The following is a 55,348-nucleotide window of genomic DNA, read 5'->3' on the forward strand; positions in this document are numbered from 1 at the left end:
GGTAGACCACCAAAATACTCCGATAAGGGCTGCCGAAACAGCTCGCGTTGTCTTCATGTCAAAGGGTCCTTCGTCGGCTTGAGCAGGTAGGCGGCGGAATATAAGGGTGACTTCGGCGGACGCTTACCGTGCTGCGACACTGGGAGTGCGATGGTGAGGCAGCATCCAAGCGCCAGCCGTGATTGAACAGGGAGTCTCACAGCGAGCCGCAGGATCGCGAGCGGAGCTCGCGACCCTGCCGGCGCCGAGACTTCATCCACAATCAACTCATGCCAAGCGTCGCAATCCAAATCACCCGCTTCGTTGACGAACACCAGCCGGGCTTCGTTGAATGCGTGCTTGTCGACGCATCAGGCAAGTCTCACGTCTTTGTCGAGAAGGCGCCCGTCGTGAGCTCCGAGAACCTCTGGTCGACGAGCAGCTACCCGCGCCGGGGCTCAATCGCCTGCGAAGTCGTCGCCGACTGCTCGGGCGAGAACGGTCAGGCTCTCGCGCGAGTCAACACCGAACGCCCTTGGGGCATCGAGTCCACCGAGGGCTTGACCGAGTTCGTGGTGCCCGCGTCGGAGGTGAGCGCATGAAGTCGCCCGAGGTCTATGCCGTCCTTCGCGAGCAACTCGGCCCGCTGCTCAAGCCGCTGGGCTTCAAGCGCGAGAAAGCGCTGCTCAGTTGGTCGCGCCAATACGGCGGGGCGTACACCGTGCTGTGGTGCCAGGTCTCTCGCGATGGCTGGGACGACTACGCCGGCTCCAAGTTCGTCGTCGAGTTCCAGCGGTCGGAAAGCCCCGAGGCCGGCGCACCATCGACAACCAGGGCTCGGCTCGTGAAGCTCCTGACCGATGACCAGAGGGCGGAAGCCTGGCGGCTGCAAAGCCGGGTTATCGCAGACCTCAGCCGCCCACCCCGCTCGCATCCGACGTTCAACATCTCGCCCGATGTCACCCGCTGGTATCTGGAGAAGTTCGAGCCGCTGCGCGCGCAGTACAGCCCGAGCGACGACCTCTGGCTGCGATATGCGAAGCCCGAGCACGTACACATGTGGGCTGAGTTCCTGCGGCTCGCGGTTCCCGGCTGCGTCGAGGCTATCGAGGCCAACCAGGCTTCATAGTGCTGCCCGCCATCGGACGGGCAGTGACTCGGACAGGCGTCCGAGGCATCCGGCGTAGCTCCCACCCCAGTGGGGACGGAGCCGGACGGGGGCGCCGAAATGCCGCAGCGGAATGACCTGCCGCAGGACTGGTCACCTTTCCGTGGTGCGGCCCCCAGGACGCAGCGGCATTTTGGGGGGCCTTGGCCCCCGCGCTGAACCTGCGAAGCAGGGGCGGCCACCATGGGCGGCGGTGGCGTCCAGCCAAGCCTGTTGGTCGGCACGACGAACAGGCATCCGTCGCGCATGGTGGCCGCCCGTGCGACGTGCCGCAGGCATGGCACAGGGGCAGCGCGCGCGGGCGGCGAAGCCGCACGTTGGGGTGAGCGCAGTGCGTCCAGCACGGAGAACGGGCGTGCGACCCTAGACGCCGAAGAGCCTGTGTCTCACCCCGAGACTCCAAGATCAGACGCGCTGCGTCTGTTCTTGGAGTCTCCACTGCCGCACTCTGCGGCGGACGCTCCGAGAGGAGCTATACGGCTGACCACAACGCCGGATACCGGAATGCGCCTCGCCCATGACACTGACCTTCTTCAAGGCCTTCTCAACCCCAACCGCAGCCCGCGCTCTCGACCGAAAGCGCTGAGCGCCAAGGCGAAGGCCGAGGCACATCGCATCGAAGCCCTCAAGGCACTGTCGCATTGGGGGCACCTCCGATGCAGCGAACTGGCACGAATGCTCTGGCCCCGGGCGAAGTACGCGGAGCAGATGGCGGCGCGGCTGATGCGGCGTCTGGAACGCGAACACGCCGAGGTGGCATCACGTCTCAATGCCATCGGAACGCGAAGCTTCGTGCTGACGCGTCGGGGCGCCGCCGCGCTCGACCTGGTCGGCATCTCGGCTCACCACGGCATGGAACTGTCCTCCGTCGCTGGCGCGACCTGCATTCACAGGCTCATCGGCACGGCGTACGGCATCGCGAAGGCCGAGCAAGGCTTCGAGGCATTCGGCGAACACGCCATCGCACAGGGAGCCGGCCCGGCGGCTCGCGAAGCCCTGGCGAAGCGCTTCCTCAAGCTACCCGACCTGCTGCTCGCTCGGGGCGACAAGGTCACATGGGTGGAGGTCGAAGCATCCGCCAAGGCCATGCGCGACTTGCAGGCGTGCGTCCGCATCGCGTCGGCGGTCGGGCAACCGCTGCTTCCTGGTTCGCCGCTGACGCTGGCCGGCGTGGCGTTCGTGTTCGACCAATCACAGGGCCACGCACAGCGCATTGCACGCGCCGCACGGCAGCTCTGGAGCGAGCGGAGCAAGAGCGAACGCGAGATGCTGGCGCGGCGCATCACCCTGGCCCATGTCGATGTCGGGCCGCTCGTGCGGTGGCAGGGGTTCCGCGAGACCCCGCTCGGTCTCTGACGGTTGTCCACGGCCCGCAGCGCGCCATCAACGCTGGCGGAGGGCGGTGGGCAACTTCACAGGCATATAAACGCCAGTGCTATACGTCTCAGAACAATCGCCATAGCCAAGACAGGTCAACCCAACATCCTCATTCAGCTCCCTGGCAGGAGACCGACGCAGCCGGCCGCAGGGCCGGCTGCTTAGGTTTGGGCACGGCGAAACGACGACGACATGCGGTCACCCGGGACGGGTCGCCATGCTGCATCGGACACCCATCCGGTAGTGCAAGGCGGTGTGCCAAAATGGCGGCTCGTCACGCACCTAAGCCATTGATTTGGTTGAGATTGTGGGGCAGTGAGTTTATTTCTCACCGCTTCCGCCAGATCGCCTACACCTCACCTGCCGACACGATGGGCCCCGTTGGGGCTCCGGAGGGTGAGCCTCCCGCCGGCTCAAGACTCACCGCAAATGCACTCGTGTCCTGCAGCAGCTTGGCGCGCAGGACCGTCGTCGTGTTGCGTGCGTCGACGAGGCCCAGCGAGCGTGGGGCGCCGGCCTTGGGTACGGCCCACAGCTCCAGCGCGCGGCCGCTGGCCAACGTGAGCGAATCAAGCGGGCGCAGCACCAATGCGCGGCCATCCGGCGAGACGCTGGCGACGAATCCCGCCTTGACCACGTCGACGCCCTGCGGCGTGCTCTTCATGACGATGACCAGCGGGGCCCGCACCGGCATGGGCTGAGCCAGCATGAAAGCCATCGCCAGTGCCAGAACGGCCGTTGCGCCGCTCAAACCCTGCCAGAGGCTCAGACGCTGCCACCAAGAGGGTGCTGCCACCGGGTCGCCGAACAAGCGCCGCTGCACCGCGACCCACACACTGGCCGCGGGCTCCACGGGTGCGACCGGGCTGGCCAGCGCCTGCAGGCGCTCCTGCCACGCGGTGAGTGCATCCTGCAGCGCAGGATGGGCAGGCAACAGGCGTTCGAAACGGCGGCGGGCGGAACCACGCAGGGTTCCGACGGCATATTCAGCGGCGAGCCTCTCGGCACGTTCAGGGCGGCTGTAGTCCATCAGGCAGCGCCCCCCAAGTCGCCGACAAGGCCCGCCGCGCGATCGAGGCAGCTGCGCAGGGCCTGCAGGCCGCGCCGCACCCAGCTCTTCACCGTGCCCAACGGCTGGCTCATATGGGAAGCGACCTCCGCATGCGAGAGGCCCTGGTAGTAAGCCAGGGCCAGGCTGCTGCGTTGCTCGCCGGTGAGGCCTTGCATGCAGCGCTCGAGCGCATGGCGATTGCTCGCGCGGTCGAGCAGGTCGAGCGGCCCGAGATCGGCGCTGGCATGGTGGTCAAGCAAGTCGTCTCCCTCATCGTCGTCATCCAGTACGCCGAATCGACTGACTGTTGGCGGCTCGCTGGCACGACGTCGCAGACTGTCGATCGCGCGATTGCGGGCGATGCTCGTGAGCCACGTCATCACCTGGCCCTGGCGTTGATCGAAGCTGGTCGCAGACCGCCAGACGGTCACGAAGACTTCCTGCAAGACCTCCTCGGCCTGTGCTCGATCGCCAATGATGCGCAGCACGATGCCCAACAGCTGAGCCGCCGTGCCTCGGTACAGCGCCTCGAAGGCCTGGCGGTCGCCAAGGGCAACCCTGGACATCTGCGCAGCAAGTTCGGCGCTGCGTGCTGATGGCGCGGTGCTGGATGTGTTCATGTCGATTCATACGCGCGAGAGCGCGCTTTGGATTCACTTCCCCAGCATAGAGGCGCACGCGGCTATGCAGATCGTCAGGATTCGGACGCTTCCCCCCCCCCCGGGCTTGTCAGGGTTGCTGAGGGGTAGCCTGAGGGAACTCGAAGCAGAAACAGCGCCTGCGCATCCGTTCGCCGGCGCGCAACGTATCTCCACCGTCGGCAGCTTGACCGATGCAAACAGGAGAAGCAATGCGCCCCACGAATACTCGATCGACTGGCTCAGCCCTGCCGCTGAAGCCGAGTGTCTATGCAGTTCCCGCCATGGCCATCCTGGCCACCGCAGCGCTCGGCCTGGCTGCACCGGTGGCCCATGCCTCCAGCCACCGCGAGGCGCCGTTCATCACCACCGTGCCCAAGATCGACGCCACGGATTTCTACATGTTCATGAGTTACGAGAGCGGCCGCACCGACTACGTGACCCTGATCGCCAACTACCAGCCCTTCCAGAACGGCTACGGCGGCCCGAACTTCTTCGCCATGGACCCGAACGCGCTGTACGAGATCCACGTGGACAACAACGGCGATGCCAAGGAAGACATCACCTTCCAGTTCCGCTTCAAGAACAACCTGAAGGGCACGGCCCTCACCATCGGCGACAAGAGCGTGGCCATTCCGCTGATCCAGTCCGGCACCGTCAGTGACGTGGCGGCAGCGAACCTGAACATCAACGAGACCTACACGGTGAACATCGTCCGCGGTGACCGCCGATCGGGCACCAGCCAGGCCATCACCAACGCCAGCGGTGGCAGCGCCACCTTCGACAAGCCGGTCGACAACATCGGCGTGAAGACGATTGCCGACTATGCGGCCTACGCGGCCAAGCACGTCTACAACGTGTCGATCCCCGGTTGCAACATGCCGGGCAAAGTCTTCGTGGGCCAGCGCAAGGACCCGTTCGCGGCGAACCTGGGCGTCATCTTCGACCTGGTGAACGCTCCGGTCGGCGTCATCACCGATCCGACGCTCATTGGCGCAGCCACCAGCTCGCTGGACAGGAACAATGTCACCACGCTGGCACTGGAGGTGCACAAGAGCTGCCTGATGGCGGGCACCGAGACGGTGATCGGCGGTTGGACCACTGCCAGCATGCGGCAGGCCCGCATCCTGAACCCCGCGCCCAAGGCCGGCCTGCAGGCCAACGACAAGGCCGGCGGCGCCTGGGTGCAGGTGTCGCGCCTGGGCATGCCGCTGGTCAACGAGGTCGTGATCGGTCTGCCTGACAAGGACAAGTTCAACGCTTCCAAGCCCAAGGACGACGGCCAGTTCGCGAGCTACGTGACCAACCCGACCCTGCCGGCACTGATTGCCACCGTGCTGAACCTGCCCGGCACTGCGCCGACGAACCTGCCGCGCAACGACCTTGTCACCACCTTCCTCACCGGCATCAAAGGACTGAACCAGCCAGCCAATGTGGTCGCCTCGGAAGAACTGCGCCTGAACACGGCCGTCGCCGCCGTGCCCTTCGCGCAGCAGAACCGCCTTGGCGTGGTCGGCAATATTCTGGCCAGCGGGAGTGACAACGCCGGCTACCCGAATGGCCGACGCCCCAAGGACGACGTGGTGGACATCTCGCTGGTCGCCATGATGGGCGGACTGTGCATGGCCAACGGCACCGCGAACACGCTCGGCTTCGGCACGGCATGCACACCGTCTGCCGTGCCGCTTGGCGCCACCTCGTTCAAGCTGCACGACGCCGTCGATCAGGCGGCCCAGCCCTTCCTGGCGGCCTTCCCCTACCTCTACACGCCCGTCGGCGGCACTCAATAAGGGGTCGCAACCATGAACAACAACGAAACATCTGCACTCAGGGCCGCGGGCGCCGCGATCGTCGCCGCGGGCCTGCTGACGGCCTGCTTCGGCGGAGGCGACGGCGTGAACCTGCCCGCCCCTCCGATGGCAGCCACGGCCGTGCCCGACAGCGCGTTGGTCTCGTCCACGGCCTACGAGTCGTTCACCGACACCACGGCCTCCTCCTCGACCGAGACCGCTGAACCGCTGGCGGCGGACAACATCAGCACGCCGCCCAGCAGCGAGACCGATGAGCCGGCTTCGGTGAGTTGATGTCACGACGCCCCGCGTATTCACCGTCGCAGGTGCACGCGCGGGGCCCCAATGACCTCCCCATATTCACAGAGTCATGACACGTGTCATCTGGAAGTCCTTCGCTTTGGCCGTACTCGTTCTGTCATTGGCCGGCACGGTCGCGGCCGAGCCCTACACGCCGCGCGACGACGCTGAACTGATCGAGCGACTGCCTCAGCGCGTGGGCTCGGCTGCCGATCGCGCAGCGGCTCGACAGCTGCGCGCTGCGCTGCGCCAAAGCCCCGGGCATTTGAGCTTGGCCGTCGAGGTGTCGCAGGCCGCCATCAACCGCTTCCGTTCCACCGGTGATCCGCGCGAGCTCGGGCAAGCTCAGGCGGCGCTGGCACCGTGGTGGAACGCCCCCAAGCCACCGCCCACCGCCCGTTTGCTGCGCGCGGTCATCCGCCAAAGCCAGCACGAGTTCAACGGCGCTCTGGCCGACCTCGACCCGCTGCTGATCGATCCCACCACGCCTCTGGCGCTGCGTGCCCAGGTCGAATTGACGCGTGCAGCCGTGCTGCAGGTGCAGGGGCGGTGGCGCGAGGCTGGCGAGGGTTGCCAGCGCCTGGCTGGCCCTCGTTACGCCGCGCTGGGAGCCGGCGTGCAGCTTTACGGCCTCGTCTGCACCGCTGAGCTTGCAAGCCTGCAGGGGCGCACCGAGCAGGCCAAACTGCTGCTTGACCAGTTGGCCAGCACGCCGACGGCGCCGCAAGCCTGGATCAGCCTGGTCCGCGCCGAAGGTGCCGAACGTCGTGGTGACCCGGCGGCCGGCGCGCTGTTTCGGCAAGCCCGCGCAGCTGAAGGCGACATCTATTCACGCGCCGCCGAGGCCGACTGGCTGGTCGGCGCGAAGCGATGGACCGATGCAGCGGATGTGCTGCTCGACTACGACCGCCAAGCCGAGAAGGACACAGCCGCCCTGCCGGACCCCTTGCTGCTGCGTCTGGCCATTGCCTGGCTGGGCGCGAAGGATTCCCGAGCCCCGGCGGCCGTCGCCGATCTGCAGGCTCGCTTCGACGCCGCCACCCTGCGCGGCGACACCAGCCACGGCCGGGAACGGGCCCGCTTCCATCTGGACGTGAAACCCGACCCTCAAACCGCACTGGCGGACGCCGTGAGCAACTGGCGCGTCCAGAAGGAACCTGCCGACGCGATCCTGCTGGTCCGTGCTGCTCGCGCCGCCGGCCAACCCGATGCGGCGGCACCGGTATGGGCCTTCGTCAAGGAGACCGGCCTGAAAGACGTTCGCCTCGGGGCTGCGCCATGAGCCGCCTGCATCACTGGCTCGGCGCCTGCGCGTTGCTCCTGCTGGCCCCGCCGGCACTGGCCCACAAGCCCAGCGATGCCTATCTGCGCCTGACCGTCCAGGGCAATGAAGTGGAGCAGCGGTTTGACATCGCGCTGCGCGACCTCGACCGCGAGTTGCAACTGGACGCGAATGACGACGGCGAATTGCTGTGGGGCGAGCTGCGCCCCCGTATTGCCGAGGTGCAAGCCTACGCAGAGGCCGGCCTCGAAACAGCGCTGAGCGACCGCGACGGCAAGGCCTGCACGCTCGGCAGCTTCGCGCCCCTGATGATCGACAGCCACAGCGACGGTCACTATGCGGTGCTGATCCGTCGTTGGCAATGCGCGGCGCCGCCAAAGGATCTGACGATCAACTATCGCCTCTTTGCCACGAGCGACCCGACCCATCGCGGCATTGCCTTGCTCAACGTCGGCGAGCGACACCAGGCCCTGGTGCTCATGCCCGGAGCAGCGGCCCGGCACTTCAGTCTGTCGCCCGACGCCGGCACGGCGAACCTTGCCGGCATCCTGCTGGAGGGCATACACCACATCTGGGTCGGCTACGACCACATCCTGTTCCTGCTTTCCCTGCTGCTGCCGGCCGTCTTGTTCCGTACGGCGGTGGGCTGGCGCCCCGCACCTCGTCTCAAGCCCGTGCTGATGGACGTGCTCAGCGTCGTCACCGCCTTCACCGTCGCCCACTCGATCACGCTGGCGCTCGCGGCATTCGAAATCCTCAACCCTCCTTCTCGCCTGGTCGAATCGTTGATCGCACTGAGCGTCTTGCTGGCCGCGCTGAACAACCTGAGGCCAGTGCTCAAGTCCGGGCGCTGGAAATTGACCTTTGCCTTCGGCCTGATCCACGGATTCGGCTTCGCGAGCGCGCTCAAGGACCTGGGCCTATCCAGGGCAGCGCTGGCCGGACCACTGCTGATGTTCAACCTCGGCGTGGAGCTGGGTCAGTTGAGCATCGTGGCCGTATTTGTGCCGCTGGCGTGGGGCCTGCGAAAGCGGGGCTGGTATCCGCGCTGGGTGCTCGGCGCGGGCTCCGTGCTCATCGCGTTGTTGGCGCTTGCCTGGCTCGTCGAGCGGATGTTCGATCTGAAATTCCTGCCGATCTGACGGGATCGACGTGAAGCATCGGACTGAACGGATCATCTGACCGGCCGCCCCGCATGCCACCTCGACGCATCCGCGACCGAGCACTGAAAGGCGCCCCTGCCGGGCGCCGTTGATTTCAGGGGCTGCTCGTGTAGCGCGTGTGGAAGCGCCGGCCCTGCGAGTCCGTCGCCTGCAGCCACAGCTCCGACGTGACCGTGCTGGTCGGCGTGTAGGCCGTGCTCAGCGTGACGGCAGTCTTGGGCGGCAGTGGCACGGTCGTGTCCAGCACGGTGGGCGCCGTACCGTCGGCGGGCCGGAAGACGCGCTTGATCTCGACGATGCGCAGGTCCGGGTTGGCCGCGGCCCAGGTGTGCCAGTCGAGCGCGTAGGTGCCGCCCTGCAGGTCGGCTGCGCGCAGCACGAGGTTGCTGGTCAGGCCGTCCAGCACGGGGAAGCGCGCCGTGGCAGGGGCCGACGGCACATCGGCGCGCAGATAGACGGTGCGCGTCTCGCTGGTGCCGGAGAGCGTGTAGTTCACGAGGTACTTGGCGGCGCGCACGCTGTCCGTGCTGCCCACCCAGCCAACCGAAGAACTCTGGATGGCGATGTCGCCGACGCCGCCCGTCGCGATCAGGCTGGTGGCCCCCGTCGTGGCTGACACGCACAGCAACGGCCGCGTGCAGTAGCCGAACGGCATGACGTAGCCGCCAGGCAGTTGCAGCGTCGCCGAGCTGAGCAACTGGATGCCCGGGAAGCCGGGAATGATGTTGGGCGTCTGCCCCTGGATCTCGACCTGCAGGCCGGTCCCGGGGTTGGGCGACAGGCTGGTGTCGGCGGTGCCGTCGGCGTTCCTGGCCGCGAACGCCAGTGGGTAGACGGCGACGGCCACCTTCTTGCCGTTGCCGATGAGGTTCCATTTGTTGGTCGTCGTCGCGGACTTGTTGTAGCTGACCGCGTCGCTGAAGAGGTCGACGATGGTGCCGGTCGAGTCGCTGATGGCCGCAGCCACCAGCACCCGGGTGCAGTTGCCCGTGGCCGGCGCGTCGTCGGCGCAGCCCAGCAGCTGGAAGCGGCCGAACTGGCGGTTGGCCGTCGTGTAGTCGTACAGGATGGCGCCGAGGTCGGCCTGCACGCGGCTGTCGTGCTTGTCGTAGCCGGTGACGAGCGGGCTGGCGAGGATGGCGGAGATGTTCTTGCCCTGGGCGATGAGCTGGTTCAGCGCGGCGCCCAGGTCGTCCAGGCCGGACAGGTTGCCGAGCAGCGTGGTCGCGCTCGTCGAGGCCTTCAGCGTGGACGTGATGGCATTGGCCGGCGTCGCACCGGTGGTCTTGAGCAGCTCGGTCTGTGCCGCGGGCAGCGCGACGACGACCTCGGCCGTCGGCGCTGCGAGGAACTTGTTGCCGATCTGCAGCACCGGCACGTTGGCGCTGGTGCGCGCCAGGTCCACGCGCACGCTCTCGATGAGCAGGTCGTGGGCGCCCTTGTTGGCGGCGAAGGTCGAGTCAGCCAGCAAGTCCAGCGTCGTCGCGGAGAGTTTCAGGTCGGAAATCTGCGTCTTGACCAGCGTCTTCAGGAAGTCGCTGGCGGCGCTGGTGGCGGTGGCCATCTGCGTCAGCTGGCTGGCGCTGCTCGATGCGGCGGCGAACACGGGCGCGGGCTCGGTGCCCAGCGACAGCGCGACGATGGCGTTCGTCAGCGGCGTGACGTGCGCCACCATGGCCGGGCTGATCGTCGTCACCGTGGAGTGCAGTACCTGCATGTTGCCGGCGGCGTCCATGCCGCGCGCCTGGATGAAGAGCGGCGCGGCGGGGCTGGTGCTCGACAGCGTCAGGCTGTAGCTGCCATCGGCGGCCAGCGTCGTGGCCGTGCCGACGGACTTGCCCTGCCCGTCGACGACGCTGACCGTCGCGTTGACGAGCGGCGCGCCGGTCGCGGCGACGCCACGCAGCGTGGGGGGCGTCGTCGGCGTTGTGGTGCCCGAGCTCCCTCCGCCACCGCCTCCACAGGAGACGAGCAGCAGGGTCAGGGCAAGGGCGGCGAGGCGGCGGTACGGCATGGCGCGGTCTGGCACATCGAGAGGTAGGCTCCGCCCAGTGTGCCGCGCCGCGCCGGCCCGTGGTGGGCCGACAAGCAGTGGAAATCAGCGGCTGATCGTGATCCAGGCGATCTCGACGAAGTTGTCCGCCCGATGCACCGGCGTGACGTTCGCGCGCGCCGCCCACGGGATGATCTGGCGGTGCAGCGGGATCACGTTGACCTGCTCGCGCAGCTCGGCCAGCGCGCCGCGGATGAGCTGCTCGCGCTTCTTCACGTCGGCCTCGACGCTGCTCTGCGCGGCCAGCGCATCGGCCTTCTCGTTGCGGAAGTTGCCGTAGTTGAAGTCACCCACGCCCTTGGGGCCGCGGATGCGGAACACCGGCGTCAGGATGACCTCGGCATCGGTGATGTTGCCGCCCCAGCCGTACATGAAGAGGCTGCTGTCCAGCTTCTCCAGCTTGGGGAAGTACAGCGCCCGCGGCATCGCGTTGACCTTGACCCTGACCTTCAGCTGCGCCCACATCGACGCCAGCGCCGTGCAGATCTGCTCGTCGTTGATGTAGCGGTTGTTGGGGCAGTCCAGCGTCACCTCGAAGCCATCGGCGTAGCCGGCCTCGGCAATTAGCTTGCGGGCGGCGGCCAGGTCGAACGGCAGGCGGGTCTGCAATGCCGGGTCGTCGAAGGAGGCATCGGACGACGGCGTCAGCCCGCCGGTCGGCACGGACTGGCCCGCCATCAGCTTGGTCTTGAGCGCCTCGATGTCGATCGCCTGGTAGAGCGCGCGGCGCACGCGCTGGTCCTTGAACGGGTTCTTGTCGCCCGGCACCTTGCCGTAGAGCAGCTTGTCGCGCGCCTGGTCCATGCCGATGAAGACGAGCCGGTTCTCCGGGCCGTCAATCACCTTCACGCCCGGCGTGTTGCGCAGCCGGGCCACGTCGCGGGGCGCAGGGTCGTTCACGAGGTCGACCTCGCCGGACACGAGGGCGGCCAGCCGCGTCGCATCGCTGGCGATGGGCGTGAAGACGACCTCCTGCACATTGCCGTCGAACTTGTTCCACCAGTTCGGGTTGCGCTTGAGCACGGTCTTGATGCCCGGCTGGCGGCTGACCAGCATGAACGGGCCGGTGCCGTTGGCATGCGTCGCGGCGAAGCTCTCTTCCTTGTTCTTGAAGTCCAGCGGCCTGGTCACGCGGTTGGTCTCGCACCACTTGCGGCTCATGATCCAGAGCTGGTCGATGTGCTGCAGGAAGATGGGGTCGAAGGCCGTGAGCTGGAAGTCGACGGTGAGGTCGTCGATGCGCTTCGGAACCCCGACGGCGTTCGCGTAGACGGCGATCTGCGAGGTCGGCTCCTTGGCGCGCTGCATCGAGAAGACGACGTCGTCGGCCGTCAGCGGCGTGCCGTCATGGAACTTGACGCCGGGGCGCAGCTTGAAGCGCCAGGTCAGCGGGCCGGTCTGGGACCAGGACGTGGCCAGGCCCGGCACGAGGGCCAGCTTCGCGTCGCGTCGCGTCAGGCGCTCGTAGATCTGCGAGTTGACGTTGTTCGTCAGCGTCTCGTTCTGCGAGTGCGGGTCCATGGTCTGCGGGTCGCCCTGGCCCGCCCAGCGCAGCGTCTGTGCCGACACCCCGAACGCCAGCCCCAGCAGGGCAACGCCAATCCATCGCTTCATCACCGATCTCCCAACTGCAAGGACGGGCAGTTTAGGAGCGCCCGCAAATCACCTTTTCGAGTTGGGATTCCAGAGCTCTTCCAGGTGCGTGAAACCCCAGTTCTCGGGCGGCTCGCGGCCGACGATGCGGTCCGTCGCGCCCGCCGCGGAGAGATCCACCATCTGCACCGGGATGGGCATGCTGGACTTGGTCGAATAGAACACCTTGACGCGCGGCGCGACGAGCGAAGCAGCGTTCTGGTCCACCACCACCGCCAGCCGGCCCGACTGCAGGCGCACCAGCGTGCCGGTGGGGTAGATGCCCACACTCTTGACGAAGGCCTGGAAGATGATCGGGTCGAACTGTCCCTTCCACTGCGACATGCGCTGCAGCGAGCCCGCCGGGTCCCAGGCGTTCTTGTAGGGCCGCGTGGATGTGATGGCGTCATAGACGTCGCACACGGCACCCATGCGCGACAGCAGGCTGATCTGTTCGCCGGCCAGCTTGTGAGGGTAGCCCGTGCCATCCATCTTCTCGTGGTGATGAAGGCAGACATCCAGCGCCGCGGCCGGCACGTTGGTGCCCTCCTTGAGCAAATCCCAACCGCGCTCCGGATGACTGCGCATGACGCTGAACTCGGCGTCGGTCAGCGCGCCGGGCTTGTTCAGCACCTCCAGCGGCATCTGCATCTTGCCCACGTCGTGCAGCAGGCCGGCCAGACCGGCCTCGCGCACCTGGTCATCCGGCAGGCCGAGATGACGCGCCAGCGCCACCATGAGGCCGCAGACGGCGACCGAGTGCATGTAGGTGTAGTCGTCCCTGGTCTTGAGCCGCGCCAGGCTGACAAAGGCCGAGGGGTTGCGCGCCAGCGACGACGCGACCTCCTCGACGATGGGCAGGCAGACCTCGCTGTCGATGGCCTTGCCCAGGCGGGCCTCGCCGAACAGCGCCATGACGGCCACCTTGGAGCGGTTGAGCACCTGGGCGGCCCGGTCCAGTTCGGCCTCCATGCTGACGCGCGGCTGTGGCACGGCGGGCGCCGGAGCCGGTGCGGCCACGGGCGCGGGAGCCGGTGCGGGCGCCGTCATGATCGGACTGGGCTTGACCGGCTCCGCATCGATGACGTCAATGCCCTTCTCGTTGTCGATCCAGACGGCCGGCACGCCGCTGGCCTTCAAGGCGGCAAGATCGGCCGGGTCCGTCAGCACGAACTTGGTCTTCCAGAAGGGATGGGATAGCCACGCCCCCTCCATCGCCTGGAGGTACATGCCCAGCCTCACGTCGGTGGTCGGGATTTTTTTCAACATGACCGCGCTGTCTATGCGTCGGCCAGAGTATCTCCGGCTGCCATCAGGGGCAATGTGCAGCTCTGCACGCTTTCCCCAGGAGCGCAGGCCTGATGGGTCAGGATCAACCCGCCCCAGATGGGCATGAAAAAGCCGCCTCGGAGGGCGGCTTGTCGGGATGGCGCGAGCTTGACGTCAGCGGAACTTGCTCTGCGGCACGGTGGCCAGTTCGGTGGGCAGAGAGCCGACGTAAGCGGCGATGGCCTTCAGTTCGGCGTTGCTGAACTGCTTGACCTGCCCGGCCATGATGGCGTTGCCACGGCCGACGTTGGCATTGCCTTCGGTCTTGTACGACTTCAGCGCCACCGCCAGGTAATCGGCGTGCTGGCCGGCCAGCTTGGGGTAGCTCGGGTCGATGGGCTTGCTGAAGTTGGCACCGTGGCAGGAGATGCAGGCGCCCTTCTTCAGCAGCTCCGCGACATTGGCGGGTGCTTCGGGGATGGCCTCCGGCACGGCCGGCAGCTTGGCCTGCTGCTCGTAGAAGGCGGCGACGTCGGCCATGTCCTGGTCGGTCAGCGAGCCGGCGATGCCACGCATCGTCGGGTGCTTGCGGTCGCCCTTGGCGTAGGCCTGCAGCGCCGAGACGATGTACTTGGCGTTCTGGCCCGCGATCATCGGCACCTTGTGGATCTCGGGAAAGCTCGCCTGATAGCCCGGGATGCCGTGGCAGCCGATGCACATCGCGATCTTCTTCTCACCCGCCTTGACATCCTGCGCCTGGGCGGCAACACCACCGAAAGCAGTGGCCAGGGCAAGCGAGATCTGCAGCAGTTTTTTCATGTCTCGGGAGGGGGTGAGGTTCTTGTGCGCCGGAAATTATAGGAGGGCTCCTATACTGAAACGGCCCCCTTCCAGTCCCGGTTTTCCCCATGAAATTCCAAGGTTCCGACCAGTATGTGGCCACCGCCGACCTGATGCTCGCGGTCAACGCGGCGGCCACGCTGCAGCGCCCGCTGCTCATCAAGGGCGAGCCCGGCACCGGCAAGACCATGCTGGCCGAGGAGGTCGCCCAGGCCCTGGGCATGCCGCTGCTGCAGTGGCACATCAAGAGCACCACGAAGGCGCAGCAGGGCCTGTATGAGTACGACGCCGTCAGCCGGCTGCGCGACAGCCAGCTCGCCGGCGTCGAAGGCAGCGAGCGTGTGCGCAACATCGAGAACTACATCGTCAAGGGCGTGCTGTGGCAAGCCTTCGAGGCCGACCAGCCGGTCGTGCTGCTGATCGACGAGATCGACAAGGCCGACATCGAGTTCCCGAACGACCTGCTGCGCGAGATCGACCGCATGGAGTTCTACGTCTACGAGACGCGCCAGCTCGTCAAGGCCCGGCACCGCCCGCTGGTCTTCATCACCTCCAACAACGAAAAGGAGCTGCCGGACGCCTTCCTGCGCCGCTGCTTCTTCCACTACATCAAGTTCCCCGACGCCGAGACGATGAAGAAGATCGTCGACGTGCACTTCCCGACGCTGAAGAAGGAGCTGCTAGCCGCCGCGCTGAAGAACTTCTACGACGTGCGCAACCTGCCAGGCCTGAAGAAGAAGCCCAGCACGTCGGAGTTGATCGACTGGCTCAAGCTGCTGGTGGCCGAGGACGTGCCGGTGGACGCGTTGCAGGCCAAGGACGAGAAGGTCAGCATCCCGCCGCTGGTGGGCGCGCTGCTGAAGAACGAGCAAGACCTGACGCTGTTCGAGAAGCTCGTCTTCATGCAGCGGACGAACCGCTGATGGCCCAGGACTTCGACCGCGCGATGCGCGAGGGGCTGGCCGATGCGGTCGGCTTCGTGGCCGGTGCGCTGGCCGGCTGGTGGCTGGGCCGGCAGTTCGGCATCGACTTCATCGCCAGCACCGACTGGAACGCGCAGCAGATGCTGGGCCTGGTGCTGATCGTCGCCGGCTGCGGCGCGGGCCGCTGGGCGGCGCGCAAGGTGATGCTGAAGGACAAGCCATGAAACCCGTCGAACCCGTCACGCTGGCTGCCGGGCCGATCCGCCTCGTGCCGCTGACGCTGAACCACGTGCCGGGGCTGCAGGCCGCCGCCGCCGATGGCGAGCTGTGGAACCTGCGATTCACCAGCGTGCCGGCGCCGCACGAGACCACCGCCTACGTCGAGAACGCCCTCGCGGCCCAAGCAGCCGGGCATCGCCTGCCCTTCGCCGTGCTGGACGCCGCGACCGGCGACGTGCTGGGCTCGACCAGTTATCACGACATCGTGCCGGCCATCGAGCGCGTCGAGATTGGCTGGACCTGGTACGCCGCCCGCGTGCAGCGCAGCGCCGTCAACACGACGGCCAAGCTGCTGCTGCTGACGCATGCCTTCGAGACGCTGGGCGCGAAACTCGTCGGCTGGCGCACCGACAACTTCAACCATGCGTCGCAGCGCGCCATCGAGCGGCTGGGCGCCAGGCGCGACGGCGTGCTGCGCCACCACGCGCTGCGCCGCGACGGCACGGTGCGCGACACCGTCATGTACAGCCTCACCGCGGGCGAATGGCCCGAGGTCAAGGCGCACCTGAACTGGCAACTGGCAAGACCGAGAACATGAGCAAGGCATCCAGGCCCTTTGACGTTGACGCACTCTGGGCCCTGGATCGCATCGGCGCTCCCAGCCTCAGCCCCGATGGCGCCCAGGCCGTGGCCGCGGTCACGAGCCATTCGATGGACGCCAACAAGGCGCAGGCCAGCCTGTGGCTGTTCTCCACGCTGGGCGGCGCCGCGCGGCGGCTGACGGAAGCCGGCGACAAGGACGGCCAACCGCAGTGGAGCCCGCGCGGCGACCTGATCGCCTTCACGGCCAAGCGAGAACAGGGCGGTGCGAAGGATGAGGAGGCGCAGCTCTACGTCATTGCGCCGGACGGCGGCGAGGCGCGCCGCGTCGGCAGCGTGGCCACCGGCGTCGACGCGTTCAAGTGGTTCCCCGACGGGCGGCGCATCGCCTTCGTGTCCTGGGTATGGCCCGACCGCAAGGCGGCCGCGCAGGCCGAGGCGCTGCGCGAGTTCAAGGCCCGCAAGGAGAGTGCCTACGTCACCGACGAGGCGCTGTACCGCTTCTGGGACCACCACATTCCGCAGGGACGCGTGCCACACCTGCACGTGATGGATGTGTCCACCGGCAAGGTGCGCGACTTGTTCGAAGGCAGCGCTTGGGAGCTGGACCGCGCCGAGCCCGATGCGAACAGCTTCGACGTCTCGCCCGACGGCCGCCGCATCGCGTTCGCCTTCGACCCGGCTGCCGAGAAGCGCCTGGACAACCGCTTCGCGCTCGCCGAGGTCGACGTGCGCACACGCCACGTGCAAACGCTGCTGCAGGACGCGGACTGGCAGTTCTCCGCACCGCGCTACAGCCAGGCCGGCGCGCACCTGGCCTTCCTCGCCAGCCATCAGGCGCTGGGCCACAACCAGCCGGACCGCCTCGCGGTGCTTGACCAGCGCGGCCACTGGGCCGTGTTCAGCGAGGACTGGGACCACACCGTGGCCGCGCCGCTGTGCTGGGCCGAGGACGACCAGGCCGTGCTGCTCGCCGCCGAGGAGCATGGCCGCCGCCATCTGTGGCGCTTCGCGCTGGGCGACCGCCGCGCTGAAGCGCTGTTCGAGGGCGGCCACGTCGGCGCGTTCGCGCATGCCGGTGGCATTACCGTCATCAACCACGACGGCATGCAGTTCCCGCCGCAGCTGTCCGTGCTGGACGGCGGCATGGCGCAGCGCGTCGAGACGCTGAACGACGCCCGCCTCGCCGCGCACCGCTTCGGCCGGCACGAGGCCGTCCGCATCACCGGCGCGCGTGGCGACGCGGTGCAGATGTGGCTGACCTACCCGCCCGGCTTCGACGCCAAGAAAAAGTGGCCGGTCATGCACGTCATCCACGGCGGCCCGCACACGGCCTTCGGCGACAGCTGGCACTGGCGCTGGAACCACCAGGCGTTCGCCGCGCAGGGCTACGTCGTGGCGAGCGTCAACTATCACGGCTCGTCGGGCTTCGGCCACGAGTTCCTCGACAGCATCACCGGCCACTGGGGCGAGTACGAGCTGCAGGACGTGGAGGCCGGCACCGACTGGCTGCTGCAGCAGCGCTGGGTCGATCGCAAGCGCATCGTCGCCACCGGCGGCAGCTACGGCGGCTACATGGTGGCGTGGATGAACGGCCACGTGGCGCCCGGCCGCTACCAGGCCTACGTCTGCCACGCCGGCTGCTACGACTGGCAGGCCATGTACGCCGATGACGCCTACGGCTGGCACCGCAAGGAGCTGGGCGCGGCCTACTGGGACGACCCGGCCCGCGTCGCCGCGCAAAGCCCGCATGCGTTCGCGAAGCACTTCAAGACGCCCACCCTCGTCATCCACGGCGCGATGGACTACCGCGTACCCGATGCGCAAGGCCTGGCCTACTACAACACGCTGAAGTCGCTGGGCGTGCCCGCCCGGCTGGTGTGGTTCCCGGACGAGAACCACTGGGTGCTCAAGCCCTGCAACAGCCGGCTCTGGTACGGCGAGTTCTTCAGCTGGCTGGCGCAGCACGCGCCCCCAAGACACTAACCCCTGCACACAGGAAAAGGCCTCGTTGCCTTTCATAATCGGCAAGCCATGCTGATCCAGTTCTTCTACACGCTGCGCGCCGCCAAGCTCAAGGTGACGGTGCCGGAGTACCTGACGCTGCTGGAAGCGCTGCAGGCCGGCGTCATCGCGTCGCCCGAGGATGGCGGCGTCGCCAGCATCGACGACTTCTACCACCTGGCCCGCGCCACGCTGGTGAAGGACGAAACCCAGTACGACAAGTTCGACCGCGCCTTTGCCGCGTACTTCAAGGGCGTGGAGATGCTGACCGACTTCACGGCCGAGGTGCCGCTGGACTGGCTGAAGAAGAACCTGCAGCTTGAGCTGACACCCGAGCAGAAGGCCGCCATCGAGAAGATGGGCTGGGACGAGCTGATGGAGACGCTCAAGAAGCGCTTCGAGGAGCAGAAGGAACGCCACGAGGGCGGCAACCGCTGGATCGGCACCGGCGGCACCAGCCCGTTCGGCAACTCGGGCTACAACCCGCAGGGCATCCGCATCGGCGGCAAGGGTGGCAACAAGAGCGCCGTCAAGGTCTGGGAGCAGCGCGCCTACAAGGACTACGACGACTCGCTGGAACTCGGCACGCGCAACATCAAGGTCGCGCTGCGCCGGCTGCGCCGCTTCGCCCGCGAGGGCTCGGAGCTGGAGCTGGACCTGGACGGCACCATCCACGGCACGGCCGCCAACGCCGGCATGCTGGACATCAGGATGCAGCCCGAACGCCACAACAAGGTCAAGGTGCTGCTGCTGATGGACGTGGGCGGCACGATGGACGAGCACATCCACCGTGTCGAGGAACTCTTCAGCGCCGCCAAGGCCGAGTTCAAGCACCTGGAGTTCTATTACTTCCACAACTGCGTCTACGACTTCGTCTGGAAGAACAACCGGCGCCGCTTCGCGGAGAAGGTGAGCACCTTCGACCTGATCCGCAAGTACAACCGCGACTACAAGCTGATCTTCGTCGGCGACGCGACGATGAGCCCCTACGAGATCCTGCAGGTCGGCGGCAGCGTCGAGTACAACAACGACGAGGCCGGCGCCGAATGGTTGCAGCGTCTCACGCACGCCTTCCCGAAGTACGCCTGGATCAACCCTGAGCCGCAAGGCGTCTGGCAGTACCGGCAGAGCATCGCGCTGATCCAGCAGCTGATGCAGCAGCGCATGTTCCCGCTGACGCTTTCCGGCCTCGAAGGCGCGATGCGGCTGCTGAGTAAATGAGGCGAGGAGTCTGGGGGGCGACGTGTGCGGCCCGCGCCAAGGCGAGTTGCGGTAGACGGCAAGGCGCGGGCGACGCGGCGTGGTGGGCGCCACGCCAGGAGCCGGCAACGCCGACGGATGCCGCAAATCGCCTTGGCCCTCCGGGTTGGGTCTGGCAGTGGGTTCGGGCGTTGTTGCTCGTCGTTGCGGGCGCGAGCCCGCGGCCTCCTCTGCGCCTAGCCCGCACCCACTGCCAGACCCAACGCGGGCCACACACGCCGCCCCCCAGACTCCTCCCCGTCGCGCTGCTCGTGGCGGTACTGAGCAGCGGTTGTGCGACGAAGCCTCCCGCCGCCGAGCCTGTCCCCGCCCCGGACGTCCCCGCGGACGCACCGGCCGTCTACAGCCTCGACGTCCAGGTCGATGGTGACGCCAAGCTGCGCGACCTGCTGCTGCAGCATCTGGACATTGCCCGTTACCGCGCAAGCGAGGCGGCGCTGAGCCGGGTCGAGCTGGCCCGCCTGGCGGCCGCCGCACCGGCACAGGCGGCGTCGCTGCTGGAGACCGAGGGCTACTTCAACGCCCAGGCCGAGGTGCAACGCGACGCAGGCGACGAGACCCGCGTGCGCCTCATCGTCAAGCCCGGGCCGCTGACGCGCGTCAGCAAGGTCGACATCGAGTTCACGGAGGCCATCGCCACCGACGACGTCCAGGCGTTGCGCGACAACCTGCAGCGCGCCTGGCCGCTGAAGCAGGGGGCCGGCTACACGCAGTCGCAGTGGGCCGCGGGCAAGAACGAGCTGCTGCTGCGCGCCCGCTCCGGCGGCTACCCGCTGGCGCACTGGGGCGAGACGAGCGCACGCGTGGACCCCGAGACGCAGACCGCCGAGCTGCACCTCGTCATGGCCAGCGGCAACCGCGCCAAATTCGGCGAGCTGCGCATCGAAGGCCTGAACCGGCAGACGCGCCAGACCGTCGAGCGCCTGGCCGGCTTCGACCATGGCGACCCATATACCGAGCAGCAGCTCGCCGACTTCCAGGAGCGCCTGGCCAAGACGCAGCTGTTCGACGCGACCCGCGTGCAGCTGCTGTCCGAGATCGTCGACGCCGACGGCACCAGCCCCGTGCTCGTCACGCTGACCGAGTCGTCGCTGCAGCAGGCCACCGTCGCTGTGGGCTACCACGCCAACAACGGCCAGAGCTTCAGCGTCGAGCATGTCCACCGCCAGCCCTTCGGCCTGGCCCTGCGGGCCCGCAACAAGCTGCAGCTGAGCCGCAACGTGCAGGGCATCGAGACGGAGCTCAGCTCTCATCCGCAGAACGACCTGAAGCGCAACATCGCGTCGCTGACCTTCGAGCAGGACCGCAGCGGCGACACCATCGCCACCAACCTGGGCCTGCGCCTGGGCCGCATCTACGAGTCGCCGCATGACGACCGGCTCAGCTACGTCGAGCTGCTGCGCGCCCGCGAGACGGCAGGCAGCCAGGTCAACACCAACCTCGCCGTGTCCATCAACCAGCAGTGGACGCGCCGCCGGCTGGACAGCGCGCTGCTGCCCACCGACGGCCACCAGGGCCTGCTGCTCGTGGGCCTGGGCCAGGTGCGCGGCGGCGGCACGGACGACAGCGGCCCGTTCGGCCGCATCCAGCTCAAGCTGGGCGCCTACAAGCCGCTCGGCGGCTGGTTCGGCTCGGCACGGGCCGAGGTGGCGCAGGTCGTCGCACACGAGTCGGTCGGCGTGCCGGAGAAGCTGCTGTTCCTGGCCGGCGGCGACGAGTCCGTGCGCGGCTACGCGTATCAGAGCCTCGGCCCCGTGAAGAACGGCCTCACGGTGGGCGGCCGCGTCATGGCGACCGGCAGCCTGGAGATCGCCCACCCCTTGCTCGCCAGCATGCCCAGCCTGTGGGGCGCGCTGTTCGTCGACGCCGGCAATGCCGCGTCGCGCTGGCAGGACTACCACGCCGTCGTCGGCATCGGCACCGGCCTGCGCTGGCGCAGCCCGGTCGGCCCGCTGCGCGTGGACTTCGCGCGGGCGCAGGAGACGGGCAAGTGGCGGCTGCACTTTTCAGTCGGAATCACGCTGTGAGGCGCTCCTTCCGCATCCTGCGCAACGGCCTGATCGCGCTGGCCGTCACCGTCGTCGCGCTGGCCGGCTTCATCGCGTGGCTGCTGCGCAGCGAGACCGGTGGCGCCTGGGTGCTGGCGCGACTGCCCGGCCTGCAGATCGAAGCCCCCGAGGGCTCGCTGATGGGCGACTTCCGCGCCCGGCGCGTGCTGCTGAAATGGGCCCAGGGCGAGGCCGAGCTGCGCGGCCTGCACTGGTCCGGCCTGGGCCTCAGCGCCGGCGACGGTGTGCTGCAGGCCCGCGAGCTGGTGGTCGACGAGATCATCATCCGCAGCCAGCCCAGCACCAGCCCCACTGTCGAGCCGCCCGAGCTGACGCTGCCACTGGGCGTGGACATCGCCAGGCTCTACGTCGGCAGCCTGAGCTGGGCCGCCGACCAGCCGCCGCTGCAGGCCCTCGCCGCCGAGATCCACCTGCCACGCCACGGCACCCACCACATCAAGCTGGCCGGCGCGCGCTGGCAGCACCTGCTGATGGCCGGCGACGTGAAGGTCGAGTCGGCCGCGCCATTGCAGACCGAGGCCACGCTGACGGTCCAGCAGAACGAAGCCACCGACCTGCCCTGGCTGGCCGTGGCCGCCGCGCGTGGGCCGCTGGCCAGGCTCACGGCCAAGGCCGAGCTGGAAGCCGCGCACCAGGCGCTGAAGGTCGAAGGCCAGGTGCGGCCGTTCTCGCCCTGGCCCGTCAACGCCCTGCAACTGCAGGCCGACAAGTTCGACCTCTCCGCCGTCATGCCCGGCCTGCCGCGCACCGCGCTGACCGGCACAGCCCGGCTGGACGCCCCGGCCCGCGACGCCGAAGCCACGTTGAAGGCCGAACTCGGCAACGCCGCCGCCGGCCGCTGGGACCAGCACGCCCTGCCCGTTCGGCAGCTCAGCCTCGCCGTCGCCGGCCGCCCTGACCAGCTCACCAGCTTGCGCCTGACGACGCTGGACGCCGAGCTGAACGGCGGCGCCCGCGTGCAGGGCAAGGGCCGGCGCGAGGCCAATGGCCGCTGGCAGCTCGACGCCCACGTGCAGGGCCTGCGACCCGAACTGCTGGACGCCCGCGCCACGCCGGCGCGGCTGGACGGGCCGCTGACGTTGTCCGGCGGCCCCAAGGACCCGCTGGCAGCCAGGCTGGACCTGAACGGCACGCTGCAGGCCAGGCCGCTGCGTGTGCAGGCCCGCGTGCAGGGCCGGCTGCAGGAAACGGGCAGCACGTGGCAGATCGAAGACGCGCGACTGACCAGTGGCGACGCCGAGCTGCAGGCCAGCGGCAGCATCGAGGTGCCGCATGCCGGGCTGCCTTCCGCCCGGCTCAAGGCCCAGATGCGGCAGTTCGACCCGCACCTGCTGTGGCGCGGCGAGCCGGGCTCGGCCTGGGCCCGCCTGCCCGGCACGACCCGGCTGAACGCCGACACGCAACTGGACCTGCGCGGCAACTCGCCCGACAACCTCGTCGGCACCGTCGACGCCCGGCTGCTGCCGGGCCAGTTCGCCGGCCTGCCCGTGCAGGGCCAGTTCAGCGTCAAGCGCCCGCGCGCGGCCGACGCCGCGGCCTTCGACGCCGACGCGCGGCTGGGCAGCAACCATGTACAGGCCAGGGGCGAGGCTCGCGCCACCGCCATCGCCGCGCAGTGGCAGTTGCAGGCACCCAAGCTGGCCGAGTTCAACCCGCTGCTGGCGCTGGCGGAGCAGCCGTCCATCGCCGGCCAGGCTGAGGGCGACGGCGACGTGCAACTGGTGCGCGCCAAACCCGGCGCCGGCTGGCGCGTGGGCGGCAACGGCAAGCTCGCGCTGACATCGGCCAGCGCCCAGGGCGTGACGGTGGCCAACGCGCGCAGCCGCTGGACGCTGCCGCTGCCGGGCATGGACGGCGACGGCCCGCTGGGCCTGGCGCTGGAGGTCAACGGCGTCAAGCACGCCCGCGGCGAACTCAAGCTCGCCCGGATCGACGTGCAGGGCCGCCGCAGCGCGCACCAGATCCAGGCCCAGATCGCCGGCCGCGCACGCCCCACGGCCGACCAGGATCTCAACGTCGGCATCACGACGCAGGCCCAGGGCCGCTGGGACGGCGAGACCTGGGCCGGCCGCATCGCCCGGCTGGACGTGGCGCCGCTGCGGCCCAACACGCCGGCGCTGCTGGCCGCCAGCGGCGTCAATCTCAAGGTGGGCCCAGGCCTGCAGGTCACGGCCGAGCCGGGCCGCGCCGAGGTGGGCGGAGCCTTCGTGCGCTGGCAGGCCTTGAGCTGGCACGGCGGCGACCAGCCCGAGGCGCGGGCCGACCTGCAGCTGGAAGACCTCGCCGTGGCGCCGCTGATGGCGCGCTGGCAGCCCGACTTCGGCTGGGGCGGCGACCTGCGCATCACCGGCCACGCCTCGCTGCTGCTCAACGACAGGCTGACCGCCGATGTGCTGCTGGACCGCCAGAGCGGCGACCTGCGCGTGACCGACGAGTTCGGCACCCGACCGCTGGGCCTCACCGACCTGCGCCTGGCGCTGACCGTGCGCGATGGCGTCTGGCAGTTCGCGGAGGGGCTGGCCGGCAAGGAGCTGGGCGCGTTGAGCGGTGCGCTGACGCTGCGCCCGCCCAAGCTGTGGCCCGACCTCGCCACCCCCGTCGAAGGTGTGGTGCAGGCCAACGTGGCCGACCTCTCCACCTGGGGCCGCTGGGTGCCGGCCGGCTGGCGGCTGGGCGGCCGGGCGGCGGCCGTCGTGCAGATCGGCGGCAGGCTGGGCGGCCCCGACCTGACCGGCCATGCCGAGGGCGAAGGCCTGGCGCTGCGGCAGTTGCTGTACGGCGTGGACTTCACCGACGGCCGCTTCGCGCTGGACCTGCAGGGCCAGCACGCCGAACTGACGAAGCTGGAGGCCCGCGCCGGCGATGGCTGGCTGCGCGCTACCGGCCACGCAGAGCTGGGCGCCAAGCCCAGCGCCCACGTCGAGCTGAAGGCCGACAAGCTGCGCGTGCTGTCGCGGGTGGACCGCCGCATCGTTGCCAGCGGCGAGACCACGCTGGACTTCGACGACAAGGGGTTGCAGCTGGCCGGCAAGCTGCGCGCCGACGAAGGCCTGTTCGACTTCACGCGCGCCGACGCACCCACGCTGGCCGACGACGTCACCGTGCTGCGCGGCGCACGCACCGCCGAGCCTTCGGCGCCGGCCACGCCCGGCACGGCGCGCAGCACGCGGATCGACGTCGCCCTGGACTTCGGTAACGACTTCAAGGTGCGCGGCCGGGGCCTGACGACGACGCTGCGCGGCCAACTGCAGGTCGCGCAGAAGGATGGCACGCCGCTGCGGCTGACCGGCAAGCTCCGCGCGGATGGCGGCCAGTACGCGGCCTACGGCCAGAAGCTGGAGATCGAGCGCGGCGACATCACGTTCACCGGCGCGCTGGACAACCCGTCGCTGGACCTGCTGGCCGTGCGGCCCAACCTCGACACCCGCGTGGGCGTGCGCGTCGGCGGCACCGCGCAGGCCCCGCGCGTGAGCCTGTATTCAGAGCCCGACATGAGCGACACGGACAAGCTCTCCTGGCTGCTGATGGGCCGCGCGCCCGACACGCTGGGCCGCACCGACACGGCCTTGCTGCAACGCGCGGCCGTCGCGCTGCTCAGCGGCGAGGGCGAAGGCGCCACCGGCAAGGCGCTACGCCAGCTGGGGCTGGACGAGCTGTCGCTGTCACAGAGCGACGACGACACCAAAGCCACCATCGTGCGCCTGGGCAAGCAGATCTCGCGGCGCTGGTACGTGGGCTACGAACGCAGCCTGAACGCGACGACGGGCTCGTGGCAGCTGATCTACCGCATCGCCCAGCGCTTCACGCTGCGCGCGCAGAGCGGCGACGACAACGCAGTGGATGTGATCTGGCAGTGGAAATGGAATTGAGGCCGCCATGATCGATGTCGACGATGCCATCACGCCATCGCAGCTGGATGCAGTGCGAACACTCATGCGCGCCTTCATCACCTGGCATCGCGAACGGCACACGCAGGACCTGGCGCTCATCGATTCCTACTTCGACGCCGAGGCGTTCGAGGCAGAACTGGCCGGCCTGCCCGGCATCTACACGCCGCCGTCCGGCCGCCTGCTGCTCGCCAGCGTTGACGGCGAAGCCGCGGGCTGCGTTGCATTGCGCAAGATCGAGCCAAGCGTGTGCGAGATGAAGCGCATGTTCGTCTACCCCTGCTTCCACGGCCGAGGCGTCGGCCTCGCGCTCGCTCAGCGCCTCATCGAGCACGCGCGAGCCGCGGGCTACGAGCGCATGCGCCTCGACACCAGCATCCGGCAAGCCGAAGCCACTGGCCTGTACCGGCGCCTGGGCTTTCGCGAAGTCGCGCCGTACTACGACCTGACGGACGAGCTGCGCAACTGGCTGATCTTCATGGAGCTGACGCTTTAGGCGCCTACTTCGACCGCCCATCGAAGTGATGCACCGGCACGGCCGCGAGATCGATGCCCTCGATGCAGCGGATGTTGATCGCCGCCATCGGATCGCCGTTCGGCCCCTTGCCTTCGCCGTACGGGTGGATGCCACAGGTCGGGCAGAACACGTGCTGGATGACGTGCTTGTTGAAGGTGTAGCGGGCCGTGTCGCTCTCGGGCGTTTGCAGGCGCAGCGCGGCGCGCGGCACGAACCACAGCAGCGAACCCTTGCGCTGACAGATCGAGCAGTTGCAGGACAGGCCCGAGTCGATCGTGCCGTCGACTTCGAAGCGGATGCGGCCGCAATGGCAGCTGCCTTGATGGATGGTCATGGGTCGCCTCCAGGGATACCGGGTGACGGGCATTCTGGCGCCCCGGAGAACGCCCGTCACCGCCACGCTCAGGCGCGCAAGTCAAAGCGGTCGGCTTCCATCACCTTCACCCACGCGGCGACGAAGTCCCGTACGAACTTCGCTCCGGCGTCGCTGCCGGCATAGACCTCGGCCACCGCGCGCAGCTGCGCGTTGGAGCCGAAGACGAGGTCGGCGACGGTGGCCGTCCACTTGCGCTGGCCGGTCTTGCGGTCCACGCCTTCGAGCACGCCATCGGCGCCCTGCTGCCACTTCGTGCCCATGTCCAGCAGGTTGACGAAGAAGTCGTTGGACAGGGTGCCGGGCCGGGTGGTCAGCACGCCATGCGGGCTGCCGCCGGTGTTGGCCCCCAGCACGCGCAGGCCGGCGACGAGCACGGCCGTCTGCGGCGCCGACAGCTCCAGCAGCTGGGCCTTGTCGATGAGCCGCTCCGCCGCGGAGGCCGCCGGCAGGCCCGGCGCCAGGTAGTTGCGGAAGCCATCGGCCTTGGGTTCCAGCACGGCGAAGGATTCGACGTCGGTCTGCTCCTGCGTCGCATCCGTGCGGCCGGGATGGAAGGGCACCGTGACATTCACACCGCCCTGCCTGGCGGCGGCCTCGATGGCTGCACCGCCGGCCAGCACGATGAGGTCGGCCAGCGAGATCGGCTTGGCTGATGCCTTGCGCACCTCCTCCAGCTTGGCCAGCACGCGCGGCAGCTCCGCTGGCTGGTTGGCGGCCCAGTCCTTCTGCGGCGCGAGGCGGATGCGCGCGCCGTTGGCACCGCCGCGCTTGTCACTGCCGCGGAACGTGGACGCCGACGCCCAGGCCGTGGACACGAGCTGCGCCGTGGTCAGCCCCGAGGCCAGCACCTGGGCCTTCAGCGCGGCCACGTCGGCCGCGTCGACGAGCGCGTGACCGGCCTTGGGTACCGGGTCTTGCCAGATCAGCTCTTCCCTGGGTACGAGCTTGCCGAGGTAGCGCGAGACCGGCCCCATGTCGCGGTGGGTCAGCTTGAACCAGGCGCGGGCGAAGGCGTCGGCGAACTCGGCCGGGTTGGCGTGGAAGCGGCGCGAGATCTTCTCGTAGGCCGGGTCGAAGCGCAGCGCCAGGTCGGCCGTCGTCATCATGGGCGCGTGGAACTTCGTCTTGTCGTGCGCGTCGACGACGGTGTCCGACCCGGCGCCGCCCTTGGGCCTCCACTGGTGCGCGCCGGCGGGGCTCTTGGTCAGCTCCCAGTCGTACTTGAACAGCGTGTCGAAGTAGCCCATGTCCCAGGTCGTCGGGTTGGGCTTCCACGCGCCTTCGATGCCGCTGGTGATGGCGTCGCCGGCCACGCCGCTGCCGTAGCTGCTCTTCCAGCCCAGGCCTTGTTCGAGGATGTCGGCGGCTTCGGGTTCCTTGCCGACATGGCTGGCCGGGCCGGCGCCATGCGCCTTGCCGAAGGTGTGGCCACCGGCGACGAGGGCCACGGTCTCCTCGTCGTTCATCGCCATGCGGGCGAAGGTGTCGCGGATGTCGCGCGCCGAGGCCAGCGGGTCGGGGTTGCCGTCCGGGCCTTCAGGGTTCACGTAGATCAGCCCCATCTGCACGGCGGCCAGCGGGCTGGCCAGGTCGCGCTCGCCGCTGTAGCGGCTGTTGGCGGCCGTGCTGGGCGCCAGCCACTCGGTCTCGGCACCCCAGTCGATGTCGGCCTCGGGCTCGTAGATGTCGGCCCGGCCGCCGCCGAAGCCGAAGGTCTTGAAGCCCATGGACTCCAGCGCGACGTTGCCGGTCAGGATGAAAAGGTCGGCCCAGGACAGCTTCTCGCCGTACTTCTGCTTGACGGGCCACAGCAGGCGACGTGCCTTGTCGAGGTTGCCGTTGTCAGGCCAGCTGTTCAGCGGCGCGAAGCGCTGGTTGCCGGTACCGCCACCGCCGCGGCCATCGAAGGTGCGGTAAGTGCCGGCCGCGTGCCAGGCCATGCGGATGAAGAACGGACCGTAGTGCCCGTAGTCGGCCGGCCACCAGTCCTGCGAGTCGGTCATCAGCGCATGCAGATCCTTGACGACGGCGTCGAGGTCCAGGCTCTTGAAGGCCGCGGCGTAGTCGAAGGCCTCGCCCATCGGGTTGGACCGCGGCGCGTGCTGGTGCAGCAGGCCGACGTTGAGCTGGTTGGGCCACCAGTCGCGGTTGCCGCGCGAGCGGGCGGCGGGCTTGTGGGGATGGCTGGCATCGCCCGAGAACGGGCATTTGGATTCGGTGGACATCGTGGCCTCCATGGGTTGTCCGCAGGTGCCGAGGCAGTCTAGGAGTCGCTCGATGACGGATCAACGCAATCCTGCCAATGGCGGCGATAGCGACAAATGTGCGAGCGCGGGCCGGCAAGCCCGCGCACTCGGTGAAGCAGTTCACCCAGCGCAGTGTCAGGCGCGCCATCGGCACCGTCATCCGCCAAATGGGAGGGGGCAGGCCGCCGAAGAATTTCCTCACTTCTTCAGGAGATCCCGCCATGCAGATCAAGCCTCCCTCCGCTCTCCAGACCCCGGCTGCCATGCCGCAGCCCGCCAAAGCCGGCGCCGGCAAGGGCAGCGACTTCTCGCAGTTGCTCAAGACCGCGCAGGCCGAAGCGCCCGCGCCCACGCCGGCCAGCACTGCCACCGCAGCGCCGGCCAAGGGCTGAGGCCGTGAGTTCGGTGTCCATGCGCTGCGGCTGCCAGGCTGACGCACGCCGCAGCACGGCTGGTATGCACACGGCCGCGGCAGCCGGCCGCGCAGGGCGCTGCACCGGCCAGGCGACGATCGGCAGCGCGGGCAACTCCGTCGGCGTGACGGTCTCGCTGAGCTCGCGCTCGCTGGCGACCGTGGCCAACCTGGCCAGCACGGTCGTGCGCGCCGGCAGTCAGACCGTGCAGATGGTCGAGAACGCCGCCAAGGCCACGTCCGACGCCGTCGGCGCAGTGGCAGACAACGGCGTCGTGGCCGGCGTCGTCGGCGCCGCCCTCGTCAGCGTGCTGGTGTGAGGGGAACGCCGATGAGACACGCCGTCAGGCTCGCCCTGCTCACCGCGCTGGCCAACCTGTCGGGCTGTTCCGTGATCGGCCCGATGGCCGCCTGGGATGTCGTCAAGTGGGGCGGTTCACAGGCCATCGCCAACCAGGCACCCAAGCCTGTCAACACCGTCCATCACGGCGATGCGCCAGTCAAGGAGGTCTGCGTTGAATACAACCGCGACATGCCACTGGACGAACTGGTGCCGGCGCTCCAGGCCGAACTCAAGACCCAGGGCGTGCAGAGCCGCGTCTACGACGCCGGCACCGGTCCGAGTGCCTGCGCGTACTGGGTGCGCTACGTGGGCGCCATCGAATGGGGTACGCCTCCATTGAGCGACGAGCAGCGCCCCTACCTCAGCGCCGCCGCGCTCAGCCTGCGCAGCGCCGACGGCCGCCTGCTGTCCAGCAGCGCCTACGTCGGCGACACCAGCGGCGCGCGCTGGTCCAGCACGCGCAAGAAGATCGCGCCGGTCGTCAAGGCGCTGATCACGGGTTTCGAGACCTGACCTTCTCCTCCAGCCCACTCCTACGCCCATCGCCATGCCCGCCCTCCTCCGCCTCGCCCTGCCCGCCGCCTGCGTCGTGCTGGCCGCTTGTTCGTCCACGCCGCCCAGCCTCGTCAATGTGCCGGTGATGGCCGCGCCGGCCGTTCAGCCGATGTTCCTGGAGCAGCCCGCCAACGGCGCCATCTTCCAGGCCCACATGGCCAACTCGACGCTGTTCTCCGGCGAGCGCCGGCCGCGCGCCATCGGCGACACGATGAAGGTCGACATCGCCGAGAACATCCGCGCCACGCAGAAGCAGACCGGCGAGACCAGCCGCGAGAGCAAGCTTGCCACCAAGGGCCCCGGCGGCGCCAAGGCCGGCACGGCGCTGGCGTCGCTGATCAACGTCGACGCGACGGCCGCCGGCAGCGACTCCTTCAAGGGCTCGGGCAACACCGAGACAGCCAACACCTTCAACGCGCAGCTGGCCGTCACCGTCATCAACGTGCTGCCCAACGGCCACCTGCTCGTGGCGGGCGAACGCAGCATGGGGCTGGCCGGCGGCGTCACGACGCTGCGCTTCTCCGGCATCGTGAACCCGCGCGACATCGGCACCGGCAACGTCGTCGCGTCCAGGGACGTCGTCAACGCCAACCTCGAGAACGTCGCCCGCGGCGACGTCTCCGAAGCGAGTTCGCGCAGCTGGCTGCAGCGCGTGCTGGCACGCACCTTGTCCATCTGGTAGCCACTTGGTGTCGAGCCGGTCACATATTGCAGTCAAGCCCTTAACACGGCCCGCCTAGGCTCTATTCCACTGATCACGATGCGGCGGCAGCCTCTAAAAACCAAGCCCGCCGCTGCTCGCCGCGTGCGCGCCAGAACCACAGAAGTACTGATGAAGAACCGACGCAACCCAGCGCCGCAACACACCACCGACCCCTGGCTGGCCAAAGGCAAGGTCAAGACCTACCGCCGCGGTCAACGCATCATCGAAGCCGGCAGCTCGCAGGGCGACTGGGTCGCCATCAGCCGGGGCGCGGCCTACCTCGTCTCGCAGGTGGCGCCAGGCACACGCGTGGCCGTGGCTGCGCTGTGGCTGGGCGATGTCATCGGGGGGGAGTCGCCGCTGGGCAAGCTCGCCGCCCGCTACGACGTGACGGCGCTGGTGGACGTCACCACCATCAACATCCCGCTCGGCCAGCTGCAGCCCGATGCGCCGCCGCCACTGCCCGCCGAAACCCACGACGAGCTCTATACCGCCACCGCCAGCCGCCTGCACGGCCAGATCTCGATGCGCCTGGCCGGCAACGGCCTGCAGCGCCTCGTGAGCGTCATGGCCACGCTGGCCACCGCGCTGGCCCCGGACAGCGGCACCTGGCAGGCGGACCGCCTCGCGCTGCCGATCTCGCAGGCCTGCATCGGCCAGCTGTCAGGTCTGTCACGCCGTCAGACCTGGATCTACCTCGGCCAGCTGAGCGAACGCGGCTGGGTGGCAACGTCCCGATCCAAGGTCACGCTGGAGGCCCTGGCCGCCTGGCTGGCACTGATGGCCGAGGTCGAGACCTCGGGCATCGACTGCATCGGCACGCTGGAGCAATGCGACATGACGCTGCAGCGCCTCAGCGCCCGGGCACTGGGCATGGCCTGACCGACGGCCGTGCGAGAATCCGCGCCCTCGCACGGCCACGTGCCGCCGCGAGCGCTGTGCTCTCCGTAGTTCAATGGATAGAACGGCCGCCTCCTAAGCGGCAGATACAGGTTCGATTCCTGTCGGAGGGACCAGATCACGGGGCAGAAACCGGCTGCCAGCTTGCACGGGTCTTGCCAGCGGCTGACGGTGTGCTGTGAAACACCCCTCCGCGGCGCTGTCAGCCGGCTCGCGCCGCTAGAGTCGCGGGCTGTCCGTGGGCGCGTGTGTTCGCGGCCACGTGCCATGCCTTCCGCCCGTCTCCCGTCCCTCGCCACCGCGCTGCTCGGCGCCTGCCTTCTGCTCACGTACGCGCTGCCCGCGCGGGCGGCCGGCAGCCTGCTGCTGCTGGACGCCCCGCCTGCCATGACGACCTGGTCGGGCGGCCTCTCGGTGCGAGGTTGGCCTCGCGCGCCGGGCAGCGGGCGCGAGCGCTACAGCCTGCTGCCCGCTATCGACTACGAAGGTGCCAACGGCGTCTTCGCCGCCACGGACGCCGGCCTGGGCTGGAATCTCGCGCCGGTCCTGCTCAAAGGCGACGCCGCCAAGGACTGGCAGTTCGGCATGCGCCTGTGGCCGCAGTCGGGCCGTTCGCGGCGCGAGTCGCCGCCAGGCGTTGAAAGCCTGGGCACGCGCATCGTCACCGAGGCCTTCGCCAACATGCAGGTGCTGCCGGTGCTGCTGCTGCAATCTGGCCTGTCCTGGGGCGGCGGGCGTCACCATGACGGCGGTCAGCTCGAACTGGGTGTCACCAGCGGCATCCCGCTGGGGGACGACCTGATCGGCATCAGCCTGGCCGCCACGTACGCGAACGCCGCCCAACTGCGCGGCAGCTTCGGCCTGCGGCCGAGCGAGTCGCACAACAGCGGCCTGCCCACCTGGCAGCCCAGCAGCGGCTGGCAGGACTGGAGCATCGCGCTCAGCGCCGAGCACAAGTTCTCCGAGGACTGGTCCGTCAGCGGCCAATGGCAGCACGCACGCCTCATCGACCAGGCGGCCGCCTCGCCGCTGACGCACAGCCGCGACCAGCCATCCTTCATCGTCAGCCTCTGGCACCGGTTCTGAGCCGGAGGCCGCCCACATGCACGACATCCTGCTGTACGCGCTGCCCATCTTCGTCGCCTGCATGGCCGGCGAATGGGCCTGGGGACACTGGCGCGGCCGCAACAACTACCGTCTGGCCGACACCCTGAGCAGCCTGAGCCAGGGCCTGCTGAGCCAGGCGACGGCCATCGTCACGCCGCTGATCCAGACCGGCTTCTACGCAGCGCTGCATGCGCGCTTCGCGCTGCTGTCGGCCCGGCACTGGCATGGCGTGGTGGGCGGCGTGCTGGCCGTGGTGCTGTACGACCTATGCGACTACTGGCTGCACCGCACCAGCCACGAAAGCGCGCTGTTCTGGGCCGCTCACGCGGTGCACCACCAGAGCGAGCATTTCAACCTCAGCACCGCGCTGCGGCAGGAGAGCCTGTACGGCGTGATGGGCTGGCCGTTCTTCATCCCGATGGCGCTGCTGGGCGTGCCCACCGACCTGTACGTGCTGGCCGGCATCGTCGTGCTGTTCTATCAGTTCTGGATTCACACCGAGCACATCGGCCGCCTGGGCTGGCTGGACCGCGTGTTCTCCACGCCGTCCAACCACCGCGTGCACCACGCCGTGAATCCGGCTTACCTGGACCGCAACTACGGCGCCATCTTCGTCGTCTGGGACCGCCTGTTCGGCAGCTTCGCCGAGGAGCGCGAGCTCTGTGTCTACGGCACCGTCAAGCCGCTGGCGAGCTGGAACCCGCTGTGGGGCGTGGGCCAGTTCTACGCCGAACTGTGGCGGCGCATGCGCGCCACGCCGCGCTGGGCGGACAAGCTGCGCGTGCTCTACAAGTCTCCGGGCTGGATGCCGCCCGGCGCGGCGCTGCCCGGCACCAGCCCCGAGGCCCGCCTGGCCCTGCCCCGCTTCGACCCGCCCGCACCGCGCGGCGCACGTGTGGCGGCCGTGTTGCTGTTCCTGCTGATGGCGGCCGGCTGCGGCGCCTGGCTGTACGTGGCCGACGACCTCGGCAGCGCCGCCAACCTCGGCGCCGCCACGATGCTGGCAGCCGGCCTGTGGGGTGTCGGCGTTCTGCTGAGTTGGCCGGTTCGGGGCCGGGCAACGAACTCCGCATAAGCAACGCCGCTTTCCTTCGTTCCGCGCAGAAGCGGCTTTCCCTATCGTGCAAGGCCTGAACACCCGCAGGCCACCATGCACATCACCAGCATCTCCGGCAGCCCCAGCGAACGCTCGCGATCCGCGTGGCTGACGCAGTTCGCACTGACGCGCCTGGAAGGCGTGGCCACGCGCAGCGAACACATTGCCGTGCGCGAACTGCCGGCGGGTGCGCTGCTGTACGCCGACGCCACGGAGCCGGCCATCGCCCGGGCCGTGCAGTCCATTGCAGACGCGAGTCTCGTCATCGTCGGCACGCCCATCTACAAGGCCGCCTACTCGGGCCTGCTGAAGGTCTTCCTGGACCTGCTGCCGCCCGACGCGCTGCGCGGCAAGTCGGTCCTGCCACTGGCCACCGGCGGCAGCCCGGCGCACTTGCTGGCGCTGGACTACGCGCTCAAGCCCGTGCTGTCGGCGCTGGGCGCACGCCATGTGCTGGACGGCGTGTTCGCGACCGACGCCCAGTTGCTGCGCCACGAAGCCGGTGGCTACGTGCCCGAGCCCGAACTGCTGGCGCGGCTGGACCGCGCGCTCGACCCCCTGGTGCCCGCCACGCGAATGCGCAACGCCGCCGAACTCAGCTGTCGGCGCTGACCGCTCGCCTGCCAGCTTCCTGACCTCTTGTCTCCTCGCCATCTGAACGGGATCGGCGACTTCTTCCCGGCGCTCGGGCGCGGATCGGGTGTGATCGAGCGCCGGGATCTTTTTGCACAGGACAACGACTCATGCGTTTCAGCTCTCTCTTCCGCCTGGCCGCGCCGCTGCTCGTCGCCGCCGTCAGCCTCCATGCGTCGGCGCAGACAACGCTTCGCATCGGCTTCCAGAAATCCGCCAGCCTGCTGACCTTCCAGAAGTCCAGCGGTTCTCTGGAGAAACGCCTCGCCCCGCTGGGCGTGAGCGTGAAGTGGGTCGAGTTCCCCGCCGGCCCGCAGCTGCTCGAAGGCCTGAACGTCGGCGCCGTCGACGTGGGCTTCGTCGGCGAAGCCCCGCCCATCTTTGCGCAGGCCGCCGGCGCCAAGTTCGTCTACATCGGCTACGACCCGGCTGCCCCCGAGGCCGAAGCCATCGTCGTGCCCAAGGACTCGCCCATCAAATCGGTCGCCGAACTCAAGGGCAAAAAGGTCGCGCTGAACAAGGGCAGCAACGTGCACTACCTGCTCGTCAAGGCGCTGGAGAAGCAGGGCCTGAAGCTCGGCGATGTGCAGGCCGTCTACCTGCCGCCGGCCGATGCGCGCGCCGCCTTCGAGCGCGGCGCGGTGGACGCCTGGGTGATCTGGGACCCCTTCCTCGCTGCCGTCGAGAAGCAGAGCGGCGCCCGGCTGCTGCAGGACGGCCGCGGCGTCGTCAACAACTACGCCTACTACCTCGCCGAACGCGGCTTTGCCGAGAAGAGCCCCAAGGTCATCCAGGCGCTGTTCGACGACACGCAGGCCCAGGCCACCTCGCTCAAGGGCAACATCAAGGCCGCCGCCGCCGTCATCGCGCCGCTGCAGGGGCTGGAGCCCGACGTCGTCGAGAAGAGCCTGACGCGCTACCAGTTCGGCGTGAAGCCGCTGACGCCCGCGGTCGCCGCCGAACAGCAGAAGATCGCCGACACCTTCCACGCGCTGGGCCTGATCCCGAACGCGATCCGCGTCGCTGATGCCCTGCCGGGCACCGCCAAGCTCGCCGAGGCCGCCAAATGAGCACGCCGACGACGCGGCGCGCCGCCGTCGCCATCCTCGCGACGACGGCTTCGCTATGGGTGCGGGCCCAGGGCTCGGCCCAGCTGCGCATCGGCTTCCAGAAGGGTTCGTTCAACCTCGCGCTGCTGAAGAGCTACGGCCTGCTGGAGCAGCGCCTGCCCGGCACCAAGATCCAGTGGACCGAGTTCCCCGCCGGCCCACAGCTGCTGGAGGCGCTGGCGCTGGGCAGCGTCGAGTTCGGCGCCACCGGAGACGCACCGCCCGTGTTCGCGCAGGCCGCGGGCAAGGACGTCGTCTACGTCGGCGCCGAGCCGCCCAAGCCCGACAGCTCGGCCGTGCTCGTCAAGCCCGACTCGCCGCTGAAGACGCTGGCTGACCTGAAGGGCCGTCGCATCGCCTTGCAAAAGGGCAGCAGCGCGCACTTCCTGACCGTTCGCGCCGTGAAGAAGGCCGGCCTGAACTGGTCTGACATCCAGCCCGTCTACCTGCCGCCGGCCGATGCGCGCGCCGCGTTCGAGCGCGGCTCGGTCGACGCCTGGGCCGTCTGGGACCCCTACTACGCCGCGGCCGAGGTGACCGGCGAGCTGCGCGCGCTGGCCACCAGCCGGGGCCTGACGAGCAACAACACCTTCTACCTCGCATCACGCGCACTGAGCCGTGACGCAGCGCTGCTGAAAACCTTGTTCAACGCGCTGACCGACACCGACACGCGCGCCCGCGCCGACCGCCGCGATGCCGTGCAGCGCTACGCCGACTTCGCCGGCCTGCCGCTGGCCACGGTCTACAAGATGGTCGAGCGCCGCGGCGCCGCACCGGTCGGGCCGCTGACGACCGACATCGTCAAGGAGCAGCAGCTCGTCGCCGACTCGTTCACCGAGCTGGGCCTCATTCCCCGCAGCATCCGCGTCGCCGACGCCATCGCCACCCCGATCAAGAAAGCCTGAAGCCATGAAGATCTTCTGGTTCATCCCCACCCACGGCGACAGCCGCTATCTCGGCAGCTCCCGCGGCGCACGCGTGGCCGACCACGCCTACTTCAAGCAGATCGCCATCGCCGCGGACAGCCTCGGCTACGAGGGTGTGCTGCTGCCCACCGGGCGCTCGTGCGAAGACTCCTGGATCGTCGCAGCCAGCCTCATCGATGCGACGAAGCATCTGAAGTTCCTCGTCGCACTGCGGCCGGGCCTCGTCGCGCCGTCGCAGAGCGCACGCATGGCCGCCACGCTGGACCGGCTGTCGGGCGGCCGGCTGCTCGTCAATCTCGTCACCGGCGGCGACCCCGACGAGCTGGCCGGCGACGGCCAGTTCCTGGGTCACGCCGAGCGCTACGAACAGTCCGCCGAGTTCATCCGCATCTGGCGCGAGCTGCTGGCCAAATCGCACACCGGCGAGCCGCTGGACTTCGATGGCGACCACCTCAGCGTGAAGGGCGGCAAGGTGCTGTATCCGCCCATCAACAAGCCCTACCCGCCGGTGTTCTTCGGCGGCTCGTCCGGCCCCGCGCACGACCTCGCCGCGGAACAGGTCGACACCTACCTGACCTGGGGCGAACCGCCGGCCGACGTCGAGAAGAAGCTGCAGGACGTGCGCGAGCGCGCCGCGGCCAAGCGCCGGCAATTGAAGTACGGCATCCGCCTGCACGTCATCGTGCGCGAGACCGAGGACGAGGCCTGGCGCGCCGCCGCCGAGCTGGTGTCCGAGTTGGACGAGGCCACCGTGAAGGCCGCGCAGGCGCGCTTCAAGACGATGGACTCGGTGGGCCAGCGCCGCATGGCCGAGCTGCACGGCGGCCAGTTCGACAAGACCAACGTGCGCGCCGGCCTGGAGATCGCGCCCAACCTGTGGGCCGGCGTGGGCCTCGTGCGCGGCGGCGCGGGCACGGCCCTCGTCGGCAATCCGCAGCAGGTGGCGGACCGCATCAAGGAGTATGCGAACCTCGGCCTGGAGTACTTCATCCTCAGCGGCTATCCACACCTGGACGAGGCGCACCGCTTCGCCGAGCTGGTGTTCCCGCTGCTGCCGCTGGACGTGCGCGAGAAGCTGACGGCGCCTGCGCTGACGGGGCCGTTCGGCGAGGTCGTCGCGAACAGCTACGTGCCCAAGGCCGCCTCCGCGAGCTGACATGAGCCCCTCGTCCAAGGAGTACCTTGGCCGGTCCCCCGAGGGGACGCCGATGCTCGCGGCATTGAGCCGCGAGCACATCGACAGATCGGGCCGGCTTGGGAGCGGCCCGGCGCTCGGCCCGAAAAAATTCACGACGAAAACCTAGCATGACCATCGCTCGCCGCCTCACCCCCTGGCTGCTGCCCGCTGCCATCCTCGTCGCCTGGGAGCTGGCCTCGCGCAGCGGCCTGCTGTCCGCGCGCATCCTGCCGGAGCCGGCCGCCGTGCTGGCCGCCTTCTGGAAGCTGCTGCGCTCGGGGGAGCTGGCGCACCACGTCGCCGTCAGCACCATCCGCGCGTTCTCCGCGCTGGCGATCGGTGGCGGCCTGGGCCTGCTGCTGGGCCTGCTGACCGGCACGTGGAAAAGCGCCGAAGCCCTGCTCGACACCACGCTGCAGATGCTGCGCAACATCCCGGCCCTGGCGCTGATCCCGCTGGTCATCCTGTGGTTCGGCATCGACGAGGCGGCCAAGCTGGTGCTGGTGGCCGTGGGCGTGTTCTTCCCGGTCTACCTCAACACCTTCCACGGCATCCGCAACGTCGACCGCGACCTCATCGAGATGGCGCGCAGCTACGGCCTGTCGGGCTGGCAGCTGTACCGGCAGGTCATCCTGCCCGGCGCGCTGCCGTCCATCCTCGTGGGCCTGCGCTTCTCGCTGGGCCTGATGTGGGTGCTGCTCATCGTCGCCGAGACGTTGTCGGCCGAGGCCGGCATCGGCTACCTGACGATGAACGCCCGCGAGTTCCTGCAGACCGACATCGTGCTCGTCGGCATCCTGCTCTACGCGCTGCTGGGCAAGCTGGCCGACGTCGTCGCCCGCGGCCTGGAGAAGGCCTGGCTGCCGTGGCACAAGGGCTATGCCGCCGAAGGGAACTGATCATGTGGCTCACCGAGTTCGACACCCCAGTGCTGCCGCACGAACCGGCCATTGAAGACGTGCCTCCCGCGCGGGACACATCCCACGGCCTGGCACTGCAACTGCGCGGCATCGACAAGTCCTTCGGCACGCGCCACGTGCTGCAGAACCTGGATTTGAATGTCGCGCCCGGCGAGTTCGTCGCGCTCGTCGGCCGCAGTGGGTGCGGCAAGAGCACGCTGCTAAGGCTCATCGCCGGGCTGGATCAGCCGAGCGCTGGCCTCGTCGAGGCGGGTGCTGCCAACGAGCGCCGGCTGATGTTCCAGGACGCGCGCCTGCTACCGTGGAAGCGCGTCGTCGACAACGTCGCACTGGGTCTCACCGGCCCCGAGGCGAAGTCCCGCGCGATGGAAGCGCTGGAGCAGGTCGGCCTCGCCGGCCGCGGCAACGACTGGCCGGCGACGCTGTCCGGCGGTCAACGCCAGCGCGTCGCACTGGCCCGCGCGCTGGTGCACCGCCCGCGCCTGCTGCTGCTGGACGAACCGCTGGGCGCTCTCGACGCACTGACACGGCTGGAGATGCACCGCCTCATCGAGCAGCTGTGGCAGCGCCACGGCTTCACGGCGCTGCTCGTCACGCACGACGTGGCCGAGGCCGTGGCGCTGGCCGACCGCGTCCTGCTCATCGACCGCGGCGGCATCGCGCTGGACGCCACGGTCACGCTGCCCCGCTCGCGCTCACGCGCCGCGCCGGGGTTTGCAGAGCTCGAAGACCGGGTGCTGCGGCACATCATTGGGCATCCAGCCACGGCCTGACGGCTCATGCCGCGTGGCCCACAATGCGCCATGCTTCGCCGCCTGCCCTACCTCGTGGCCGTGCTGCTCGCCGCGGCAGCGCTCTCGTACTGCACCCTCGCCAGTCGCATCGCCGACGGCCATCTCGACATCGATCAGGCCGAACTGCAGGCCCGCATCGCGCCGCGCTTTCCAGTCCACCACTGCAAGATCGTCATCGCCTGCCTGGACCTGTCCAACCCGGCCGTGACGCTGCAGGAGGGCGACGACCACCTCGGCTTCACGGCGGACGTGAAGGTCACGCTGGGCACGCGCGAGCGCACCGGCCGCATCGGCCTGGCCGGCCGTCCGCGCTACGCACCGAACGAGGGGCAGCTGTTCATCGAAGACCTGCAGATCACGACGCTGGAGCTGGCGGGCTTCCCCGAGGAATACGCCGAGTTCGTGAAGACCCGCGCCGTCGTGGCGGCCCGGCAGGCCCTGCAGTCCCACCCCGTCTACACGCTGGACGCCAACACGGCCAAGGGCGCCCTGGCCAAACGCGCCGTGCGCGACGTGAAGGTCGTCAACGGCAAGCTCAGGATCGCCTTCGTCGGGTCGAGCGACTGAGACCTCAGTCGCCCGCGAAGAACTGGCTGGGCGTCTGCCCGAACTGCTTGCGGAACATCGTCGCGAACGCGCTGGGGCTGTCGTAGCCCAGGGCCAGCGCGACGTCGATGACCTTCTCGCCCGTTGCCAGCATTTCCAGCGCACGCAGCAGACGCGCCTGCTGGCGCCACTGGCCGAAGGTCATGCCGGTTTCCTTCACGAACAGGCGCTGGATGGTCTTCACGTCAACGCCCAGTCGCGCCGCCCAGTCGGCCATGGTCGATGCGTCATCGAGCTGCGCCTGCAGCGCGGTGCAGATCTGCACCAGCCGCGCGTCGCCCGGCATCTGCAGGTGCAGCGGCAGCACGGGCAGCGCGCGCAACTCGTCCAGGATCAGCCGCATGAGGCGGCCGTCGCGCGTGCCCGGCGCGTAGGGCTGCGCCACGTCCATCGCCGCGCGGATGAGTTCGCGCAGCAGCGGCGAGATGCCGACCGCCTGTGTCTCGCCCAGCAGGTTGGGCGCCGCATCCACGGCCACCAGCAGGCTGCGCATGTGGACCTCGCCGATGCAGCGCGTGTCGTGCAGCGTGCCGGCGCGCACCCAGATCGCCCGCGTGGGCGGCACCACCCAGCGCCCGTCGCCGGCCTGCACGACCATGACGCCGCGCTCGGCGTAGAGCAGCTGATGCTTGGAGTGCGCATGCGGCGGGATGACCCAGCCGGCGGGGTAGTCCGTCGGCCGGCCGGACACCGGCGAAGCGGCCTGCTCGATCTCTCGCAGCGCCTCGGGCAAGGCCAGCGGCCGGCGGGAAACGCCGGTGTCCTTTTTGAGAGCGTTCCTGGCCAATTGGCGCGAGACAGGCGTAGCAGGCATCCGCACAATTCTTCCACGTCGACGCCCCGCTCCAACGACCTTCCCCGCGTGAAAGACCTTCCATGACACCTCCCGCCGCCGCCACCCTCGGCGCGAGCCCCGCCGCCCGCTCGGGCGAGACGCAGCCCGCCTACGGCATCCTCGGCGCCATCAGCAGCGCCCACATGGTCAACGACATGATGCAGTCGCTGATCCTGGCGATGTATCCCCTCCTGAAGGGCGAGTTCTCGCTGAGCTTCAGCCAGATCGGCCTCATCACGCTGACCTACCAGCTGACCGCGTCGCTGCTGCAGCCGCTGGTCGGCCTGTTCACCGACCGCAAGCCGCAGCCCTACTCGCTGCCCTTCGGCATGGCCTCCACGCTGATCGGCCTGATCCTGCTGGCGTTCGCGCCCAGCTTCGGCGTCGTGCTGCTGGCTGCGGCCTTCGTGGGCATCGGCTCGTCCATCTTCCACCCCGAGTCGTCACGCATCGCGCGGCTGGCGTCGGGCGGACGGCACGGCTTCGCGCAGTCGGTGTTCCAGGTCGGCGGCAACACCGGCACGGCCATCGGCCCGCTGCTGGCCGCCGCGTTCATCGTGCCGTTCGGGCAGCGCAGCGTGGCCTGGTTCAGCCTGGCCGCGCTCGTAGGCATCGTCGTGCTGGTGCAGGTGAGCCGCTGGTACGCGGCACACCACATCGCCGCGGCCGGCGCGAGGAAGGCGACGGCCGCCGCGCCCTACCCGCCGCGCGTCGTGGCCGGTGCCATCGCCGTGCTGCTGGTGCTGATTTTCTCCAAGTACTTCTACGTGGCCGGGCTCAGCAGCTTCTACACCTTCTACCTGATCGACCGCTTCGGCCTGTCGGTGCAGGACGCGCAGCTGCACTTGTTCTTCTTCCTGTTCGCGTCGGCGGTCGGCACCGTGGCGGGCGGCCCCATCGGCGACCGCATCGGCCGCAAGCCGGTGATCTGGGCGTCCATCCTCGGCGTGGCGCCGTTCGCGCTGCTGCTGCCTCATGCCAACCTGTTCTGGACGACCGCGCTGACCGTCGTCATCGGCCTGGTGCTGTCGTCGGCCTTCTCGGCCATCCTCGTCTACGCGCAGGAGCTGATGCCGGGCAAGGTGGGCATGGTGTCGGGGCTGTTCTTCGGCTTCGCCTTCGGTATGGGTGGGCTGGGTGCCGCGGTGCTGGGCCTGCTGGCCGACCGCACCAGCATCACCTTCGTCTACGACGCCATCGCGTGGCTGCCGCTGCTGGGCTTGGCGACGGTGCTGCTGCCCAGAAGCGCAAGCAGGCGCTGACCGAATGGAACGGGCGCGTTGCGGGCTGAGCGCCGGGCCGCTCCCAAGCCGGTCCGTCTGGCGATGCTCGCGTTCAGCGATGCGAGGCCGGGCGAGGGCAGGTTCGTTTCAGGCGTTGGCCGACAGCGAGCCCGGGTAGGTCAGCGAGCTGGAGGTCGGCGACAGCGAGTACACCGCGGCGGAAGCTCCCGTCTGCTGCTGCATCAGCGACGTGTACAGCGACATGACGCCGGCCGCCGACTTGGCGGACTTGGCCGCCTGCGAGATGGCGGCACTCTGCTGGATCGTCTGCGACAGCTTCAGCGCATCCTTGGCCTGTGTGGCGATGCGCGTCGCGAAGCTGGGCTTGCTGGTGTCGGCGCTCAGGAAGGATTTCACGGCCGCCTTGTCGGCGTCGTTGCCCTTGACCTCCACGCTGCCATCGCTCTTCACCGAGAAGTCGACGGTGCCGGTCAGCTTGACGCCGGCCTTGTCGAGTGCCGCGCGCAGCTCGGTGGTCAGTGCCTTCTGGTTGCGCTCCAGCACGGCAGCCGCGGCGGCAGACTTGGTCATGGCGGCCGCGCGCTGCAGCGACGCCTGCGATACCTTGGCGCCTGCCGCGCTGCCGGACGTGCTGGCGGTGGTCGTCGACGTCAACGCGGCGGACGTCGGCGAGCTGTCGGACGTCAGCGCGGAAAGGTAGTTGAGAAGCGAGCTGTTGACGCTGGAGACCACGGCAGGCTCCTGTGGAGTTTTCCCGGTCGGCATCTTGCGGTGTGCATCAGCGCACCAAAGCGCACAGTTGAGCCGGGATCACCCGCCTGCTCGGCGGTTCCCCTCAGCCGCGGGCCAGCGGATACAGCAGCAGCCCGGCCAGCGCCGCTGCCGCCACGACGACCGGCTCGGGCAGCTTCTTGAAGCGCCACAGCACCGCCACCGTCAACAGCGCCAGCGCAGCTGTCGTCGCGTCGCTGATCGAACGCTGGCCGATGACGACCACGGCGCCGGTGATCGCACCGATGGCGGCTGCCGTCACGCCGTCGACGAAGGCGACGATGCCCGGCCGCTTGCCATGCTTCTTGAAATACGGCGCCGGCAGGATGGTGAAGAAGTAGCAGGGTACGAAGGTGGCCGCTGCTGCGACGACCGCGCCCCAAAAGCCCGCGACCAGGTAACCGATGAAACCCGTCGTGATGACCACCGGGCCGGGCGTGATCATGGCCACGGCAACCGCGTCGACGAACTGCCGGTCCGTCAGCCAGCCGTACTCCTGCACGACGCCGCTGTAGAGGAAGGGCACGATGGCCAGCCCGCTGCCGAAGACGAAGCTGCCCGCGTAGGCGAAGTAGGCGCCGATCTGGCCGAGCTTGTGCCAGTCCAGCGCGTCAAGGGCGAAGAAGCCGGCCAGCGGCGCTGCGACGGCGTTGGCCTGGCCGCGCGAGAACCACGGCGGCGGCGCGCGCAGCAGCCACACCAGCACGCCCGAACCCAGGAACAGCCAGACCACCTCGGACTTGGTGACGACCGTCACCGCCGCGCTGATGGCGAAGATGGCCCACAGCAGCTTGTCCCGGCCGATGTTCTTGGTCGTGAGCTTCCAGGCGCTCATCGTGATAATGCCGATGACCGACGCGCCGACGCCGTAGAACACGGCCTGCATCCAGGCGATGCCGCCGTACGCCCGGTAGGCTGCGCCGATGGCGACGACCATGAGGAACGACGGCAGCACGAAGGCCAGGCCCACCAGCGTCGCGCCCAGCACGCGGTGGTGCACATAGCCCAGGTAGATGGCCAGCTGCGCTGCCAGTGGCCCGGGCATCAGTTGCGCCAGCGCCATGCCTTCCTTGTACTCGGCCTCGGCAATCCACTGCCGCTGCTCGACGAGGTCGCGGTACATGAAGCCGGCCAGCGCCACCGGCCCGCCGAAGCCCCAGCTGCCCAGGCCCAGCATGTAGCGGACGAGCTGCCACAGCGTGTAGCGCGGCGCCGCCTGTGCGTCGCTCATGCCTGCGGCTCCCGAGGCTGCACGCGGCGGCCGGCCTGCGTCCAGGCGTCGATGCCGCCGGCCAGGAAATGCGCGCGCACACCGGCGGCGCGCAGCTTCATCGCCGTCGATCGCCCGACCTCGTGACCGTAAATGCAATAGACCAGCACGTCGCGGTCCCGTGGCAGCTCGCCGGCCCAGGCCTGCACCAGGGCCGGGTCGCGCCAGCTCGCGCCCGGCAGCATGGTGCCGGCCTGCTGGAACACGCCGGCGCGGCGCACGTCGAGCACCACGCACTGCGCGGGGTCGAGTTCGTCCGGGTCGGCTGCCAGGCTCTCGCTGGCGGCGTGCACCGCCTGCTGGTAGCGCGCATAGACCTTGTCCCAGGCGATGTGGGCCATGAAGGCATCGACGTAGGCGCCCGCCGCGGCACCGTGGTCGAGGTGATAGGCGTGCTCGTACATGTCCAGCGCGAGGAGGGGGATGCCGCCGGCCAGTGCGTGCGTGTGATCGGCGCCCCACTGGTTGACCAGCGTGCCCTCGCGCGGCTGGAAGGTCAGCAGTACCCAGCCCGACCCGCCGCCCAGCGCCTTGCCCATCGCGACGAACTCGTCACGCCAGCGCTCGACGCTGCCGAAGCTGCCGGCCAGCGCCAGCGCCATGGCGGGCACCATCTCCTCGGGCACAGCAGCCAGTGAGTCGAAGTACAGCTCGTGCAGCAGCATGGAGTTCGCGGCGATCAGCTCCTCGCGCTTGAGGCCGTTCAGCTCGAAGCCGGCCCAGGCCGCCGGGTCGGCCTCGCGCAGCCGCGTGCGGATGGCGTTGAGCCGCCTGACCGCGCCGCCGTAGTTGTTCTGGTGGTGGCTGCGCAGCAGGCGCTCGGACAGCCCCTGCAGGCCGCTCGGGTCGAAGGGCAGGTCTTGCGGCATGACGGTCATGGTTTCTCCTCGGCGTTCTGGAAGGCGGTCAGCAGTCCCTCGAAGACGCCGGCAGCCACCTGCATCAGCTGGTCGTCGTCGGTGATGGCGTCACGCATGCCGGCCAGCACGCGCTCGACGCCCACCGCCTCCGGCGGTTGCACGCCGCCGACGTCCAGGCTGTGCACCAGCAGCCCCAGGCGCAGCAGCGCCGGCGTCTCCAGCCCGAAGCTGGCCAGCAGCGTCTCGAAGGTCACGCGGGCGCCGACGTGGGTGAAGGTGGCGCCATCGAAATCGAAGCCCAGTGGCTGCTTCGGGCAGTCGGCCAGCGACTGCAGCCACAGGAAACGCGCGCCGGGGTCGATGAAGCGGCGGATCAACCAGGCGCAGGCCAGGCGGTCCACCCAGGGCCGCGCGCGCGTGGCCCAGACGCGGCCCTGGTAGTCGGCCCGATCCAGCGGCGTGATGGCCTGCTTGGCCGGCTGTGGCTCGTCGGGCGACAGCAGCCGGCTGGCCTGCGCTTCCAACTCCTCCAGCGCCGCGCGCGCCTGGCGCTGCGATTCGCCGGGAAAGAAGTCGATGGCGGCCAGCGCCTCGAAGGCCTTGCGCAGCTTGCGGGCCTGCCGCACCGCGTCAACAGCCTGCTCAGGCGCCAGCCGCCTGCGCGCGTCGGCGATGTCGGCCAGCAGGCTGCCGAACTCGGCGCCGCGGTCGAACAGCACGGCGAACTGTTCGTCGGCGGTCTGCGTAGCCAACAGATGCGCCGTGCCGTCGTTCTGGCGCAAGTCGTCGGCGATACCGCTCAGCGCCGCCTCGTGCTCAGGCGACTGCGGCAGCAGGTAAACGCCATCGCGCAGCACCGCCGCCCCACAGGCCTTGAGCGCACGCCACACCCGCATGCGGGTGGCGGCGTTCTCGGTCGGCAGCGAAAGGATGAGTAGCAACCACTTCATTTGGTTGAATTTATAACATCATGTTTGATATTCAACAAAATGCGGCTGACGGAATTCCGGCACCCGGCAGGTCCGGACGCCGGCATGGCACCATGCCGCCCCATGACCGTTCACGTCGCCTGCCTCTGCGCCGCCTGGTGCCGCACCTGCGAGTCCTATCAGCAAGTCTTCGAATCCGCCTGCGCCGAGCTGCCGCAGGACGGCCTGCACGTGCGCTGGATCGACATCGAGGACGAGGCGGATCTCATTGGCGACCTGGACATCGAGACCTTCCCGACGCTGCTGATCGCCGACGCCGAGCACGTGCGCTTCGCCGGCCCGCTGACGCCGCAGCCCGAGACGCTGAAGCGCGTGCTGCGCGCCCACCTGGCGGACGCGACGCCGGCGCGGGTGGCGCCGGAGTACGTGGAACTGGCGGGACGGCTCCGGACGCGGGGCTGAGGCACCATCGCAGGCCATGACCGCCCGCCTGCTCCGTCTTCTCCTAGCGGCCTGCGCCGTGCTCCTCGCGGGCAGCCTGCAAGCCCAGCCCATCAAGGTCGGCTCCAAGCGCTTCACGGAGAGCTATCTGCTCGGCGAGATCGTCAGCCAGACGCTGACGGGCCAGGGCATCGCCGCCGAGCATCGCCAGGGGCTGGGCAACACGGCCATCCTCGCCGCGGCGCTGCAGCAGGGGCAGATCGACATCTACCCCGAGTACACCGGCACCATCGTGCGCGAGCTGCTCAAGCGCGATGCGCCGGCCGATGCGCAGGCGCCGCTGGACAAGATCAACGACTGGCTGAAGCCGCTGGGCCTGAAGGCCGCCGTGCCGCTGGGCTTCAACAACAGCTACGCGCTGGCGATGCGGGAGGCCGACGCGGCGAGGCTGGGCATCACGACCATCTCGGAGCTTGCCGCCAAGGCGCCCACGCTGAAGCCTGGCCTGTCGCACGAGTTCATCGCCCGCGCCGACGGCTGGCCGGCGCTGGCGCGCGCCTACGGCCTGACGCTGGCGCCCGGCACGGGGCTGGACCACGGCCTGGCCTACCAGGCGCTCGCCGGCGGGCAGGTGGACCTCATCGACGTCTACACGACCGACGCGCAGCTGGCCCGCCAGCCGGTGCGCGTGCTGAGTGACGACCGACAGTTCTTCCCGCGCTACGACGCCGTGCTGCTGATGCGCGCGAGCGTCGACGACAAGCCGCTGCAACGGCTGGCCGGCCAGTTGCCCGAGACGCGCATGATCCAGCTCAACGCCGCCGCCGAGCTGGAGGGCCGGTCTTTCGCCGACGTGGCGCGCGGCTTCCTGCAATCCGCGCCCACCACCACCGCCAGGCAGGGCCTGCTCGACCGGCTGATGGCGCCCGACCTCCTGCCGCTGGTCGCCCAGCACCTGGCGCTGGTGTTCGGCTCGCTGGTACTGGCTATCGCGCTGGCCGTGCCGCTGGGCGTTGCCGCACACCGGCTGCCGCGGCTGGCGGCGCCGGTCATGGCCGCAGCAGGCCTGCTGCAGACGCTGCCCTCGCTGGCGCTGCTGGCCTTCCTCATCGCATGGGTCGGGCGCATCGGCTTCCTGCCGGCGCTGCTGGCGCTGTTCGTCTATGCGCTGCTGCCTATCGTGCGCAACACGCATGCCGGGCTGGCGGGCGTGCCGGCGGGCCTCGTCGAGTCCGCCAAGGCGCTGGGCCTGACGCGCGGCCAGACGCTGCGCGCCATCGAGCTGCCGCTGGCGCTGCCCACGCTGATGGCCGGTGTGAAGACGGCGGCCGTCACCAACGTCGGGACGGCCACCGTGGCGGCCTTCGTCGGTGCCGGCGGTCTGGGCGAGCGCATCGTGGCCGGCCTGGCCGTCAACGACAGCGCGCTGATGCTGGCCGGCGCCCTGCCCGCCGCGGCGCTGGCTCTCGTCGTCCAGGGGGTTTTCGATGGCTTGGAGCGGCGCTTCACACAGGTTCACAATCGACGCAAAACGTCGTGGGGCCGAGGGGCATGAACGCAGGGGTGCGATCAGGTGGATGGGCATGGGCGCTGCTGGCAGCGACAGCCGCCCACGCCGGCTGCACGCGGTCCATCCAGGTGCCGATGGCGCCCGTGGGCCTGAGCGTCAGCTTTGACGGCCAGCGCAGCGGCGGCAACTACCCCACCCTGCTGCGCGAGATGGGCGCGGCCATCGGCTGCGAATTCGTCATCCAGCGCGTACCGCGAGCGCGGCTGCAGAAGATGTTCGAGTCCGGCGAGGCCGATCTGCTGATGCCGGCCTCCATGTCGCCGTCACGGGAAGACGACGGCGAGTTCGTGCCGCTGATCCAGGTGCGCGCCGGCCTGCTGACGCTGTTGCGCGAGCAACCCTCGCCGCGCTCGCTGGCGGAGCTGATCGCCCGCCCCGGCTACAAGGTCGCCGTCGTGCGGGGCTTCAGCTTCGGCGCCGCTTACGACCAGGCGATGGCCGTGCTGCGCACCCAGCACCGCCTGGTCGAGGAGACCGATCCCGCCGGCGTGGCCCGCGCGCTGCGCCTGGGGCTGGCCCAGGGCTGCGTGATGACGGCCAGCATCTTCATCGGCACGCTGGTCCGGGAGCCCGAGCTGGCGCCGCTGATGAAGCAGCTGCGCGTCGAGCCGCTGGAAGAGCTGGGCTGGTCGGAGAGCGGCCTCTACCTGTCCCGCCGCAGCCTCGACGAGGCCGATCGCCGCACGCTGCGCACAGCCTTCGCGCAGGCGGCCCGCTCGGGGCGGGTGTGGCAGCTCTTCAACGATGCCTACCCGCCGGGCAGCCTGACCGGCAGCATCCGGCCGCTTCCCTGAGCGTCAGCGCACCTGGCTGCTGTAGTCCAGCGGCACCCAGGCCCAGCCCTTGCCGGAGCGGCGCAGGTGGCCGAGACCGGGGAAGCTGAAATGCGACACCGCGACGAGACTGCCGTCACCGGCCAGTTCGGCGAACACGCGGGCACGGCTCCTGGCGGCCTGGGCCTCGTCGGTGTCGAAGGCGATGGTCACCTCGGGCGACGCCAGCTGCACCGACGCGACGTGGATCAGGTCGCCGACGAGCACCAGCCGCTGGCCCTGGCTCTCGACCGCATAGGCCGTGTGGCCGGCCGTGTGGCCGTGCGCCGCGAGCGCGCGGATGCCCGGCACGATCTCGCCGTCCCGCTCGAACGGCACGAAGCGCCCGGCCTGCGCGTAGGGGTTCAGCGACGCCATGGCGCCCTGGAAGAAGCCCTTCTGCTCCTGCGGCGCCGCATCCGCTTTGGCGGGAGACAGCCAGTAGTCGGCATCGGCCTTGTCGGCATGCACCGTGGCGTTGGGAAACACGCGCTGGCCGTCGGCCGCGAGGCCGCCGACGTGGTCGGGGTGCATGTGCGTGATGAGGATGTCGTCCACCTGCTCAGGCTGATAGCCGGCCGCGCGGATCTGCGCCGCCAGCTTGCCCAGGGTCGGTCCGAACAGCGTGCCGGCGCCGGCATCCACCAGCACAAGGCGGCTGCCGGTGTTGATGAGCCAGGCGTTGACCGAGGTCTCCAGCGGCGCCTGCTGGAAATGCTGCTTCAAGCCCTCGGCGACGCGACCGGCCGGCGCGTGCAGCAGCTTGTCGACCGGCAACGCAACGGTGCCATCGCTCAGCGATGTGACCTCGACGCTGCCGACCATCAGGCGGTACCAGCCAGGTGCCTGGGTCTTGAGCTGCGGCGCGGCGGCCAGCGCGGGCGCCGACAGGCTGGCGAACGCGAAGCCCGCCGCGACCAGTGCCGCCGGCAGTGCAAAGGCGGCAAGACGGCCCAGCAGGGTCTGGCGACGGCGCAAGGCGCGGGGGAAGGGTGTCGTGGAAGTCATGGTTGGCTTTCGGTGAGCGGTGAGAAGTGAGGTCGTTCGCGAAACGGATCGCATTGTTTTGCTTTGCGTTTCACGGAACAATCACACCGGACGCAAACGAAATTTGCGAAATTCGCAAAACAAACACTCATGATCGACGCCCTGGACACCTTTATCGCCGTCGCTGCGCACGGCAGCTTTTCCGAGGTTGCACGCCGCCAGGACGTGGCCGTGTCGTCCGTGACGCGCAAGATCGACGCGCTGGAAGCCGAGCTGGGCAGCAAGCTCTTCCACCGCAGCCCACGACGGCTGGCGCTGACCGATGCCGGCGAGCAGTTCCTGCCCCGGGCGCGCAACATCCTCGGCGAACTGGCCGGCGCCAAGGAGGCACTGCAGTCCGGCGATGGCGACCCGCGCGGCCTGCTGACGGTGACCGCGCCCACCGTGTTCGGCCGCCGCCACGTCGTCGGCGCGCTGGCCAGCTTCCTGCGCCGCTACCCCGACATCGAGGTGGACCTGCACCTGACCGACCAGATCGTCGATCTGTCCGAGCAGCGCATGGACGTCGCCATCCGCATCGGCCTGCTGCCCGACAGCGACCTGCGCGCGACAACGCTGGCGCAGGTCCGGCTCGTCACCTGCGCCAGCCCCGCCTACCTCGCCCGCGCCGGCAGGCCGCGCACGCCCGAGGAACTGATGGATCACGACTGCATCACCGTCGCCTCGCCCCCGGCACCCGGTTTCGTCTGGCGCTACGCCGGCGTCAACCGCAACCAGCCGCTGCCAGTGCGCGGCCGCTTCAGGACGGACGACAAGGACGGCATGCTGCACGCCGCGCTGCAGGGCGTCGGCGTGCTGCACATCGCAACCTGGGTCGTCTGCGACCAGTTGCGCTCCGGCGAACTGGTGGCGCTGTTCCCAGATGAGGCCGAGGCGCCCGCGTCGCCCGGCATGCCCGCCATCCACGCCGTGCGCCTGCCGGGCCGCAGCCACGCGACCAAGGCCCGGCTGTTCATCGACCACCTGCGCGCCGAGATCGGCGAGACGCCATGGTGGGATCGGCTGCTGCGAGAGGACAGGAGCACCACCGTGCCGGCGTAAGACCGAGCGGGTTACGGAGGTGTCCGACAACACAAGGCCCCGGTCGACGATCAGAATCGACGCATCACTCCAGGAGAACAGCCATGGAAGAAGCGTTGCCGGCGGACCGAGCGAATGCGGGTTGGGTCAAGGGCTGGATGGTGTTGCGGACCAAGCAGGAACTACCAGGCGATTTCGTCAGCATCCACGCCCATGCGGCGGAAGCTCAGGCCGACGCCCATCAGCGCGGGCCGGGCCATCAGGTCTTCCACGGCAGCCACAAGATGGGCAGCGACGAGTTCATGATCGACTAGCCAGAGAAGAATTGGCCGAACTCGCCAAGGTTTGCTTGCCGTCGGCAGCACTGAAACCGCGGCAGTTCGACAGTTGTTTTCCCAACAACCCGTCGAGATTTTTCGAGATCCGGAAACGACAACGGGATCAATAACCTAAGTCATTGATCCCGCTGAAATTTTGGTGGGCCCTGAAGGATTCGAACCTTCGACCAACGGATTAAGAGTCCGCTGCTCTACCAACTGAGCTAAGAGCCCTGATTCAGTTTCGACTTGCGTCTTGCTGAGCCAATTATTGTAGCGCGATTTTTTGAGAATCTCGCAAAAAATTCTGGTGGGACGTGCAGGATTCGAACCTGCGACCAACGGATTAAAAGTCCGCTGCTCTACCGACTGAGCTAACGTCCCGTGTCAAGCAGAGCCCGCCATTATAGGCAGGTTTTTTCTGCTCCCGCAAGTTTTTTCATCTCGGCGTCGTCAGGTCGACTTTCGAGCCAAATGCAGGCGCTGCAACTCTGCCGCCGCGCACAGACCGAAGGTGGCCGTGACGGTCACGCTGGAGCCGTAGCCATGGCAGTTCAGGCTACCGTCGACAACGTCGCAGGCTTCGCCCTCCCCTTGCTGCGGCAGGTGCACCGGCTCGCGCGAGTAGACGCAGGCGACGTCCATCTTGCCCGCGCGCGGCGCGCCGTGGTGCTTGCGCAGGCGCTGGCGCAGCGAGGCCAGCAGGGGGTCGTGCGTCGTCGCGCTGAGGTCGTCGAGCCGCACGCGGTGCGGTTCGCGCTTGCCGCCGGCGGCGCCAACGGTGACGAAGGGCAGCCGCTGCTCGCGCGCCCAGGCGGCCAGCGTGGCCTTGGCACGGACCTGGTCGCAGCAGTCGATGAGGCCATCGAACTGCGCATCGCCGATCAACGCCGGCCAGTTGCCGGGCTCGACGAATTCCTCGATGACACGCACCTCGCAGCCAGGATGGATGTCCGCGATGCGCAGGCGCAAGGCCTCGGCCTTGGCCATGCCCACCGTGGAACCCAGCGCCTGGATCTGGCGGTTGATGTTGGATTCGGAGACCTGATCGAGGTCGATCAGGGTGAGCGCAGCGACGCCGCTGCGCGCCAGTGCCTCGACGGCCCAGGAGCCGACACCGCCCAACCCCACGACCGCGAATCTCGCGGTTCGCAGGCGCTGGTAGGCGGCGTCGCCGTGCAGGCGGCGCAGGCCGCCGAAGCGGCGCTCCAGATCAGCGTCGAGCTGATCCATGCTGCCCACGCTCACCTGACGGTCGCGAGCCGTTCCTTGGCGGCCTGGGCGGCCTCGGTGCCGGGGTAGCTCTTGACGACTTCCTCGAAGGTGCGGCGCGCGACCTTGTTGTCCTTCAGCTCCACCTGGCAGTTGCCCAGCGCGAGCAGCGCTTCGGCGGCACGCGGATGGTCCGGACTGCCGGCGATGAAGGCCTTGAAGGTCGCGATCGCGTCCTTGTAGTCGCGCTTGCCGTACTGGGCGTTGCCGAGCCAGAAGCGCACCGAGTCGGTGTAGCCACTGGCGGGGTAACGCTTCAGGAAGGCGTTCAGCGCGGCCACGGCCTCGGCGAAGTCGCCGCGGCGCACGAGGCCGATGGCGGCGTCGTACTGGCTGCGCTCGTCGGGGCTGACCTGGAACTCGCGGCCGTCGAGGCTGATCTTCTGCGGCTCCAGCGGCTTCAGGCGCGCCTCGACGGCCTGCGACTGGTCGGTCAGCTTGCGCTGCGTGTCGGCGAGGTCGCGGGCCAGGCGCTCGTTGGCGCCACGCAGGTTGGCCACGTCGGCGCGCAAGGCGTCGAGCTGGCTGTTCAGCTCCAGCATGCTGCGGCGCAGCGGCTGGAGCTGATCCTGGATCAGCGTGTTGAGCTGGTCGGCGCGCTGCTTGGCCGCGTCCTCGTTGGCCTGGATCTTGGTGCGCAGCTCAAGGATGGCCCTGCGGGCTTCGTCATCCTCGAACAGGCCGGCACGAGCCGGCTGCAGAAAGGCCACACCCGTGGCCAAGGCCACCAACGTCAGACGCAGTCCGCGCATCACTTGTCCTTGAGCTCGACGCGGCGGTTCTTGGCCCAGGCTTCTTCGGTGCTGCCCTGAACGGCCGGACGCTCCTTGCCGAAGCTGACGGCTTCGACTTGGGTTGCACCGACGCCCAGAAGCGTCAGCGACTTGGCGACGGCTTCGGCGCGGCGCTGGCCCAGGGCCAGGTTGTATTCGCGGCCGCCGCGCTCGTCGGTGTGGCCTTCCAGGGTCAGGGCCAGCTTCTTGTTGTTGTTCAGACGCTTGGCGTGCAGGTCGACCAGCGGGCGGTACTCTTCCTTGACGACGTCGCTATCGAAGTCGAAGTAGACGACGCGCTTGTCACGCACTTGCTCGGTGTACTGCGAGTCCAGGTCGATGGGCTTGACCGCGGTCACTGCGGGCGCTGTCGGTTGGGGCTGAGCTGCCGGAGCCGCAGGCGTGGGCTTGGCGGTCTCGACCGGCGCCGGCGGGTCCAGCTTGACGGCGGATTGGCAGCCGGCCAGGGCGGCAGCGGCAATCAGGGTGAGCGCGTAACGGGTCAGCTTCATTAGAGTGGTCTCCACAACAAGACGGGGGGCGGGGAAAAGAGCCTGGCCGGCTTCGACGCCGGCCGGGCATTGTCCAACATCGTGCGGTCTGTCAAGTTACTGGGCTGCAAAAGAGCCCCAGGTTGGTTCGCGCACTTCGACCAGCGTGACGAGCAGCGGCGTCTTGATCTTGCCGTCCAGCGTGGTGGTCATCAGCACCTCCTTGCCGCCCGCACGGCTGGCGTAGACGATGAGCTTGCTGTTGGGCGAGAACGAGGGGCTCTCGTCGTCGCTGGCGTCGCTGATCTGCTGCGCCTGCCCGGTGGCGAGATCCATCACGCTGAGCCGGAAGGCGCCGCCGATGCGTGCGATGTAGGCCATCGTCTTGCCGTCGGGGCTGATGGCCGGGCTGATGTTGTAGTTGCCGTTGAAGGTGACGCGGTCCGCCGGGCCGCCGTCGGCGGGCATGCGGTAGATCTGCGGACCACCGCCACGATCGCTGACGAAGTAGATCTGGCTACCGTCGGGCGAGTAGCAGGGCTCGGTGTCGATGGCGTTGCTGCGCGTCAGGCGGCGCACGTTGGAGCCGTCGCGATTCATGACGAAGAGCTGCGTGCCCCCTTCCCGCGACAGGCTCAGCGCCAGCTTGGAGCCGTCCGGCGACCAGGCTGGTGCGCTGTTGGTGCCCTTGTAGTCGGCCAGCACGCGGCGCTGGCCCGTCTGCACGTCCTGCACGCGCACGGTCGCCTTGCCGCTCTCGAAGGAGACGTAGGCCAGTTCGCGGCCGTTGGGCGCCCAGGCGGGCGAGATGATGGGCTCGGGGCTGTTCAGCGCCGGCTTGGCGCCCTCGCCATCGGCGTCGGCGATGACGAGGCTGTAGCGGCGACCGGCCTTGGTGACGTAGGCCATGCGCGTGGCGAACACGCCTTTCTCGCCGGTCAGCTTCTCGTAGATGACGTCGGCGATGCGGTGGGCCGCAAGGCGGGCGTCGTCGGGATGCACGGCCTGGGCCTGGCCGACGACCTCGGCGCCCTTGACGACGTCCCAGAGCTTGAAGCGGATGTCCAGCCGACCGTCAGCCAGCTTGTTGACCGTGCCGGCGGCGAGGGCGTCGGCCTGGCGGGCCTTCCAGTCGGCATAGACCGGGCTGCTGATCTCGGAAAGGTCGGCCGGCGCGTCGACGCTGCGGAACTGGCCGCTGCGCTCCAGGTCGGCGCGGATGATGGCGGCGATGGGCTGCGGCGACTTGGACTCGTCGCGGAAGTCGACGATGGCGACCGGGATGCGGCTGCCGCCGACGCCGGCGATGTCGATGCGCACCTGGGCCAGTGCAGACCCGGCGCCGAAGACAGCACCGAGGGCGACCAGGGCCGCGAGGCTGCGGCGGCGGGAGATGGACGCAATGGATTCGAGCATGGCGCGGGATTCTGCCGCAGCCGTGAGCGCATTCACGTCAGACAGGGTCTCTTCCGCAACCCGCGGTCACAAAAGCACGATGTCGTAATGCTCGGTCTGGTTGGTCGGTTCGGCGGTCAGCGAGATCGGCTTGCCGATGAAGTCGGACAGGCCGGCCAGGTGGGCGCTTTCCTCGTCCAGCATCATCTCGACGACGTTGGCCGCCGCCACGACACGGAACTCCTTCGGCGAGAACTGACGGGCCTCGCGCAGGATCTCGCGCAGGATGTCGTAGCAGACCGAGCGCGCCGTCTTCACCTGGCCGCGGCCTTCGCAGGTCGGGCAGGGCTCGCACAGCATGCGGGCCAGCGACTCGC

At 69.0% G+C, this 55,348-nt stretch carries 54 protein-coding genes and 3 tRNA genes (1 of these 57 cut by a window edge); 36 read left to right on the forward strand and 21 right to left on the reverse strand.

Annotated features, from left to right (window positions below):
- Positions 1–269 precede the first annotated feature (269 nt).
- The 3 genes from ACG04R_RS11085 to ACG04R_RS11095 all read left to right on the forward strand — a co-directional run bounded on the left by ACG04R_RS11085 (position 270) and on the right by ACG04R_RS11095 (position 2,503).
- Positions 270–581: a hypothetical protein gene (locus ACG04R_RS11085; RefSeq protein ID WP_394409635.1), complete on the forward strand. Its 312-nt coding sequence runs from the start codon at positions 270–272 to the stop codon at positions 579–581.
- Positions 578–1,108 (forward strand): hypothetical protein, encoded by a 531-nt coding sequence (locus ACG04R_RS11090; protein WP_394409638.1) that lies wholly within the window; start codon positions 578–580, stop codon positions 1,106–1,108. The genes ACG04R_RS11085 and ACG04R_RS11090 overlap by 4 nt, the downstream gene beginning before the upstream one ends.
- Positions 1,109–1,651: 543 nt before the next feature.
- Positions 1,652–2,503, forward strand: a complete 852-nt coding sequence (locus ACG04R_RS11095; protein ID WP_394409641.1) for a hypothetical protein — start codon at positions 1,652–1,654, stop codon at positions 2,501–2,503.
- A 370-nt stretch (positions 2,504–2,873) separates the two neighbouring features.
- Here ACG04R_RS11095 and ACG04R_RS11100 read toward each other — a convergent pair whose 3' ends face one another.
- Complete coding sequence (locus ACG04R_RS11100) at positions 2,874–3,554, reverse strand: anti-sigma factor (protein WP_394409644.1); 681 nt, start codon at positions 3,552–3,554, stop codon at positions 2,874–2,876.
- Entirely contained in the window at positions 3,554–4,195 is a 642-nt protein-coding gene (locus ACG04R_RS11105) for a sigma-70 family RNA polymerase sigma factor (RefSeq protein WP_394409647.1), read from the reverse strand. The genes ACG04R_RS11100 and ACG04R_RS11105 overlap by 1 nt, the downstream gene beginning before the upstream one ends.
- Before the next feature lie 302 nt (positions 4,196–4,497).
- On the opposite strand from ACG04R_RS11105, the gene ACG04R_RS11110 reads away from it, so the two are divergent.
- The 4 genes from ACG04R_RS11110 to ACG04R_RS11125 all read left to right on the forward strand — a co-directional run bounded on the left by ACG04R_RS11110 (position 4,498) and on the right by ACG04R_RS11125 (position 8,727).
- Entirely contained in the window at positions 4,498–6,003 is a 1,506-nt protein-coding gene (locus ACG04R_RS11110) for a DUF4331 domain-containing protein (protein WP_394409650.1), read from the forward strand.
- Positions 6,004–6,015: 12 nt separating this feature from the next.
- A complete protein-coding gene (locus ACG04R_RS11115; protein ID WP_394409653.1) occupies positions 6,016–6,297 on the forward strand; it encodes a hypothetical protein in 282 nt (93 codons plus the stop codon).
- A gap of 76 nt (positions 6,298–6,373) precedes the next feature.
- Entirely contained in the window at positions 6,374–7,585 is a 1,212-nt protein-coding gene (locus ACG04R_RS11120; protein ID WP_394409656.1) for a hypothetical protein, read from the forward strand.
- Positions 7,582–8,727 carry a HupE/UreJ family protein gene (locus ACG04R_RS11125; protein WP_394409659.1) on the forward strand — a complete coding sequence of 382 codons (1,146 nt, stop codon included), beginning with the start codon at positions 7,582–7,584 and terminating at the stop codon, positions 8,725–8,727. The genes ACG04R_RS11120 and ACG04R_RS11125 overlap by 4 nt, the downstream gene beginning before the upstream one ends.
- Before the next feature lie 115 nt (positions 8,728–8,842).
- On the opposite strand, the gene ACG04R_RS11130 is transcribed toward ACG04R_RS11125, so the two are convergent.
- The 4 genes from ACG04R_RS11130 to ACG04R_RS11145 form a co-directional block, all read right to left on the reverse strand.
- Positions 8,843–10,762, reverse strand: coding sequence for a hypothetical protein (locus tag ACG04R_RS11130; RefSeq protein WP_394409661.1), 1,920 nt, complete (start codon positions 10,760–10,762; stop codon positions 8,843–8,845).
- An 84-nt stretch (positions 10,763–10,846) separates the two neighbouring features.
- Entirely contained in the window at positions 10,847–12,415 is a 1,569-nt protein-coding gene (locus ACG04R_RS11135) for an ABC transporter substrate-binding protein (protein ID WP_394409664.1), read from the reverse strand.
- A 48-nt stretch (positions 12,416–12,463) separates the two neighbouring features.
- A complete protein-coding gene (locus ACG04R_RS11140) occupies positions 12,464–13,702 on the reverse strand; it encodes an HD-GYP domain-containing protein (RefSeq protein ID WP_394409667.1) in 1,239 nt (412 codons plus the stop codon).
- 174 nt (positions 13,703–13,876) lie between these two features.
- Positions 13,877–14,521: a c-type cytochrome gene (locus ACG04R_RS11145; protein ID WP_394409670.1), complete on the reverse strand. Its 645-nt coding sequence runs from the start codon at positions 14,519–14,521 to the stop codon at positions 13,877–13,879.
- Between the two features lie 89 nt (positions 14,522–14,610).
- Between ACG04R_RS11145 and ACG04R_RS11150 the strand changes: the two genes are divergently transcribed.
- The 8 genes from ACG04R_RS11150 (at position 14,611) to ACG04R_RS11185 (ending at position 26,000) form a co-directional block, all read left to right on the forward strand.
- Positions 14,611–15,465, forward strand: a complete 855-nt coding sequence (locus ACG04R_RS11150; RefSeq protein ID WP_394409673.1) for an AAA family ATPase — start codon at positions 14,611–14,613, stop codon at positions 15,463–15,465.
- Positions 15,465–15,689: a hypothetical protein gene (locus ACG04R_RS11155; RefSeq protein ID WP_394409676.1), complete on the forward strand. Its 225-nt coding sequence runs from the start codon at positions 15,465–15,467 to the stop codon at positions 15,687–15,689. Before ACG04R_RS11150 ends, ACG04R_RS11155 begins: the two co-directional genes overlap by 1 nt.
- The gene (locus ACG04R_RS11160; protein WP_394409679.1) at positions 15,686–16,282 is read left to right on the forward strand and encodes a GNAT family N-acetyltransferase; all 597 of its coding nucleotides are present in this window, start codon (positions 15,686–15,688) and stop codon (positions 16,280–16,282) included. The genes ACG04R_RS11155 and ACG04R_RS11160 overlap by 4 nt, the downstream gene beginning before the upstream one ends.
- Complete coding sequence (locus ACG04R_RS11165) at positions 16,279–18,270, forward strand: S9 family peptidase (protein WP_394409682.1); 1,992 nt, start codon at positions 16,279–16,281, stop codon at positions 18,268–18,270. Before ACG04R_RS11160 ends, ACG04R_RS11165 begins: the two co-directional genes overlap by 4 nt.
- Before the next feature lie 48 nt (positions 18,271–18,318).
- Positions 18,319–19,509, forward strand: coding sequence for a vWA domain-containing protein (locus ACG04R_RS11170; protein WP_394409685.1), 1,191 nt, complete (start codon positions 18,319–18,321; stop codon positions 19,507–19,509).
- A 290-nt stretch (positions 19,510–19,799) separates the two neighbouring features.
- Positions 19,800–21,575, forward strand: coding sequence for an autotransporter assembly complex protein TamA (locus ACG04R_RS11175; protein WP_394409688.1), 1,776 nt, complete (start codon positions 19,800–19,802; stop codon positions 21,573–21,575).
- Positions 21,572–25,486, forward strand: coding sequence for a translocation/assembly module TamB domain-containing protein (locus ACG04R_RS11180; RefSeq protein ID WP_394409691.1), 3,915 nt, complete (start codon positions 21,572–21,574; stop codon positions 25,484–25,486). The genes ACG04R_RS11175 and ACG04R_RS11180 overlap by 4 nt, the downstream gene beginning before the upstream one ends.
- A gap of 7 nt (positions 25,487–25,493) precedes the next feature.
- A complete protein-coding gene (locus tag ACG04R_RS11185; protein WP_394409694.1) occupies positions 25,494–26,000 on the forward strand; it encodes a GNAT family N-acetyltransferase in 507 nt (168 codons plus the stop codon).
- A 4-nt stretch (positions 26,001–26,004) separates the two neighbouring features.
- Here the strand turns inward: ACG04R_RS11185 and ACG04R_RS11190 are convergent, their stop codons facing one another.
- Together ACG04R_RS11190 and katG are read right to left on the reverse strand one after the other, a co-directional pair.
- Positions 26,005–26,355: a GFA family protein gene (locus ACG04R_RS11190; RefSeq protein ID WP_394409697.1), complete on the reverse strand. Its 351-nt coding sequence runs from the start codon at positions 26,353–26,355 to the stop codon at positions 26,005–26,007.
- 68 nt (positions 26,356–26,423) lie between these two features.
- A complete protein-coding gene (gene katG, locus ACG04R_RS11195) occupies positions 26,424–28,622 on the reverse strand; it encodes a catalase/peroxidase HPI (RefSeq protein ID WP_394409700.1) in 2,199 nt (732 codons plus the stop codon).
- Positions 28,623–28,864: 242 nt separating this feature from the next.
- Here katG and ACG04R_RS11200 point away from each other — a divergent pair, with 242 nt between their 5' ends.
- The 15 genes from ACG04R_RS11200 (at position 28,865) to ACG04R_RS11270 (ending at position 39,885) form a co-directional block, all read left to right on the forward strand.
- Positions 28,865–29,035 carry a hypothetical protein gene (locus tag ACG04R_RS11200; protein ID WP_394409703.1) on the forward strand — a complete coding sequence of 57 codons (171 nt, stop codon included), beginning with the start codon at positions 28,865–28,867 and terminating at the stop codon, positions 29,033–29,035.
- A gap of 4 nt (positions 29,036–29,039) precedes the next feature.
- A complete protein-coding gene (locus tag ACG04R_RS11205) occupies positions 29,040–29,375 on the forward strand; it encodes a hypothetical protein (protein ID WP_394409706.1) in 336 nt (111 codons plus the stop codon).
- A gap of 11 nt (positions 29,376–29,386) precedes the next feature.
- Positions 29,387–29,911, forward strand: a complete 525-nt coding sequence (locus tag ACG04R_RS11210) for a cell division protein FtsI (RefSeq protein ID WP_394409709.1) — start codon at positions 29,387–29,389, stop codon at positions 29,909–29,911.
- A 34-nt stretch (positions 29,912–29,945) separates the two neighbouring features.
- A complete protein-coding gene (locus ACG04R_RS11215) occupies positions 29,946–30,635 on the forward strand; it encodes a flagellar basal body L-ring protein FlgH (protein ID WP_394409712.1) in 690 nt (229 codons plus the stop codon).
- A 150-nt stretch (positions 30,636–30,785) separates the two neighbouring features.
- Positions 30,786–31,538: a Crp/Fnr family transcriptional regulator gene (locus tag ACG04R_RS11220; RefSeq protein ID WP_394409715.1), complete on the forward strand. Its 753-nt coding sequence runs from the start codon at positions 30,786–30,788 to the stop codon at positions 31,536–31,538.
- Positions 31,539–31,597: 59 nt separating this feature from the next.
- Positions 31,598–31,672: transfer RNA gene (locus tag ACG04R_RS11225), tRNA-Arg, on the forward strand.
- A gap of 151 nt (positions 31,673–31,823) precedes the next feature.
- Positions 31,824–32,642, forward strand: coding sequence for a MipA/OmpV family protein (locus ACG04R_RS11230; protein ID WP_394409718.1), 819 nt, complete (start codon positions 31,824–31,826; stop codon positions 32,640–32,642).
- A gap of 16 nt (positions 32,643–32,658) precedes the next feature.
- Positions 32,659–33,738, forward strand: a complete 1,080-nt coding sequence (locus ACG04R_RS11235) for a sterol desaturase family protein (RefSeq protein WP_394409721.1) — start codon at positions 32,659–32,661, stop codon at positions 33,736–33,738.
- Between the two features lie 75 nt (positions 33,739–33,813).
- Positions 33,814–34,371 carry an NADPH-dependent FMN reductase gene (gene ssuE / locus ACG04R_RS11240; protein ID WP_394409724.1) on the forward strand — a complete coding sequence of 186 codons (558 nt, stop codon included), beginning with the start codon at positions 33,814–33,816 and terminating at the stop codon, positions 34,369–34,371.
- Between the two features lie 131 nt (positions 34,372–34,502).
- A complete protein-coding gene (locus tag ACG04R_RS11245) occupies positions 34,503–35,462 on the forward strand; it encodes a sulfonate ABC transporter substrate-binding protein (RefSeq protein WP_394409727.1) in 960 nt (319 codons plus the stop codon).
- A complete protein-coding gene (locus ACG04R_RS11250) occupies positions 35,459–36,406 on the forward strand; it encodes an aliphatic sulfonate ABC transporter substrate-binding protein (protein ID WP_394409731.1) in 948 nt (315 codons plus the stop codon). Before ACG04R_RS11245 ends, ACG04R_RS11250 begins: the two co-directional genes overlap by 4 nt.
- A 4-nt stretch (positions 36,407–36,410) precedes the next feature.
- Positions 36,411–37,583 carry an FMNH2-dependent alkanesulfonate monooxygenase gene (gene ssuD / locus ACG04R_RS11255; RefSeq protein WP_394409734.1) on the forward strand — a complete coding sequence of 391 codons (1,173 nt, stop codon included), beginning with the start codon at positions 36,411–36,413 and terminating at the stop codon, positions 37,581–37,583.
- A gap of 149 nt (positions 37,584–37,732) precedes the next feature.
- Positions 37,733–38,503: an aliphatic sulfonate ABC transporter permease SsuC gene (ssuC, locus tag ACG04R_RS11260; RefSeq protein ID WP_394409737.1), complete on the forward strand. Its 771-nt coding sequence runs from the start codon at positions 37,733–37,735 to the stop codon at positions 38,501–38,503.
- Between the two features lie 2 nt (positions 38,504–38,505).
- Positions 38,506–39,297 carry an ATP-binding cassette domain-containing protein gene (locus ACG04R_RS11265; RefSeq protein ID WP_394409740.1) on the forward strand — a complete coding sequence of 264 codons (792 nt, stop codon included), beginning with the start codon at positions 38,506–38,508 and terminating at the stop codon, positions 39,295–39,297.
- A 30-nt stretch (positions 39,298–39,327) separates the two neighbouring features.
- Positions 39,328–39,885, forward strand: coding sequence for a DUF1439 domain-containing protein (locus ACG04R_RS11270; protein ID WP_394409743.1), 558 nt, complete (start codon positions 39,328–39,330; stop codon positions 39,883–39,885).
- A 4-nt stretch (positions 39,886–39,889) separates the two neighbouring features.
- On the opposite strand, the gene ACG04R_RS11275 is transcribed toward ACG04R_RS11270, so the two are convergent.
- Positions 39,890–40,738: an AraC family transcriptional regulator gene (locus tag ACG04R_RS11275; RefSeq protein ID WP_394409746.1), complete on the reverse strand. Its 849-nt coding sequence runs from the start codon at positions 40,736–40,738 to the stop codon at positions 39,890–39,892.
- A 62-nt stretch (positions 40,739–40,800) separates the two neighbouring features.
- Between ACG04R_RS11275 and ACG04R_RS11280 the strand changes: the two genes are divergently transcribed.
- Positions 40,801–42,021 (forward strand): MFS transporter, encoded by a 1,221-nt coding sequence (locus ACG04R_RS11280; RefSeq protein ID WP_394409749.1) that lies wholly within the window; start codon positions 40,801–40,803, stop codon positions 42,019–42,021.
- 108 nt (positions 42,022–42,129) lie between these two features.
- On the opposite strand, the gene ACG04R_RS11285 is transcribed toward ACG04R_RS11280, so the two are convergent.
- The 4 genes from ACG04R_RS11285 to ACG04R_RS11300 all read right to left on the reverse strand — a co-directional run bounded on the left by ACG04R_RS11285 (position 42,130) and on the right by ACG04R_RS11300 (position 45,854).
- On the reverse strand, positions 42,130–42,735 hold the full coding sequence (locus ACG04R_RS11285) for a hypothetical protein (RefSeq protein WP_394409752.1): 606 nt from the start codon (positions 42,733–42,735) through the stop codon (positions 42,130–42,132).
- A 103-nt stretch (positions 42,736–42,838) separates the two neighbouring features.
- The gene (locus ACG04R_RS11290; protein ID WP_394409754.1) at positions 42,839–44,005 is read right to left on the reverse strand and encodes a chromate transporter; all 1,167 of its coding nucleotides are present in this window, start codon (positions 44,003–44,005) and stop codon (positions 42,839–42,841) included.
- Positions 44,002–44,922 (reverse strand): Fe-Mn family superoxide dismutase, encoded by a 921-nt coding sequence (locus ACG04R_RS11295; protein WP_394409756.1) that lies wholly within the window; start codon positions 44,920–44,922, stop codon positions 44,002–44,004. The genes ACG04R_RS11290 and ACG04R_RS11295 overlap by 4 nt, the downstream gene beginning before the upstream one ends.
- Entirely contained in the window at positions 44,919–45,854 is a 936-nt protein-coding gene (locus ACG04R_RS11300; protein ID WP_394409759.1) for a chromate resistance protein ChrB domain-containing protein, read from the reverse strand. The genes ACG04R_RS11295 and ACG04R_RS11300 overlap by 4 nt, the downstream gene beginning before the upstream one ends.
- Positions 45,855–45,956: 102 nt before the next feature.
- Here ACG04R_RS11300 and ACG04R_RS11305 point away from each other — a divergent pair, with 102 nt between their 5' ends.
- The 3 genes from ACG04R_RS11305 to ACG04R_RS11315 are packed head-to-tail and all read left to right on the forward strand — an operon-like array spanning position 45,957 to position 48,638.
- Positions 45,957–46,295, forward strand: a complete 339-nt coding sequence (locus ACG04R_RS11305) for a thioredoxin domain-containing protein (RefSeq protein WP_394409762.1) — start codon at positions 45,957–45,959, stop codon at positions 46,293–46,295.
- A 16-nt stretch (positions 46,296–46,311) separates the two neighbouring features.
- Positions 46,312–47,829, forward strand: a complete 1,518-nt coding sequence (locus ACG04R_RS11310; protein WP_394409765.1) for an ABC transporter permease/substrate-binding protein — start codon at positions 46,312–46,314, stop codon at positions 47,827–47,829.
- An 8-nt stretch (positions 47,830–47,837) separates the two neighbouring features.
- The gene (locus tag ACG04R_RS11315; protein WP_394409768.1) at positions 47,838–48,638 is read left to right on the forward strand and encodes a substrate-binding periplasmic protein; all 801 of its coding nucleotides are present in this window, start codon (positions 47,838–47,840) and stop codon (positions 48,636–48,638) included.
- Between the two features lie 3 nt (positions 48,639–48,641).
- On the opposite strand, the gene ACG04R_RS11320 is transcribed toward ACG04R_RS11315, so the two are convergent.
- Positions 48,642–49,664 (reverse strand): MBL fold metallo-hydrolase, encoded by a 1,023-nt coding sequence (locus ACG04R_RS11320; protein ID WP_394409771.1) that lies wholly within the window; start codon positions 49,662–49,664, stop codon positions 48,642–48,644.
- 129 nt (positions 49,665–49,793) lie between these two features.
- Between ACG04R_RS11320 and ACG04R_RS11325 the strand changes: the two genes are divergently transcribed.
- Positions 49,794–50,744 (forward strand): LysR family transcriptional regulator, encoded by a 951-nt coding sequence (locus ACG04R_RS11325; RefSeq protein WP_394409774.1) that lies wholly within the window; start codon positions 49,794–49,796, stop codon positions 50,742–50,744.
- Between the two features lie 83 nt (positions 50,745–50,827).
- Positions 50,828–51,037 carry a hypothetical protein gene (locus ACG04R_RS11330; protein WP_394409777.1) on the forward strand — a complete coding sequence of 70 codons (210 nt, stop codon included), beginning with the start codon at positions 50,828–50,830 and terminating at the stop codon, positions 51,035–51,037.
- A gap of 161 nt (positions 51,038–51,198) precedes the next feature.
- Here the strand turns inward: ACG04R_RS11330 and ACG04R_RS11335 are convergent.
- From ACG04R_RS11335 to rng, 7 genes are all read right to left on the reverse strand, one after another.
- Positions 51,199–51,274 (reverse strand) — tRNA-Lys (locus ACG04R_RS11335).
- Positions 51,275–51,348: 74 nt separating this feature from the next.
- Positions 51,349–51,424, reverse strand: a tRNA-Lys gene (locus tag ACG04R_RS11340).
- Between the two features lie 69 nt (positions 51,425–51,493).
- A complete protein-coding gene (locus tag ACG04R_RS11345) occupies positions 51,494–52,273 on the reverse strand; it encodes a tRNA threonylcarbamoyladenosine dehydratase (RefSeq protein ID WP_394409780.1) in 780 nt (259 codons plus the stop codon).
- A gap of 11 nt (positions 52,274–52,284) precedes the next feature.
- On the reverse strand, positions 52,285–53,064 hold the full coding sequence (gene ybgF / locus ACG04R_RS11350) for a tol-pal system protein YbgF (RefSeq protein WP_394409783.1): 780 nt from the start codon (positions 53,062–53,064) through the stop codon (positions 52,285–52,287).
- Positions 53,064–53,597 carry a peptidoglycan-associated lipoprotein Pal gene (gene pal, locus ACG04R_RS11355; RefSeq protein ID WP_394409788.1) on the reverse strand — a complete coding sequence of 178 codons (534 nt, stop codon included), beginning with the start codon at positions 53,595–53,597 and terminating at the stop codon, positions 53,064–53,066. Before pal ends, ybgF begins: the two co-directional genes overlap by 1 nt.
- A gap of 96 nt (positions 53,598–53,693) precedes the next feature.
- On the reverse strand, positions 53,694–54,992 hold the full coding sequence (gene tolB / locus ACG04R_RS11360; RefSeq protein WP_394409791.1) for a Tol-Pal system beta propeller repeat protein TolB: 1,299 nt from the start codon (positions 54,990–54,992) through the stop codon (positions 53,694–53,696).
- 66 nt (positions 54,993–55,058) lie between these two features.
- Positions 55,059–55,348 carry the end of a ribonuclease G gene (gene rng, locus ACG04R_RS11365; RefSeq protein ID WP_394409794.1) on the reverse strand. 1,204 nt of this gene lie beyond the right edge of the window, so 290 of the gene's 1,494 nt are visible here — the last part of the coding sequence; the start codon falls outside the window, past its right edge; the stop codon is at positions 55,059–55,061.

This window comes from Pelomonas candidula (assembly GCF_043555985.1).
GTDB lineage: Bacteria > Pseudomonadota > Gammaproteobacteria > Burkholderiales > Burkholderiaceae_C > Pelomonas > Pelomonas candidula.

Bases quoted from the DNA above. Each gene is read 5' to 3' on its own strand.
- ACG04R_RS11190 (WP_394409697.1), bottom strand. From the start codon at position 26,355: ATGACCATCCATCAAGGCAGCTGCCATTGCGGCCGCATCCGCTTCGAA.
- ACG04R_RS11245 (WP_394409727.1), top strand. From the start codon at position 34,503: ATGCGTTTCAGCTCTCTCTTCCGCCTGGCCGCGCCGCTGCTCGTCGCC.
- ACG04R_RS11100 (WP_394409644.1), bottom strand. From the start codon at position 3,554: ATGGACTACAGCCGCCCTGAACGTGCCGAGAGGCTCGCCGCTGAATAT.
- ACG04R_RS11270 (WP_394409743.1), top strand. From the start codon at position 39,328: ATGCTTCGCCGCCTGCCCTACCTCGTGGCCGTGCTGCTCGCCGCGGCA.
- ACG04R_RS11115 (WP_394409653.1), top strand. From the start codon at position 6,016: ATGAACAACAACGAAACATCTGCACTCAGGGCCGCGGGCGCCGCGATC.
- ACG04R_RS11130 (WP_394409661.1), bottom strand. From the start codon at position 10,762: ATGCCGTACCGCCGCCTCGCCGCCCTTGCCCTGACCCTGCTGCTCGTC.
- ACG04R_RS11275 (WP_394409746.1), bottom strand. From the start codon at position 40,738: ATGCCTGCTACGCCTGTCTCGCGCCAATTGGCCAGGAACGCTCTCAAA.
- ACG04R_RS11095 (WP_394409641.1), top strand. From the start codon at position 1,652: ATGCGCCTCGCCCATGACACTGACCTTCTTCAAGGCCTTCTCAACCCC.
- pal (WP_394409788.1), bottom strand. From the start codon at position 53,597: ATGAAGCTGACCCGTTACGCGCTCACCCTGATTGCCGCTGCCGCCCTG.
- ACG04R_RS11280 (WP_394409749.1), top strand. From the start codon at position 40,801: ATGACACCTCCCGCCGCCGCCACCCTCGGCGCGAGCCCCGCCGCCCGC.
- ACG04R_RS11265 (WP_394409740.1), top strand. From the start codon at position 38,506: ATGTGGCTCACCGAGTTCGACACCCCAGTGCTGCCGCACGAACCGGCC.
- ACG04R_RS11145 (WP_394409670.1), bottom strand. From the start codon at position 14,521: ATGAAAAAACTGCTGCAGATCTCGCTTGCCCTGGCCACTGCTTTCGGT.
- ACG04R_RS11125 (WP_394409659.1), top strand. From the start codon at position 7,582: ATGAGCCGCCTGCATCACTGGCTCGGCGCCTGCGCGTTGCTCCTGCTG.
- ACG04R_RS11170 (WP_394409685.1), top strand. From the start codon at position 18,319: ATGCTGATCCAGTTCTTCTACACGCTGCGCGCCGCCAAGCTCAAGGTG.
- katG (WP_394409700.1), bottom strand. From the start codon at position 28,622: ATGTCCACCGAATCCAAATGCCCGTTCTCGGGCGATGCCAGCCATCCC.
- ACG04R_RS11210 (WP_394409709.1), top strand. From the start codon at position 29,387: ATGAGACACGCCGTCAGGCTCGCCCTGCTCACCGCGCTGGCCAACCTG.
- ACG04R_RS11110 (WP_394409650.1), top strand. From the start codon at position 4,498: ATGGCCATCCTGGCCACCGCAGCGCTCGGCCTGGCTGCACCGGTGGCC.
- tolB (WP_394409791.1), bottom strand. From the start codon at position 54,992: ATGCTCGAATCCATTGCGTCCATCTCCCGCCGCCGCAGCCTCGCGGCC.
- ssuD (WP_394409734.1), top strand. From the start codon at position 36,411: ATGAAGATCTTCTGGTTCATCCCCACCCACGGCGACAGCCGCTATCTC.
- ACG04R_RS11330 (WP_394409777.1), top strand. From the start codon at position 50,828: ATGGAAGAAGCGTTGCCGGCGGACCGAGCGAATGCGGGTTGGGTCAAG.
- ACG04R_RS11200 (WP_394409703.1), top strand. From the start codon at position 28,865: ATGCAGATCAAGCCTCCCTCCGCTCTCCAGACCCCGGCTGCCATGCCG.
- ACG04R_RS11135 (WP_394409664.1), bottom strand. From the start codon at position 12,415: ATGAAGCGATGGATTGGCGTTGCCCTGCTGGGGCTGGCGTTCGGGGTG.
- ACG04R_RS11300 (WP_394409759.1), bottom strand. From the start codon at position 45,854: ATGAAGTGGTTGCTACTCATCCTTTCGCTGCCGACCGAGAACGCCGCC.
- ACG04R_RS11345 (WP_394409780.1), bottom strand. From the start codon at position 52,273: ATGGATCAGCTCGACGCTGATCTGGAGCGCCGCTTCGGCGGCCTGCGC.
- ACG04R_RS11250 (WP_394409731.1), top strand. From the start codon at position 35,459: ATGAGCACGCCGACGACGCGGCGCGCCGCCGTCGCCATCCTCGCGACG.
- ACG04R_RS11155 (WP_394409676.1), top strand. From the start codon at position 15,465: ATGGCCCAGGACTTCGACCGCGCGATGCGCGAGGGGCTGGCCGATGCG.
- ACG04R_RS11140 (WP_394409667.1), bottom strand. From the start codon at position 13,702: ATGTTGAAAAAAATCCCGACCACCGACGTGAGGCTGGGCATGTACCTC.
- ACG04R_RS11230 (WP_394409718.1), top strand. From the start codon at position 31,824: ATGCCTTCCGCCCGTCTCCCGTCCCTCGCCACCGCGCTGCTCGGCGCC.
- ACG04R_RS11320 (WP_394409771.1), bottom strand. From the start codon at position 49,664: ATGACTTCCACGACACCCTTCCCCCGCGCCTTGCGCCGTCGCCAGACC.
- ACG04R_RS11215 (WP_394409712.1), top strand. From the start codon at position 29,946: ATGCCCGCCCTCCTCCGCCTCGCCCTGCCCGCCGCCTGCGTCGTGCTG.
- ACG04R_RS11325 (WP_394409774.1), top strand. From the start codon at position 49,794: ATGATCGACGCCCTGGACACCTTTATCGCCGTCGCTGCGCACGGCAGC.
- ACG04R_RS11090 (WP_394409638.1), top strand. From the start codon at position 578: ATGAAGTCGCCCGAGGTCTATGCCGTCCTTCGCGAGCAACTCGGCCCG.
- ACG04R_RS11235 (WP_394409721.1), top strand. From the start codon at position 32,659: ATGCACGACATCCTGCTGTACGCGCTGCCCATCTTCGTCGCCTGCATG.
- ACG04R_RS11305 (WP_394409762.1), top strand. From the start codon at position 45,957: ATGACCGTTCACGTCGCCTGCCTCTGCGCCGCCTGGTGCCGCACCTGC.
- ACG04R_RS11105 (WP_394409647.1), bottom strand. From the start codon at position 4,195: ATGAACACATCCAGCACCGCGCCATCAGCACGCAGCGCCGAACTTGCT.
- ACG04R_RS11150 (WP_394409673.1), top strand. From the start codon at position 14,611: ATGAAATTCCAAGGTTCCGACCAGTATGTGGCCACCGCCGACCTGATG.
- ACG04R_RS11120 (WP_394409656.1), top strand. From the start codon at position 6,374: ATGACACGTGTCATCTGGAAGTCCTTCGCTTTGGCCGTACTCGTTCTG.
- ACG04R_RS11085 (WP_394409635.1), top strand. From the start codon at position 270: ATGCCAAGCGTCGCAATCCAAATCACCCGCTTCGTTGACGAACACCAG.
- ACG04R_RS11220 (WP_394409715.1), top strand. From the start codon at position 30,786: ATGAAGAACCGACGCAACCCAGCGCCGCAACACACCACCGACCCCTGG.
- ACG04R_RS11310 (WP_394409765.1), top strand. From the start codon at position 46,312: ATGACCGCCCGCCTGCTCCGTCTTCTCCTAGCGGCCTGCGCCGTGCTC.
- ACG04R_RS11290 (WP_394409754.1), bottom strand. From the start codon at position 44,005: ATGAGCGACGCACAGGCGGCGCCGCGCTACACGCTGTGGCAGCTCGTC.
- ACG04R_RS11160 (WP_394409679.1), top strand. From the start codon at position 15,686: ATGAAACCCGTCGAACCCGTCACGCTGGCTGCCGGGCCGATCCGCCTC.
- ybgF (WP_394409783.1), bottom strand. From the start codon at position 53,064: ATGCGCGGACTGCGTCTGACGTTGGTGGCCTTGGCCACGGGTGTGGCC.
- ACG04R_RS11295 (WP_394409756.1), bottom strand. From the start codon at position 44,922: ATGACCGTCATGCCGCAAGACCTGCCCTTCGACCCGAGCGGCCTGCAG.
- ssuE (WP_394409724.1), top strand. From the start codon at position 33,814: ATGCACATCACCAGCATCTCCGGCAGCCCCAGCGAACGCTCGCGATCC.
- ssuC (WP_394409737.1), top strand. From the start codon at position 37,733: ATGACCATCGCTCGCCGCCTCACCCCCTGGCTGCTGCCCGCTGCCATC.
- ACG04R_RS11165 (WP_394409682.1), top strand. From the start codon at position 16,279: ATGAGCAAGGCATCCAGGCCCTTTGACGTTGACGCACTCTGGGCCCTG.
- ACG04R_RS11185 (WP_394409694.1), top strand. From the start codon at position 25,494: ATGATCGATGTCGACGATGCCATCACGCCATCGCAGCTGGATGCAGTG.